This is a genomic window from Anaerophilus nitritigenes, assembly GCF_004138215.1.
GTDB lineage: Bacteria > Bacillota > Clostridia > Peptostreptococcales > Thermotaleaceae > Anaerophilus > Anaerophilus nitritogenes.
This window is the reverse complement of sequence record NZ_RYYS01000032.1, coordinates 1-57,671: the sequence shown is the minus strand read 5'-3', so window position 1 is coordinate 57,671 and position 57,671 is coordinate 1. Positions and strand designations below refer to the sequence as shown.

Here is a 57,671-nt window from a genome sequence, read left to right as displayed (position 1 = left end):
CGCCATCTTTACTATAACGAATATCTTTTAACCATTTATTCACATTTCCACTTCCTCCATTATAAGCTGCAAGCATCAATTCTAAATTTCCATCAAATTCACTTCTTAATCGATTTAAATACCAACAACCCATCATAATATTTATCTCTGGTATAAATAAAAATGTTTCATCATATTTATCAATTTTCAATTCTTTTGAGGCCCAGTTTCCAGTTATTGGAGCAATTTGCATAAGACCCTTGGCTTCTCTATGTGATTTTGCTTTTTCGTCAAATTTACTTTCTGTTCGAATAATTGCTGTAATTAAATAGGGATCTAAATCATATTTTTTTGCATATCTTAAAATAAGATCTTCATAGTAAATAGGATATATTATTTTAAATATAGCATGTATACTATAAAATCCTATTACTAGTACTAGTATAATAACTATTAATTTTAATATCTTTTTATATTTACTTATATCTATCAAAAGCAAATGGATCCCTCCATCAATATTCACTCACCCTTTTTAACTCCTTTTGTATTTTATTTGTCAAATCCTCTATACTACCACTATTATCCAAAACAACATGAGCATATTTCTTTTTTTCCTCTGTAGACATTTGAGCATCTATTCTTTTTTTTGCATCTTCAAAAGAAAATCCATCTCTATCCATAATTCTATGTATCTGTATTTTCTCATCTGCTATCACAAGCCAAATTTCATTTACCAAATAACCTATATTCATTTCAATTAATAAAGCTGCATCTATAATTATAACAGGATCTGTAGACAATTTTCTATACATATTTATTTTATTAGTAATTTCATCTATTATTCTTTTATGGGTAATCTCATTTAATTTTTTTAGTTTGTCTTCATTAGAAAATACAATATTCCCTAATTTTTTTCTATCTAAAGTACCATCTTGTTGAACAATCTCTTCTCCAAAATATTCTACAATTTCAAAAAAAGCTTCTTGTTTCGGCTTAACAATTGCTCTTGCTACCAAATCTGCATCAATTACTGGAATCCCTAAATTTTTTATAATTGAAGAAGCTGTACTTTTTCCTGTAGCAATTCCTCCTGTAAGACCAATGACTTTCATATTTTACTTCCTTTCATCACTTTGTATCATACCAGCTATCCCCTATATTCATATCTACATTCAATGAAACTTGTAAACTTATAGCATTTTCCATTTCTTCTTTTACAAGTTTTTTTACTTCTTGTATTTCATCTTTATGAGTTTCTACTATGAGTTCATCATGAACTTGTAGGATTAATTTGGATTTTAATTTTTGACTCTTTAATTTTTCATATACTCGAATCATAGCAATTTTTATAATATCTGCCGCACTTCCTTGGATAGGTGTATTCATCGCAGTTCTTTCTCCAAAAGAACGTATATTAAAATTTTTGGATTTTAATTCAGGAATATATCTTCTCCTATTTAAAATCGTTGTTACATATCCTTTTTCTTTTCCTTCTTTTATAATCTGATCCATATAATTTTTTACACCTTGATATTTATTAAAATATTCATCTATATATCTTTGAGCCTCTTTTTTAGTAATATGTAAGTTTTCAGACAAACCATAGTCACTAATTCCATAGACAATTCCAAAATTTACTGCCTTTGCTCTACTTCTTTGTAGAGAACTTACTTCTTCTATAGGAATATGAAATACTTTGGAGGCTGTAGAGGCATGAATATCTTGTTCTTCATGAAAAGCCTCTATTAAATTTTCATCTTCTGAAATGTGAGCTAGTATTCTTAATTCAATTTGAGAATAATCTGCATCTAATAAAACATAATCTTCATTAGTAGGAACAAATACTTTTCTTATTTTTCTCCCTGCTTCTAGCTTGATAGGGATATTTTGAAGATTTGGTTCTGTACTACTAATTCTTCCTGTAGATGTTACTGTTTGATGAAAACTAGAATGAATTTTATGTGTATTAGGATTAATAACTCCTATAAGTCCATCTATATATGTAGTTTTTAATTTCACAAGTTGCCTATATTCTATAATTTTAGAAATAATAGGATGCTTATCGTAAAGTTTTTCTAATACTTCAATATTTGTAGAATAACCTGTTTTTGTTTTTTTCATAGGTGGCAATTTTAGTTTATCAAATAAAATTTCTCCTAATTGCTTTGTAGAGTTAATATTAAATATACCTTCTGAATACTCATAAATTTCTTGTGTCAAAGTATTGATTTTTTTATCTAATTCTTTTCCTATCTCCTCAAGTCTTATTTGATCTACATAAAATCCCTCAAACTCCATAGCTGCTAATACTTTCATAAGAGGAATTTCAATATCATAATATAAGTGATCAAGATTATCCTCTTTTATCTTTTTTATCATATTTTCTTTCGTTTTTCTTACAGTATTACAAATTCCATAACCATATTGAATTAATTTTTCTTCATCTACTTGATCATAATCCATTCTCTTTTTTCCTTTTCCTAAAAGCTCCTCTTCTCCTATAATATTTTCACTCAAATATTCATAGGCAATATCTTCTATGGCATAAGATTTTCTTGTAGGATCTATTAAATATAATGCAATAGATAAATCAAAATCTATTCCTTCAAAATTCATATCATATCCAAATAAAGATAATATATCTTTTTTCATTTCAAATCCATATTTTTTAATATCTATATCTTCAAAAATATCTTTTAATTCTATAAAAAATTCATTATTATTTTTTATATCAACAAAATAATTCAAATCATCTATTTGAATATAAATTCCTAAAATTACATCTTTTACAATATTTTTTTCACTAGCAAATATTTTGACATACATTTCTTTTTTTTCTTTAATTTTATCTTTTAATTGATCTAATGTTTCTTTGTTGTCAATTTTAATAATTTCTATATGCTCATTTTGTTGTGGTATAGGCTCTTGATCTTTTAACTTATCTAAAAACTTTTTAAACTCTAATTTGTAAAAAATCTCTGTTAATTTTTTTGTATCAGGCTTTGTTCTTCTAAACTCATCTACAGACATTTCTACTGGAACATTTAGCATAATCGTAGCTAATCTTTTACTTAAAACAGCTTGTTGTGCATATTCCTCTAATTTTTCTCTCATTTTGGGACTTGATACTTGCTCTATATTTTCTAATAAATTTTCTATACTACCAAACTCCTTAATAAGCTTTATTGCAGTCTTTTCTCCAATACCTGGAACTCCAGGAATATTATCTGATTTATCTCCCATAAGCCCTTTTACATCTATAAACTGTATAGGAGTAACCTCATACTGATCTATAAATGTTTTTTGATCATATTCATCTAGGTTGCTTACTCCTTTTTTAGTAATAAAGACTTTTGTTTTTTCAGAAATCAATTGTAGTGCATCTTTATCTCCAGTAATCACAATTGGATGAATATTTTGTGTCTCACTATAATTTACAATGGTCCCAATTAAATCATCTGCTTCAAAGCCATCTATCTCTACTCTATGAATATGAAAAGCATCTAAAATTTCCTTTAAAACAGGAAATTGTTCTGCTAACTCAGGAGGCATTTTTTTTCTTCCTGCTTTGTATTCATCAAAAGCTTTATGTCTAAAAGTAGGTGATTTTCTATCAAAAGCTACTGTAATGTACTCTGGATCATAATCTTCAAATATTTTATATAACATACTGACAAATCCATATACAGCATTTGTATGCACTCCTTCTTTTGTAGTGAGTTCAGGAATAGCATAAAAAGTTCTATTAATTAGACTATTTCCATCTATTACAATGATTTTTTCTTTCAATAAAATCCTCTCCTTGCAAATCTCTTTAAGTTTAACTATATATTTCCCCAAAAAATATATTGTAGTCTTTAACTATATTCTCAATTGATTTGTAAATTCCTCCTTAAAAATCCTATCTAGCGATCTTCATCCCTCATAAAATCATCTTCATGTATTCATTTTATTATACATTGTCTATATATAAAAACAAGCCTTCTTAAAAAGGCTTGTTAAGACTGAATACAAATTGTATTTTAGCAAAGTCATCAAAGTAAGCAACAATTATTAAAAATTTAGTAACATTTTTTATGACTTTGTTTACTCATCATATAAAGATACACAAATCGTGCAAAATTGTATTTCTTCATTTAAATTTTTCACTTCTTCTTTTAATTCATCTATATTCTCATTTACTTTTTTTATTTCTTCTTGAATTTTCTTTATTTGTTCTGAATCATTATGATTGTTCATTTCTTCTTTTAATTTTATTTTTTGATTTTGCAAATTCTTAATTTCTTGTAAAATATTTTCATAATTTCTTGTAATATCTTCATTCTCTATAAAATATTTTTTGACTTCTCCTAATTCTCTTGCCTTTTTTTCAAACTCTGATAGTTTTTCTTTAGGAATATAGACAACCATCTCCTCCGTAGGAGAAAAGTTCATTTTTGTTTTTATATCCTCCATATTATAATCTTTAGAAGTTTCTAAGTTTCCACCAATATTTTGTACTATTTGAATTAATTCATGGCTTGATATATTAATAGTCATAAACCCCTTATATCTTATATGTTGATTGGCCTGTTGCATTCTATAATTTTTCACTGGAAGTGTTTCTTCAGATGCTGCATAAAAATCGATTTTTGAAAGCTGCTCTTGCGTAGGATTTGTAGATTCCTCCTCCAATATATCTTTACTAGTAACAGAATCTTTTGGATTATCATTGTTCTTTTGTAATAAATATTTTTTCACATCTGTATTTAGATCTTTTGTATCTTTTTTATTTTCTTCTGATTTTTTTTCTGGAATTTCTTCATTCTCTACATTCTTTTCTGTATCTAATTGTTTTTGTTTAGAATAATCTATATTCATAGAAGCTATTTCTTCTTTTGGGATATCTTTTGTAAAGTTGAATAAAGACATAGATGTAATACCTATTACCAACATAGCAGCAATAGAAGTAAATGCTTTCCAATTCATATTCTTTATACTTTTTTTGTATTTACTTTTCTGAACATCTACTAATTTTTCATGTAAACTTTCTTCAAACTCCTCTGGCAAATCTATCATAGGCAATTCCTTACATAAAGAAATAGCCTCTAACATCATTTCATATTCTGCTTTGCATTTTTCACATTCTATTAAATGTTTTTTTACTTCTTCCTTTGTAACTTCATCTACTTGCTCATCTATATATAAAGAAATCCACTCTTGTATTTTGGTACAATTCATATGACCCCTCCTTCCTATATTTTGACGTAGTCTTTATCAAAAAGTTCCCCTGACTTTATAATCTTCTTTAAAGCTTGTCTTGCTCTATTGATCCTTGATTTAACCGTCCCTTTAGAACAATTCAATATTTTTGCAATTTCTTCATATGAAAACCCTTGAATATCTCTTAGTATGATTACCGATCTATGATGCTCTGATAAAGAATCAATTGCTTGTTGCATATGTTTTTGAATTTCATTTTTTTCAACGATTTTTTCTGGAGTATTTTCTTCATCTGCTATTTCTCTTAAAACCTTCCCTTTTTCCGTTTCTATATTCTGATCATAAGAATAAATTTTAATTTTCTTTTTCTTTCTTAATACATCTAAACAAGTATTTGTAACAATTTTATAAAGCCAAGTAGAAAAAGTACTTTCCTCCTTAAACTGATCAATATTTTTATATGCTTTTAAAAAAGCATCTTGTGTAGCATCCTTTGCATCTTCTATATTTCCAAGCATTCTATAAGCAATATTAAAAGCAAGTTTTTGGTAATTTTTAATTAAGTTTTCAAAGCTTTCTATATGTCCTTGCTGACTTTTATGTATGAGGCTTTTCTCCTGCACAAAGCTCCCTCCTTTCCTCATAAAAATCCCTATATTTAAGACGAAACTTTTTATAAAAAGTTTCATGTTTTATCAGATTATTTTTTAAAAAATAAAGAACCTACTTACACAGTAGATTCTATCTTGTTTCCAATACTGGAATATTTTTTGTAAGATGATAAGGATGAAAAAAAGATTCAACTATATTTTTTTCATCATCATATATAACAGTAGCATGATGCATAAAATTATTTCTAAAATAATATCTTAAATCAATAGATTTTAATATAATATTATCTTGTTTTTCTAATTGTATCACATGATAAATAGGAGTAAATTCTTTGAAATATTTCCCTACATTTGTTTGTTGAAACATTTTTACTACTTCATCTTGAGGTTTTTTAAATTTTTTTCTTTCTGAAACCTTTCCATTGATAAAATTTACTTGACCTACTAAATGATAGGTAGTAGTACTTACAATGAAATCCCATTTGTGAAAAGCCATAAGTGCTGGCAAAATATTAATATCGACAATCTTATATCCATTGTGATAATATTTTTCTACAATTTTTTTTGCATATATCTTCATACAATATCTAAATCCTAAATATAAGAAGAAAGTAATTCCAATCAAGCTATAAAAAACAAATGACTTTTCTCTTACAAAAATTAGCAATATACATAATAAAGTAATCACAGGATCATAAAGCATCAAAATTCCTATCATAGATTTTTTCTTTGTAAAAGGCATAAATAATTTTGCTCCATAAGAGTTTAAAATATCAAATACTGTATGAGATAAACACCCTAAAAATGTCCAAAATAATACTTGTAAAAATTGAAATTGAAAGAAAAAAGATAATCCTATTGTAATAATTATTGAAAGTCCTATTAAAGATGGTAAAGAATGAGAAATACCTCTATGATGTTTTAAGTAGGTATAATCACCTTTTACTTTCGCAATAATATCAATATCCGGAGACATAGCTCCAATAGCACATCCTAATGATATAGGATGTGTAAGACTTACAGGATCTCCGCTAAATGCAGATATTGCAAGTCCAATTACTCCATGTGTAAGTGGATCCATTTTTTCACCATCCTTTTTATAGTTAATTTCTATATATGATAATATTTTTTTCAATTTTATATAACTTAATCACCAATTTAGTTTACCATAATCCTTTTATATCTTCAAGGAAGATTTTATTATTAAAAATATTTTTTAAGATTTTCTATTGCACTTTGTACATATATATGGTATTATAATTCTTGTTACAAGCCGAAGTGGTGGAATTGGCAGACGCGCTGGACTCAAAATCCAGTGATGGCAACATCGTGCGGGTTCGACCCCCGCCTTCGGCACCAATTAGAAAAAACCTAGGTTATCAAACCTAGGTTTTTTCTATTATCTTCTTCCAAATAATCCTCTTCTTCTACTTAAATATTCTTCGATATGATGAACTCTTTCATGAAGTTCTTCTAATTTTTTCATTTCTTCTGAAAGTATTTTTATTTCTTCATTTAGTTTTTTAAATTCATTTTCTTTTATGAATACATCTTCTATCTTTTGTTTTTCTTTTTTTTCTACTTTTTCTTCTATTTTTATTTTTTCTTCAGATTCCATCACAGATACCTCCTCTTTTTTTTTACAGGAATTTTTTGAACTTCTTTTAAAGGACCAAATCCCATAAATGAAAATTCAGGATATGCTTTACCAAAAGCATAACAAAGTTGATAATTATCTTTTATTTTTTTATAATTTGTATAATATTTATATTGGAAAAATAATATTCCCTTTGACTCTTTCCACAAATAAGGGTCACTCCATGTAATTCCTTCATCTATAGAAAAACTACTAACCACTTGATCATATTCAGTCCAAACGGTCCAAAGTTTTTCTTTTTCTTTTACAAATAATGGATAAGTACAATTTGCAGGATTTGATAAAATATGTTCAATCTTTTTAATAGCCTTATCTTGTTCTAGTCTATATTTTTCATACTTTATCATCAAGTTTCCATCTATATAAGCTGAATAAGTTATATGAATTAAATCTTTATGGATCATAAGTAAATTTAAATATAATTTTTCATAACTAGACCATGTTAATTGTATTGAAGGTTTCCACTCTTGTTTTTGCATATCAAATTCTTTTATAAATATTTGGTCATATCCTTTTATAGACTGATAAAAACCAATCAATAATTTATTTTCATGACTTATGAATTGAAATGGATTTAAAATTTTTGTAATTTCAATATCTTCTACTATAAAGCTTCTCCATTCTTTATCATCATAATAATGATGATAAATTCTATAATACATAGAATTTTCCCTTGCTTTGACGCAATAAAAAATATGAACTTTTCCTTTATATCGTACAATGTTTAAATTCAAAACTTTTAGACTCAAATCTCCTCCTAAAGAATTTTCATACCATACTCCTTTTTTAAAAGTCATAAGTATAATATGACCTTTTGTATTTTGATAGACCACATATAAATCATTTTCATCCATAGCTGCATCAAATTCTTTACTACTATCTTCTATTAGTACTTCTTTTTTATATTCACCTATTTTTTTATCAAAATATGTATAGATTATTTTTCCTTTTTCTTCTTGAAAACTGTATAAATTGCCCACTCCATCATGCATTAAAATATTTTTTTGATTTGAAAATGGCATATTCTCACCACCTAATTACAAATTTCATAAGTTTCAACTTTTCTTTTATTATCATATTTAACAAACAAGAAATATATGACAAAATCTATTTCATGAAATGGCACACAATTTTTTTGTCATGAATATACTAGCATTGAGAGAAGATAATCTCTAAATATAAAAGGAGGTCAAAACTATGGGATGTAATAGTAATACAAGACCTGCAAGTCTTGCTATTAGTGATAAATGCTGTACTGCAACTACTGGATGTCATTTTGATGGGTCACTTAGAAATGTAGTGGCTGAACCTGTATATGTTCAAAAGGTTTATGATGCTGCACTATTTAATTTACAAGGATTAAGAACAATCTCTTGCCAACCTCTTCAACCTAATTTAGGTAGTAATTCAAGAATCACAAGAGTATTAGATATTCGATGCAGAAAGTTCTTTAATCCTGCAAATATAAATGATGAAAGAAATTTAAAGGTAAAACCTATTACAACTGTTTCTGGAGCAGATTTTGTTGAAGATGGATGTGGAAAGCCTATACAAGTAATCGGCCCAGATGGTACAAAATCAGAAAAAATTCTTTATACAAATACAGAATCATGTGATAATGAATTTAAAGGAACTCCTATTTTTGGAACACAAAATGTAGAGATTACTGGAAATGTAGTTATTGAAATTGATATAATCTATACAGATAACTGTGATAAACAATGTCCAATTACACTTACAGCTAATGTTCCTATTGCTAGAGATGGCTCTCCTCTTATACTCACAAACTTCTTTGAATTATGTATGCCATCTGTATTTGATACAGCATTTTTACCAAGATTTACTGAATTTTGTAATATTGATTGCGAAACTAGACTTGCAACCAATAGCATCTTAAGAGATTTTAGTATAGATCCGAATACTGGAGCAGTTTGTGTAAACTTAATTATCGCTTTATGTGTAACTTGCGAAAAGAAAATTATTGTTCCTGTACAACTTTGTGTATTATCTACAGGATTCCCTGTACTTGAAGCAGACACATCTCCAATATGTACAACATTCCCTCAATTATTCCCAAATCAAATCGATGATAAAAGAAAGCCATGCAGACAAGATGCAGCAGAACAAGTAGAAGAAACTCAAGTGCAAGCTTCTGAAGACAACTATTGTGAAGATTAATGCATAAAATCCAAGGTATTCTACCTTGGATTTACATAACTATTATTTAGATAATCTTTTTTTATTCATGCTTATGTAATTTTTATCAAATTTTTCTAGTTTCAAACAACTATTTATAGCAATAGCAACTATAATTCCTATTAAAGTATCTATAATCCTATTAATTGCATACACTTGAGATGGAACACCTTTTAAATTGGTCATTATAGCTAAAAATACTATACATGCAATCCCTACAGAATCATTTTGTTTACATATATTACATAAATAAATTACCAAGACAATCCCTAATCCACAAATTAAAGGAGTGGAGTCTGTGATCATGGAAAAACAAAGTCCTATCCCTCCTCCTAAGATCGTTCCAATCATCCTATTTTCCCCTATTATAAAAGAATTATGAATAGATGATTTTGTACAGATTACTGCTGCAATACATGCATAAAATGGATAGGGTCTACCTAATATTTGAAATATACTAATGCAAACATACACTGAAATTGCTGTTTTTATATTGCGAAGACCTATTTTTACCATGAAATTTTTCAGCCTTTCTATTGATCGTCCTATAGATACTGTTATTTTATCACAACTACTTTACATATTCAAAACCAAATTGTAAATTCATGTCAAACAAACTCATATTTTGATCATATAAAAAGAGAGTTATTGAATTTTAAAATGGTTTTACAGTCATTATGATCTGCTAACCTTAAAATCCTTTAACTCTCTTTGTTTTTTTGACAAATTTCCAGTAATTTATTGGAATCTGCCTCCCTTCTTTATCAATCAAATACTGTTTTTTATTAACAGTTAAAATACTTGGATTTGTTTTAAAGAGAAATATTCTCCCCTTCAAACCCAATTACTTATTATTTTAGAAATTTGTATTTAATTGATATTATTTTTATACCCTAGATAAAAATAAAAAAACATTTTTATTTTTTAGTTTTTTATCTTTACTCATCGCTAGATTTTTTTGTTTATCTTATATAATTAAGCAATTTATTTTCTTTAAATAATGAAAACCCAATAAATCCCTCGTTGATTAAATACTCTTGAGCTTTGAAATCATCTAATGATACTGAAAAACTTTGGATAGGTTGTATAGTCTTTATTGGTTCTAATTCTCTATGCAGAATAAATCTATATAAACCATCATTTATATCTTTTCCCGTTTGATATTTTTCTTTTAACGCTTTAATCTTAAGACCATTTTTCATATTATTAAAAAGACTAAATAAATTAAACGGAGAAACTGTACACATTAAATGCTTATACCCTAGATTTTTTGTTAAGCGTATCACCTCTTGTAATGTCATACTTTGTAAGTTGTTTCCTCTATAGTCAGGATGAACTACTGTAGTTTCTAAATGAACTACTTTTTCAAACTCACTTTCTGGTAAATGAATATCATTTCCTAAGTTTCTATTTGATAATCCAGGAAAAGCAATGTACCTATAGCCAATCAACTGATTATTGCTATTAAAAATCCCAATAACTTTAGCACCTAATTCCATATCCGTTCTCATTTCATCATATGAATCCGTATATAAAATTTGCTTGTTACTAAGATTCTCATACACAAAATTTTGAAGTAAAACAACTTCTTTTAATTCTTCTATATGAATCAATCTCATAATATAAGAATCCTTTACCATATTCTCCCCATTACGTTTATTCAATATTCCTCTTTTCAATTCCATACCTATACCTCCTTCTTGCATTTTAACTAATATCATCTAACTACTTAATTCGATCTAACGAGTTGTTTCTTTTATTATACCCCATACAACTTGTATTAATCAATATAGTTATATCATTTTTTATAATTTTTATAAAATTTAAACAGTTCTAAATAAATCTATCCTTCAATACAAACAATCTATACATGTATTAGTATTTTGTCCTAGTACATTTAGTAATTTTCTTTGCTCTTCTTCTGTATTATAAAAGTCTCCACTAGTATAAAATTCATCATATCCCTTTATTAATTCAATCTAAAATCAATAATTATATAACATACTGTTGCAAACTCTTTGCCGTTGCCCTACTAATATTACAGGGTCTCTTTTTTTAATTATATAAAAAAACACTCACTTTTAGTGAGTGTTTTTATCATTTAAAATCGAGCAAGTCTATAAGCCGAGTTCTGTATTAAATGATCATCTATCTAGGTCTACTGTTGCCAGTAGACTCAAGCGACCTACCACGGGACGCGACGGGCAGCCGCTTTTTTGTCCCTACTTGGTCTTGCTCCGGGTGGGGTTTACATAGCAGACTAGTCGCCTAGCCTCTGGTGAGCTCTTACCTCACCTTTCCATCCTTACCAACAAAGATTGGCGGTTTCTTTCTGTTGCACTTTCCTTAGAGTCACCTCCACTGGGTATTACCCAGCACCCTTGCCCTACGGAGCTCGGACTTTCCTCGTCCATGCATAGCATGAGCCGCGATCATCTGACTTACTCGAAATATTTATTTTTAGTGACAAGTAATATATTATCATAAATTATATAGTTTGTCAAAATCCAGTTATTGTAAATCACGAGTTGAAAATAATATTCTTCCGCAGTTCTCACACAAAGTTAGTTTATCTTTTTTTAAATTTTGCAAAGTCATAATAGATACATCCATATGGCATCCCGTACAAATATTTTCATCTATCAACAATGCAATAGGATGATTTTTTTTGCTCTTTACCTCTGTATATAGTTTTAAATAATTCTCATTTATTTTTTGTAAAAGCTCTTTTTTTTCTTTTATTTCTTCTTCTATTTCCTTTTTCATTTTCTCTATTTCTATCTTATTTTTATTAATTTGTTCTTTAATTTCAATTCCTAAACTCTTTCCTTTTATACTCATCTGTTTTATTTCTTCTTCTATTTTGTATAAATTTTCCATATAAGTTAATATAACTTGATCTATTTTATTAATCATCTCTTTCATTTTTTCTTCTTCTTCATATAAAGCTTCTAATTGTTTTGTATCCTTAATACTACCTCCATACAATTTTTCTTTTATTTCTTTTTCTTCATAAGAAATTTCTTTTACTTTTTTTTCTTCTTTATATAACATATTTTCAACTTTTTCTTTTTCATTTTTTTTATTTTCATAAAACTCTTTTAAATTCTTGTATTCACTTACTTTTTTATGTAAATCATCATCTTTTCCAATGCTATCTAATTCCTTTTTATTTTTTTTGATTTTGTCTTCTGCTTCTTGTAATTTCCATAAATATTTTTTTTGACTCATACCATTCACCCTTTCTAAAATTATCTTTAATTTTATCAAACACATAATCTAGCACTTCTTCAAAAGAAAAACCATATAAGAATAGGCTATAGCCTATTCTTATATGGTTTTAAATGGATTGATCTCCTCATCACTTAATAATACTTCTAGATTGTATTGATTCATTTTTATCTTATTTTGTAACATCTCAAATAATGGTCTACAAATAATATTTTCTGTTTCAAAATGACCTGCATCAATCACCGCCATACCTAAAGCATTGGCATATTGGGCATCATGATATTTTACATCTCCTGTAATATAGCAATCACATCCCATTTTATGTGCATGATCAATAAATTCTGCTCCACTGCCTGTACAAAGTCCTACTTTTTTAATTTCTTTTTGTGGATTTCCTATAAACTTAATTGTTTTCATATTTAATTTTTCTTTTATTTTTTCACAAAACATAGACAAAGTCATATTTTCTTCTAATTGTCCCACTCTTCCTAATCCTTCATAATCAATTTCATTATCTAGTGGAATAATATCATATGCTACTTCTTCATAAGGATGTGCTTGCATCATATTTTCAATTATTTTATGTAAATCTTTTTTTGCTATAATACTTTCTAATCTATATTCACATACTTTTTCTAATTTTCTTTGACTTCCTATAAAAGGATTTGTTCCTTCTAAGGGCATAAAAGTTCCGATTCCTTCACTTCTAAAAGTACACTGACTATAATTTCCTATATGACCTGCTCCATGAATACAAATCACTTCTCTTACTTTATCCACATAGTCCTTTGGTACATATACTACTAATTTTAGATATTTTTCTTGATAAGTTTTTACAAGAGGAGTTACCCCTACTAAATCTAGCATTTGTGCTAAAACATCACTTGTTCCTCCCTTTGCCACATCTAAATTTGTATGGGCACAATAAAGAGAAATATCATGTTTAATAAGTCTATAGATCATATTTTGGATAGGATCATCTCTTTTGATTTTTGTTACTGGTTTAAAAATCAAAGGATGATGACAAATAATTATATCTATCTTCTTATGTATGGCTTCATCTATAATATTTTGAGTTACTTCAAGACATACTAATATTTTATTTACTTCCTCTTCAAACGCTCCTATTTGAAGTCCTACATTGTCCCAGCTTTCTGCTAAATAAGAAGGTGCTATTTCTTCCATAATACGAGTAATATTTTTTATTGTCTCACCCACGATAGCACCTCCTCTAATTTTCTTAATTCTTCTATACATTCATTTCTTTTTTGATTTGCCTTATCACTTGTTTGTCCCTCTAAATTTTCAAAAATATTTTTTTGTTTTTGAATATGTTTTTGGATAAAAACTTCTAATAAAGGATCTTTATTCTCAATTAGTTTTTTTCCAATTTTATAATAAATTCCATCTTCTACAATTTGTTCTCCATTTTCTACAACCATGATCTCATAGATTCTGTGATCTTCTTTTTCTAATTTTTCATCTATGATTTTAAAATGATTTTGAATAAGCCACTTTCTTAGATCTTCTTGAGCTACCATTGGTTGAAGTATAAATTTTTTTATGGATTTTGTCAAATCTAAATCATTTTTTAATATATCTCTTATGAGTAAACCTCCCATTCCCGCAATAATTACTGTATCTACCTCATAAGGCTTTATAGGGATGAGTCCGGTTCCTAATCTAGTTTCTATATATTTTTCTAAACAATGCTCTTTGATGGTTTCTTTTGCACTGTTTAAAGGCCCTTCATTTACATCTGTAGCAAAAACTTTTTTAGATATATTATTTGTAACTAAATACACAGGAATATATCCATGATCTGTTCCTATATCTGCAACAACAGATCCTTTTTTCACAAATTTTGTAATAGCCAATAATCGATTGGTAAGTTTCATATACATTCCTCTCTTAAATATTCTATAATTTTTTAAAAATTCCTTTTTTATAATCCATAGGAAATTATTCAATCACATTTTTTTCATCTTTATGTACAACACTAAATAAAAGGAGGCACAATGATGAAAAATAATCGTAATAAACCTAAAGAATCTTTGCCTCATTTTAAATGGGGAGGAACTACTCCCGAGTGGGAATATGAAGCAAAAAATCTAGTTGACTATATAGATCATGAAGATGAAGAATCTAAAGAAGAAAAAGAAAAAAAGATTGCTTATGGTACTCAAAAACAATATTGGTAGACAATAAAGATTCGCAAAATCTGCGAATCTTTATTCTAAATAATCTTTTAATTTTTTGCTTCTACTAGGATGTCTTAACTTTCTTAAAGCCTTAGCTTCTATTTGTCTAATTCTTTCTCTTGTTACATCAAATTTCTTTCCTACTTCTTCTAATGTTCTTGCACGTCCATCATCTAATCCAAATCTTAATCTTAAAACTTTTTGTTCTCTTGGGGTAAGTGTATCTAATACTTCTACTAATTGCTCTTTTAACATAGAAAACGCAGCTGCTTCTGCTGGTGCCGGTGCATCATCATCTGGAATAAAATCTCCTAAATGGCTATCTTCCTCTTCTCCTATAGGCGTTTCCAAAGAAACTGGTTCTTGTGCTATTTTTAATATATCTCTTACTTTATCTTCAGGCAAATCCATTTCCTTTGCAATCTCTTCCGGCTTTGGTTCTCTACCTAATTCTTGCAAAAGTTGTCTTGATACTCTAATGAGTTTATTAATCGTCTCTACCATATGAACAGGAATTCTAATAGTTCTTGCTTGGTCTGCAATGGCTCTTGTAATTGCCTGTCTGATCCACCATGTTGCATAAGTACTAAATTTATACCCTTTTCTCCAGTCAAATTTTTCAACAGCTTTAATAAGTCCTAAATTTCCTTCTTGTATTAAGTCTAAAAAAAGCATTCCTCTTCCTACATATCTCTTAGCAATACTTACAACTAACCGTAGATTCGCTTCACAAAGTCTTTTCTTTGCTTCTTCGTCTCCTTGTTCCATTTTTTTTGCTAATTCTATTTCTTCTACAGCAGAAAGTAGTGGTACTTTTCCAATTTCTTTTAAATACATTCTAACAGGATCATCTATATTGATCCCTTTTGGAATAGAAAGATCTAACTCCACAACTTCTTCTTCTTCCGTCTCAGGTATGTCCTCTATGTCTTCATCTTTGTCTCCTACAATATCTATACCCATTGCAGCTAAATGATCATATACTTCTTCTACTTGCTCTTTATCTAAGTCTATTTCCTCTAAGGTATCCATAATCTCAGTATAAGTGAGCATGCCTCTTTTTTTGCCTTTTTCAATTAAAGTCTTTACAGACTGAACTTTTTTTTCTTTATTTTGCTGTTTTTTGGCCATCACATTCCCTCCTTTCTAAAACTACTATTGTTTCTTTAGTTCTTTTAATAACTTCTCGTAATCTATACATAACTCCCTGATCCTCACTATCTCATTTGGTGTTTTATCTTCCATTTTTTCTATTCTTTTCAATTCATTTTCTATTTCTATTTTTCTTGTTATCAATTTATGTTTCTTTATAACATCCATATAGTCTATGAAAGCCTTGTTTACGTTTTCTATTGGAACAACTTTTTTGTAAATGTCATGAAGTATAGGAATTTCTTCTTGCTTCAACTTCTCTAAAATCATTTCTATAGAAATAAACTCATTTGTTTCATATAAATCATCCATCACTTTTGCTATTTTTATATGAATCTCATCTATAAAGTCTTCACAAGTCATAATGGCTTTTATTTTATCAAATAACCGTTTATCATCCATCATTAATTTTAATAAACTTTTCTCTGCTTCTATATAACCCATCTTTTGTATAGGCTTGATAGGTTTTATATCATATTTATTAGTATACCTATCGTTTTTACTTCTATACTTATTCTTATAAGATGCACTATCTTTTTGATAATTTCCTTTATTATTTCCATAGATTTCTGATTTTATAGCTTCTGGTGAAATATGTGCAGCTAAAGCTATCTTTTGTATATACGCATCTAATTCTATAGGACTTTTTAATGTCTTTAATATGTAAGTGATGGACTGTACAAATTTTATTTTCCCCTCTGTAGTCGTAAGATCATTTTCATTATGAGCTAATTTAATTTTATAGTCTACTAAAGGTAAAGCTTTTTTTATTTTTTCTAAAAAAGCATCTTTTCCTTTTTTCCTAACATATTCATCTGGATCAACTCCATCAGCAAGCTCTATTACCTTTATACTACATCCTACATCTTTTAAAACATCTAGTCCTCTTAATGTTGCTGCTTTTCCTGCTGTATCTCCATCATAAGCTATGATTACTTCATCTGCATATCTTTTTAACAAATACCCTTGACTCTTTGTAAGCGCTGTTCCTAGTGATGCAACAACATTATAGATCCCGCCTTCATAAAGACCTATCACATCCATATATCCTTCTACTACTACAATTTGTTTTTTCTTTCTAATTACATCTTTTGACAAATTTAATCCATATAAATGATTTCCTTTATTAAACACAGGAGTTTCAGGAGAATTTAAATATTTAGGCTCACCTTTATCAATGATTCTGCCTCCAAATCCTATCACTTTGCCTGCCACATTAATAATCGGAAATATCACTCTATTTCTAAATCTATCGTAATAACCATCTTTTGTTTTTCTTTTGATCACTAATCCTGCTTTATAAATAAGATTTTGATCATATCCTTTAGTTAAAAGATATCTATTCAGCAGCTCCCACTGATCTTTTGCATATCCTAACCCAAATTTTTTGATGGTCTGACTATTTAATCCTCTTTCATAGAAATACTTTAATCCATCATTTCTTGTTTGAAAAAGATTTTTATAATAAAATAATGCAGCTTCTCTATTGATTTCATATAATTGATTTTTAATATGAATTTCTTCTTTTTCACGATCAGATGTCGTGTACTCTTCTATAGAGATCCCTGCCCAATCTCCTAACATATGTATAGCATCTATAAAATCTATATGCTCCATCTGCATCACAAAATGAATAGCATCTCCTGATTGACCACAACCAAAACAATGATAAAATTGTTTTTCTTCAGATACTACAAAAGATGGTGTCTTTTCATGATGAAAAGGACATAATCCTTTGTATGTAGATCCACTTTTTTTAAGGGGGACATATCTAGATACTACATCTATAATATGATTTCTTTCTTTTATTTCTTCAATTAATTCTTCATCAAAATAATTACTCATTTTCATCACCTATATTATCCTTTTCTCCATATATATGAAATTTCCTTCTTTCATAAAGTTTAATCTCTAAATATTAGAACTATATAGGGATTTTTGTAGAATTTTGTTAAAATTATTAATAAAGGTTATATCATCTTCCTTACTTCGCTTAGAGGGTCCCTTAACTTTATTTCCACCTCTCATCCTTTTCATATTTATATATCTTCTTATGAGGAGATCTTCTATATTCTCTTGTGTATATATGAATCCTCTAGTTGATAAACAAAGGACTTGTTTGCCCAATAAAAGGGATGCCAATCCATAATCATCTGTAATTACCACATCATTTCTTTGTACTTTATTCATAATCATCATATCTACTGATTGATTCTCATTATCTACAATAATATACTCTACATCTTTTTGATGATTCGAAACATGGCAAATACTAATAACTATAACTACCTTTATAGGATATTTCTTAGAGTGATCAATAATGTATTCTTTCACACAACAGGCATCACCATCTACATATATTGTCATATATATATATACTCACCTCATTTTTTTCTTTATATTTCTCAATATTCGACATAACTATCTTTAATCCTTTTTTATTTACAGTGAAAATAAAATACAAAATTGTCTGTCATTTCTCTAAATTTAACAAATTATTCATCTTTTACTACTTTTGTATTAATATATATACCACAACATATTCATTATTCCTCCTATAGTAAATAAAAAGACATGGAAAAATTTCCATGTCTTTTTATTTATTTATTTTGTACTGCTGCACGTGCTGCTGCTAGTCTTGCTATAGGTACTCTATATGGAGAGCATGAAACATAGTGTAGTCCTATTTTATGACAAAATTCAATAGAATCTGGATCTCCTCCATGTTCTCCACATATTCCAAGTTTAATATCTTCTCTTTGTGATTTTCCTAGCTCTACGGCCATTTTCATAAGTTTTCCAACCCCTACTTGATCTAATCTTTGGAATGGATCTTTTTCAAATATTTCTTTTTTTCTATATTCAGGAATAAATTTACCAGCATCATCTCTTGAAAATCCATAAGTCATTTGAGTCAAATCATTTGTTCCAAAGGAGAAAAACTCAGCATGTTTTGCAATTTCATCAGCAGTTACAGCAGCTCTTGGAACTTCAATCATAGTACCTACTTTAAACTTTAATTTCTCATCCATCTCATCCATTACTTCATTTGCAGTCTTTATAATTAAATCTTTAATAATTTCTAATTCTTTTTCACTTCCTATAAGTGGAACCATAATCTCCGGTTCAATATCTATATTTTTTTCTTTTTTCACTTCTATAGCTGCCATTATAATAGCTTTTGTTTGCATTTCACATATTTCTGGATAAGTAATAGATAATCTACATCCTCTATGACCTAACATTGGATTTAGTTCTTTTAATTCTTCTACTGTTTCTTTTAATTGTTCATAAGAAATTTCTATTTGTTTTGAAAGTGCTTTTATATCTTCATCATGATGTGGTAAAAATTCATGTAGTGGTGGATCAAGAAGTCTAATCGTTACTGATCTTTCTCCCATTTCTTTAAAAATTCCTGCAAAATCGTTTTTTTGGAAAGGTAACAATTTATCTAGTGCAGCTACTCTTTCTTCTACTGTTTTAGAAAGAATCATTTTTCTTACAGCCGGAATTCTTTCTTCCTCAAAGAACATATGCTCTGTTCTACAAAGCCCAATTCCTTCTGCTCCAAATTTTACAGCTACAGCTGCATCTTTTGGTGTATCTGCATTTGTTCTTATTTTTAGTTTTCTCATTTCATCTGCCCAATTCATTAAAGTACCAAAATTTCCTGATAACTCTGGATCTTGTGTTTGAATACTTCCTTCATATACGTTTCCTGTATTTCCATCAAGAGAAATATAATCTCCTTCTTTGAAAATCTTATCTCCTACTTTAAATACTTTTTTTGTTTCATCTACTCTTAATTCTCCGCATCCTGCTACACAACATTTTCCCATTCCTCTTGCTACTACTGCTGCATGAGAAGTCATTCCTCCTCTTGCTGTTAAAATTCCTTGTGCTGCTACCATTCCTTCTATATCTTCAGGAGAAGTTTCAAGTCTTACTAAAATTACTTTTTCTCCCTCGTTAGCTGCATTTACTACATCTTGTGCATTAAAATAAATTTTTCCTGTAGCAGCTCCAGGAGATGCTGGTAATCCCTTTGTAATTTTTGTTGCTTCTTTCATAGCTTTCTCTTCAAAAGTAGGATGAAGAAGTTGATCTAATTGATTTGGTTCAATTCTTAAAATAGCTGTTTCTTTATCAATAATTTTTTCATTTACCATATCTACTGCTACATTAATTGCTGCTGTCGCTGTTCTTTTTCCATTTCTTGTTTGAAGCATGAAAAGTTTTCCTTTTTCTATTGTAAATTCAATATCTTGCATATCTTTATAATGATTTTCTAATAAATTTGCAACATCCGCAAATTGCTTGTATACTTTAGGCATAGTATTTTCAAGTTGTGCAATAGGCTGAGGGGTTCTAATTCCTGCTACAACGTCTTCGCCTTGAGCATTCATTAAAAATTCTCCAAATAATTTTTTCTCTCCCGTAGCAGGGTTTCTAGTAAATGCAACTCCTGTTCCTGAAGTATCTCCCATATTTCCAAATACCATAGATTGTACATTCACAGCCGTTCCAAGATGATTTGGAATATCGTTTAATTCTCTATATACAATAGCTCTAGGATTATTCCAAGAACTAAATACTGCTTGAATAGCCATCAATAATTGTTCTTTTGGATCTTGTGGAAAATCTTTTCTAGATTCTTTTTTCACAAGCTTTTTATATTCTTCAATAATATTTTTAAGATTTTGTGTTGTTAACTCTGTATCTAACTCTGCATGGTTGATTTGTTTTTCTTTTTCTAATATATGATCAAATTTATATTTTGGAATCTCAAGTACTACATCTCCAAACATTTGAATAAATCTTCTATAGCTATCATAAGCAAATCTTTCATTTTCTGTTGCTTTTGCCATACCTATTACTGTTTGATCATTCAGTCCTAAGTTTAAAATTGTATCCATCATACCTGGCATAGAAAAAACTGCTCCTGATCTTACAGATACTAAAAGAGGATTTTTTTCATCTCCAAATTTCTTTGCTATTTTTTCTTCTAAATTTTTTAGATTTTCAAAAATTTCTTTTATAATACTTTCATGAATTTGTTTTCCATCTTCATAATATTGGTTACAAGCTTGTGTAGTCACTGTAAATCCTGGAGGTACAGGAAGTCCTATTTTTGTCATTTCTGCTAAGTTTGCACCTTTTCCTCCTAGTAAAGTTTTCATTTCCTTATTACCTTCATAAAATGCGTATACATATTTTGTCATATTCTAAACCCCTTTCATCAATTAACAATTTTCTCTTAATATTTCTAAAATGATATTTGCACTTTCTTCAATCGCTTTAGAAGATACATCAATAATAGGACATCCTACTCTTTTCATAATACCTTCTGCATAATCAAGTTCCATCAAAATTCTTTCCATACTTGCATAATTTGCTTCATTCTTAAGCCCTAATGCTTTTAGTCTTTCTTGTCTTATTTCATTTAATTTAATAGGATTTGTAGTAAGTCCTATAATTTTTTTATTAGGAACATCAAATAATTCTTTTGGAACTGGTACTTCTGGAACTAATGGGACATTTGCAACTTTTATATTTTTGTGAGCCAAATACATACTAAGAGGAGTCTTAGATGTTCTTGAAATTCCTATTAAAACTGCATCTGCTTTTTTAAGACCTCTTGGATCTTTTCCATCGTCATATTTTACAGCAAATTCTATAGCTTCTATTTTTTTAAAATACTTTTCATCTAATTTTCTAATAAGCCCTGGTTCATTTTTAGGAGACTGTCTTAAAGTTTTTTCTAAAGCTTCTGTAATAGGAGTCATAATATCAACAGCTATAATATTTTTTTCTTTTGCCTTTTCTATTAAGATTTGTCTTAAAGAAGGAATAACCATAGTAAAAACAATAAAAGAATTTTCACGACTTGCTTCATTCATAATTTCAATAATTTGATCTTCATCTGATATATATGGAAATCTCCTAAATTCACAATTTTTGCATAAGAATTGACTTGTTGCTGCTTTTACAACTTGTTCTCCTGTTTCTCCTATAGAATCAGAAATAATATACACTACTAATCTGCGATCCATACGCATTCCTCCTTTTTTATTACTGCTTTCCAAGCTCTACAAATAATCTAGTCATATTTGTTTTAGAAACTTTTCCAACTACTTTAAAAAATTCCCTTCCATCTACTAAAGTTTTCTCTACTACTGGAAGACTATCTACTTGGTGATCTATAATTTTAATAGCAGCTTCTAGAGCTGTTTCATCAGGATAAGTCATTACAATATTAGGCATTCTAGTCATAATTAAGCCTACAGGTACTTTATTTACATCCGTTCCACCCATGATTGTTCTTAAAAAATCTTTTCTAGATACAGCACCTACAAGATAATTATTAGCTGTTACAAAAATAGTGCCTACATCTTCTAAAAACAAAGTGACAATTGCATCATAAAGATTTGTCTGTTCTTCCACTACAATAGGCATAGATTTAATGTCACTTACTTTGATACGATGAATTTCTTCTGAAATCAAATTAATAGGTTTATTTCCTGAATACAAATAGCCTACTTTAGGTCTTGCATCTAACATTCCAGTCATCGTAAGGACAGCTAAATCTGGTCTTAATGTAGCTCTTGTCACTTTTAACAAATTTGCAATCTGTTCACTAGTAATAGGCTCATTTTCTTTGACTATTTCAATAATTTTCTTTTGTCGCTCTGTAAACTCTATGATCCTCACCTCTTTATCTAGGTTTTATGTAATATGTTATACTATTTATGTTTATATGTTATATTATATATAGATTGTAACAAATATTTACGATTATTTCTACATATTTTTTTGTTTTTTAAAAATTATTTTTTAAATAAAAAACAAAGGAGACATTTCATCTCCTTTTATTTTTCCCATATTATTAAAATTCTAGTTTTGATTCTATATATTTTTCTAAATCTTCTATTTTTACTCTTTCTTGTGTCATAGTATCTCTATCTCTTACAGTAACGGAATGATCTTCTAATGTATCAAAATCATAAGTAACACAAAATGGGGTTCCAATTTCATCTTGTCTTCTGTATCTTTTTCCAATACTTCCTGATACATCATAATCTACCATAAACTTTTTAGATAATTTTGCATATAGCTCTTCTGCACCTTCACTTAATTTTTTAGTAAGTGGCAAAATACAAACTTTATATGGAGCAAGGGCTGGATGAAGCTTTAATACTGTTCTTGTAGTATTATCCTCTAGTTCTTCCTCTTCATATGCATCTACTAAAAATGCTAAGGTTACTCTGTCTGCTCCTAAAGATGGTTCTATACAATATGGAATATACTTTTCATTTGTAACAGGGTCTTGGTAGCTTAAATCTACTCCTGAATGTTCTTTGTGTTGCTTTAAGTCAAAATCTGTTCGATCTGCAATTCCCCAAAGTTCTCCCCAACCAAATGGAAATAAATATTCTATATCTGTTGTAGCATTGCTATAGTGTGATAATTCTTCCTTATCATGGTCTCTTAGACGAATATTTTCTTTATTTATATTTAATGATAATAACCATTTTTCACAAAATTCTTTCCAATAATGAAACCATTCTAAATCTTCTCCAGGTTTACAGAAAAATTCAAGCTCCATTTGTTCAAATTCACGAGTTCTAAATGTAAAATTTCCAGGAGTAATTTCATTTCTAAAAGATTTTCCTATTTGTCCTATTCCAAAAGGCATTTTTTTTCTAGAAGATCTTGCAACATTTTTGAAATTTACAAAGATCCCTTGAGCAGTCTCAGGTCTTAAATATATTTCTGATTTTGAATCTTCAGTTACCCCTTGATATGTTTTAAACATTAAATTAAATTGTCTAATGTTTGTGTAATTTAATTCTCCACATTCAGGACATTTGATATCTTTTTCTTTTATGAAATTTTCCATTTTTTCATTTGGCCAACCATCTACATTCATTTCTTCACTTTGTGTTATTAGATAATCTTCTATTAATTTATCTGCTCTAAAACGCGATTTACAGCTTTTGCAGTCTAATAATGGATCATTAAATCCTCCTATATGACCTGATGCCACCCATGTTTGAGGATTCATGAGAATTGCTGCATCAAGACCTACATTGTATGGAGATTCTTGAATAAATTTTCTCCACCAAGCTTTTTTTACATTGTTTTTTAATTCTACTCCTAAAGGTCCATAATCCCATGTATTTGAAAGACCTCCATATATTTCTGATCCTGGAAATACAAATCCTCTTCCTTTTGCCAATGATACTATTTTTTCCATTGTTTTTTGTGTGTTCATTTTTATCCTCCTGTTTCTTTCAAAATAAAAAAAACCTTCATCCCTATCAAGGGACGAAAGGTTTTGCTTCCGCGGTTCCACCCTAGTTGATACTAAAGTATCCACTTTCTTATATTCACTCTAGAGTGCCCTTCATCAAAGGTTCCTATCGGATTCTCAGCCCCACCGATTCTCTGTGATTTTACTTTTGATTACTTCTCTCTGTCATCATGATTATTTGATTTGTCTAAGATTTTACCATATTAACTTCTTTCTGTAAAGAGTTTATTCTTCTTCCTTTTTTTCTATATCAACTACTTCATCTTTTTTAATATCTACTTTATTTTTATTTACACTCATTTTAGACTTGATTTGCTCAAAAGTATCTTCTGCTGTGTTTTTCATATTATCTAGCGTTTCTTCTGCCATTTCATTCAAATCTACTACTTCTCCATCTGTTTTTACAATCTCAATCCTACATTTTGTAGCTAGTGCTGCTAAAGTTCCAACCATGGCAATTTGAGGAGCTAAAAAAGCTCCTACTGCTCCTGCTGTTACAGGAATATTCATCATTACCTCTTCATCTTTCTTAAATACAATCTTGGTTATATTTCCCATTTTCACAAGCTCTTTTAACTTTTCTACTACATCATTTCCTACTTCAGAAATGTTTCCCTTGAAGCTTTTATTTTGCTTTTCCTCAATGAGTATAATTGCATCTATTACATTTCCCCCTGCTACCTCTAAAGCCTCGCGTGCTTCTTTATAGCTTGCACCTGTTCTGTCTCTTACTTGATCAATTTGTTCTAATGTAATTTCCATATATAACACCACCCTTTTTTTTATGGTTGTATGGCTTGTAAAAAAGCCATAGATTTAAATTTATCTTTTCCTATATGTGTAGAGATATAATGCTTTATAATTTTGTTTAATTCCTTTAATGCGTCAGGTTTTATTTTAAGCCTACAAATTTTTTCTAAATCTGCCTCTATCAAATAAGTCATAACATTTATTGTTACTTTTGAAATTTTCATAGCATAAGGATCTTGAGAAGAGCATTCACTACATAAAATACCTCCCTCTCTTGAACTAAATTTTACTTTCTCTGCTGTTTTTCCACAACTCACACAATTTTTAATTTGAGGCTCATATCCTGAAAAACATATTAACTTCATTTCATAAGCTTTTACTAAAGTTTCATGATTTCCTTTTTGTAACGAAAAAATATGTATCCATTTTAGTAAAGTATAAAAAAGTCTATGATTAGTTTGACCCTCTGTTAAAATATTTTCTGTCAATTCTAATATATATGAAGCATAAGCCAATGTAAGCACATCTTCTCGAAGTTTATAAAAAGAATCCTTTAGATCTATTTGAGAAATTTGATACAAATCTTTTCCTTTGTATAATACATATTCTCCATAACAAAAAGGTTGTGTTCCTACAGCATATTTTCCTTTAGATCTTTTTACGCCCTTAGCTACTGCTTGCACTTTTCCTATCTTTTTGGCAAATAAAGTTACAATGGCATCTCCTTCACCAAATTTTGTTTGCTTTAATATTACTGCATCTGTCTTTATGAGCACTTCATCACCTCAAAAGCATACATCTTTTATATCTTTATTTTCTCTTTGTTCTTTTTGTTCCTCTAACTCCTTATAATCTAAGTAAATATCTACATCCCCTGTAACTAAAAACAGATTCCACAACATTTTTTCTAACACCCAACTCACCTCTTTTGTATATAATAAAACTCATTTTTATTGTTTTTCCTTATAGGTGTTAGTATACATTGTAAATTTTGCTAGGTTACAATTTGTATCCTAAAGTATTTAAAATATTTTCCTGATCTCTCCAGTCTTCTTTTATTTTCACCCAAAGCTCTAAAAACACTTTAGATCCTAAAAGCCTTTCAATATCTTCTCTTGCACTTTTTCCTATTCCTTTTAATTTTCTTCCACCCTTACCAATTATAATTCCTTTGTGGGATTTTTTTTCACAATAAATGGTAGCACTAATATCTACAATATCTTTATCTTGTCTATTTTTCATACTCATTACTTCTACTGCTACTCCATGAGGTACTTCTTCCTGAAGATAATGAAGTAGTTTTTCTCTTATGATTTCGCTAACAATTACTTTTTCAGGTTGATCCGTAATCATATCTTTTGGAAAATATTGTGGACCTTCTGGTAAAAATTCTACTATTTTTCCAACTAATTTTTCAACATTTTTACTCTCTAATGCAGATATAGCTACAAGTTCACGAAATATATTTTCTTTTGTATACATTTGGTATATCTTTTCAAATTTTTCTGGAGGAATTTGATCCATCTTATTCACTACAAGAAAAATAGGTGTTTTTACAGTTTTTAACATTTCTAATATGTATTGATCTCCAGGCCCCATATCCGCTGTATCATCAATGACTAATAAGATAATATCTACCTCATTGAGTGTTTGTTGTGCTGTTTTTTGCATATACTCTCCTAATTTGTTCTTAGGTTTATGCATACCTGGAGTATCTAAAAATATAATTTGAAAATGATCTTCTGTATAAATAGTTTGAATTCTATTTCTAGTAGTCTGAGGTTTATCAGACATAATGGCTATTTTTTCTCCTATCATTTGATTCATTAATGTAGATTTTCCTACGTTTGGTCTTCCTATAATTGTTACAAACCCTGATTTAAATTTCATATATTTTGCTCCTCCTATTTAAAAATCTTCTTTTGAAAATCCATTAGGTAACAACTCTTCTATGGTCATAACTTTTAAATTTTCACTTGATTTACCAACAATAATTTTTATGTTCTTTCCAAATTCAAAAATAACTTGTCTACAAATTCCGCAAGGAAATGTATAATCCTCATTATCACTAGCGATTGCTATCGCTTCAAAATCTTTATTTCCTTCTGATATAGCTTTAAAAATTGCTGTTCTTTCTGCACAATTGGTAGCTCCAAAAGATGCACATTCTATATTACAACCTGTGTATATTCTACCATTATGAGTTAAAAGAGCTGCTCCCACTCTAAATTTAGAGTAAGGAACATATGCCTTTTTTCTTGCCTCTACAGCCATTTGAAATAATAGTTTTTGATCCATAATTTTCCCCTTTCTTATTTTTTTCTTTGATCAGGCATCAAAATTCCTCCAGATACTACAAGCTTTAAAGCCACTTCAATAGAAATATCAAGTACTATAATATCACTTTTAGGAATCATCACAAACATACCCGACGTAGGATTTGGTGTGGTAGGAATAAAAATGCTTTTCATATCTTTATCTAAATTCTTTGAAATTTCTATTGGTGTATCTGCTGTAATAAATCCTATGGTATAAATGCCTTTTGATGGATATTGTACCAAAACGGCACTCTTAAACGCATCTCTTTGCTTTAAAAAAAGAGTATGAATCAATTGTTTTACAGATATGTATATAGTATTTACCAATGGAATTTTTATTAATGTTTTTTCAATAAAGTAAATAATTTTTTTACCTAAATAATTGGTAGCAAAAAAACCTGTGCTAGTAATAATAATTAGATTTAAAATAACTCCTACACCTATAAGCGGAAAACCTATTATTTTTTCTAATGGAATCCTAAATATAGAATCGATCTTATTAAATACCCATCCTATTAAGGATATAGTCACTACAATTGGTATTAATACCAAAAGTCCTGTTACAAACATTTTCCTTATGTTTTTCATGAATGCTTAAAGCCTCCATTATTCTGTAATAATCTTTTGAATTTCTAATTGTTTGATTCTTCTATTGTGTACACTTAAAACCTTAATTTTAACTTGATTGGTTTCTATTTCATCACCCTTTAATGGAATTCTTCCCAATTCATTAAATACAAATCCTCCAATAGAATCATAATCTTCTTCTGGGAGTTGAATATGCAAAATTTCATTGATTTCTTCAATAGAAGCTTTTGCATTGACAATTAATGAATATTCTCCTAATTCCTCTATATATTCTATTTCATTATCATATTCATCTATAATATCTCCTACAATTTCTTCTAAAATATTCTCTATGGTCACAAGGCCTAGAGTTCCTCCATATTCATCTAATACAATAGCAATATGAATTTTTTCCTTTTGCATTTCTTTTAAAAGATCTCTTACCTTCTTGCTCTGTGGAACATAATAGGCACTTCTAATAAATTTCAAAAGATCAAATTCATAATTTTTTTCTTCTTCCTTTGAATAAATTAATAAATCTTTTGCATACAAAATACCAATTACATCATCTATAGTATCTTTGATTACTGGAATTCTAGAGTATCCATATTGAATCACAGTCTCAAGTGATTCTCCTAAACTAGCATCTTGCTCAAGATAAACCATATCTATTCTTGGCACCATTACTTCTGTTACTTCAATATCTCCTATTTCAAAAATACTGCTGATCATCTCTTTCTCATCTCTTTGTAGAATTCCCTCTTCCTCTCCTACATCCATAAGAGTTAAAATTTCTTCTTCTGATACTAATGCATTTGTTTTTTTTGTATTTACTCCAAATAATTTCATAATAAAATTAGTAACTCCAGTTAGAATCTTTAAAATAGGATTTAAAATAATAGATAATACTTCTAATGGTCTTCCAAGTCTTAATGCTACCTTCTCAGGATACTTAGATGAATAAGTCTTTGGAGTAATTTCTCCAAACATAAGAATAAGTATTGTCATAACAAAAGTTACTAAAACTGTAGTATTTGTTCCTTTAAAAATTTTAACTGTAAGTTCTGTAGCAATAGCAGTAGCAGCAATATTGACAATATTATTTCCTATCAATATAGTTGCTAATATTTTAGGAGTTTTTTGCATTAATTTTTTCAAAAGATCTACATTTTTTTCCCCTTCATTCTGAAGTTGTTTTACTTTTATGATATTCATAGAAGTAAGAGCAGTTTCTGCACTTGAAAAAAGAGCTGATAGAACAAGCAATATCATAAGTAAGACAATCTTGATCCATTCTTCATATGTAAGCAAAATCATTCCTCCTAAATATTGTATATAAAAGGGAGCAGTTGATCTACTCCCTTCTAATAAATCATCTTAAAGATCAAACCTGTAATCATTAGTCCTAAAATGGCTCCAATCATAACTTGAAAAAAGTTATGAATACCTCCTTCTATCCTACTTTGAGCAACTAAAATGGCTAAGAATAAACACAAAGTAATAACAAGTGCATTTTCTGATAAAAAAGCAACTGCAATTACAACAGAAAAGGCTAAAGCTGCATGCCCACTAGGCATTCCTCCTCTTAAAGGAGTTCCTGTATTTGTATATGCTTTCACACTGATTACCACAAAAATTACAATAAGTAAACTAATAAAAGTAATATGAATAGGCATTTTTTTCACTTTATGAAGTACGATCTCTGTAAAATTACTAAATTCATCAAAAAATATCAGATATGCAACAATAATAGCATTAAAAGCTGCAATGAGCACTGCACCGGCTGCTACATTTTTAGCAATTTTAGCTAACTCATGATATTCCTTAGTAATCAAATCTATAGTTGCTTCAATAGAAGTATTGACCATCTCAGCAATAATTACAAGGGCAATTGTAAAAAATAAAATTAATACTTCAATCTTAGATAAATTAAAAAATAAACTTAAAAGTAATACACTCACTGCCATAGTAAAGTGAATACGCATATTGCGTTGAGTTTTTAAAGTATATACAATCCCATCAATAGCATAATTAAAGCTATCTATTAGTTTTCTTACTTTCATAATCCTTACTTTCTTAATATACCCATTTTATTTAAAACTTCTTCCTCTTTTTGCCTCATTTTTTTTGTATTTTCTTCTGTATCATGATCATAGCCAAAAAGATGAAACATACTATGGACAGTTAAAAAAAGTACCTCTCGTTCAAATGAATGTTCATATTCTTTTGCTTGCTCTTTTGCTTTTTCTAAAGAAATGACAATATCTCCTAAAGATGAAAATTTTTCAATATCCCCTGCATTTTCATATTGTGGAAAAGATAGTACATCTGTAGGTCGATCTACTCCTCTATATTCTTTATTTAGTTTATGAATTTCTTCATTATCTACAAAAGATACACTTACCTCTACTTCATTAGATACGCCTTCCTTTTCTAATGCTAAAAATACTGCATCTACTATTAATTTTTCAATATTTGAATCATATTCTATTATTTCTTGTCTATTATCAATAATTACTTCCATTATTTCGCCACCTCTATCTTTTTTGTATCCATTTCTGGATATTCTATTCTTTCATGAAAAATTCCTGACAACACAGTTTGAAAAGATGTAGCAACTTTTTCTAAATCTTTTAGTGTAATCGGACATTCTGACAATTGTTCATCTTCAACCTTATCTTTTATTATTTTTTTTATCAAGTTTTTCATTTTTTCAGGAGTAGGCTCAGGCATACTTCTTACAGCAGCTTCGACAGAATCTGCAAGCATAACAATAGCAGCTTCCTTACTTTGAGGTTTTCTACCTTTGTATCTAAAATCATCATCATTTAATTGATCATTTTTTTCTTCTGTTTTTGCTTTATGATAAAAGAATTTTACCAATGTATCTCCATGATGTTGTTCAATAATTTCAATAATTTCTTCAGGAAGTTTTGCTTTTTTTCCCATTTCTATACCATCTTTTACATGACTAGTAATAATTTTCGCACTAAGTCTTGGACCTATCTTGTCATGTGGATTTTCACAAGTAAGTTGATTTTCTTTAAACAAATAAGGTCTTTTTAACTTTCCAATATCATGATAATAAGCACTTACTCTCGCTAAAAGATCATCTCCACCTATAGCATCGGCTGCTGCTTCACTTAAATTTCCAACAATAATGCTATGATGATAAGTCCCTGGTGCTTCTAATAAAAGTTTTTTAAGCACTGGTTGATTTGGATTAGATAACTCTAAAAGCCTTAACGGAGTTAAAATATGGAAAGCTGATTCCCAAAATGGTAAACTTCCTACAGTTAGTATGGCACAAAATATACCATTTAATAAACCATAAAAACTATCTACCAGCATTTTATACCATTCATAATGATTAATTAAAGATATGCCCATCATTCCTACTACATTACTCATACTTACCAAAAGTCCTGATAAAAAAATATTAGACCTTTGATGAGTATGAGCTCCACTAAAAGCTCCTATAGTTCCTCCTATAAGCGTTGTAATAAAAAATCCCATATGGTTTCCATTATTTAAAGTAAGCAATACACTCATTCCTATATTGACTATCATAGCTAACTTTGCATCTAATAATATACTAATTAGCATCGCTGCTGTAGCTACAGGAGCTACATAATTAGATATTTGATACGTAGTTTTAGATACTAGATATACAGATAAAAATATAATCCATATTAAATACATTTTGGGCAAGGAATCAAATATTTCTCTATTGAATACATATAAATAAGCAATAAGTAAAAACTGTACCATTATAATCAAAAGAGCAGTTCCTAAATATAAGGATAAATCTTGTCCCTCTTGTTTTGTCATTCCTACATTTGTTAATATCTTCAATTGTTCTTTTGTAATACGCTCTCCTTCATTTACAATGATATTTCCTTTTTTGATAATTACTTTTTCAACACTTTCTTCTGCTTCTTTTCTTTTTTGCTCTGTTGTTTCTTCATCTAAAAATCGATTCGGCTGGATGGAATGATTCACAATCTGGCTTCCTAGAAGTCTCATAGAAGCATTAAATTCCTTTATTCCATTAAAATAACTCTCAATATTTTTCTTTTCTTTTTCTATTTCTTCTTCCTTTATGCCTGTAGACATAACCTGCATAATCATTTCATAAGTATAACTTTCTATATTTTTCAAATCTTTTTCAGCAATAGTTAGTAAAAGAAGTAACTCTTTTTCACTTAATTTTAATACATTTTTATCTTTTACAAGAATTAATTTTTCTTCTTCTGACATCTCTTCCATTTGACGAATCTGATCTATTCCTTTAAAAAATCTTTCTGCCTTTTTCTTGCTATCTATTTGAATGGTAGGATCCATCTTTTCCCTTGGTTCAACAGACTCTATTGCCTTTTGAATCAGTCTATCCGTCTCTTCTTTATCTTCTATATCTCTAGGTGCTTTTAAATCTTCTGGTGCCTTTTGCCCTACTTCTAATTCATATTTCTGAGGAGCTAATGTTGCAACTGTACTAAAAAATAAAATAAAAAAAGGAATAATTATGAGCATAATATAATTGATTCTTCTTTTTTTAAAAAACTTTATTATTATATTTTTATTTATGTCCTTTAGAATATGCTTTAAAAAATGCACATTTATTTCCTCCTAATGGATTATCTTATCCTATTTTTTTATCCTTCGTATCTTTTTGTTTTTCAAATTTATCATAAGCTTTTATAATTCTTTGAACTAATGAATGTCTTACTACATCGTTCTCATTTAAAAATATAAATCCTATTCCTTCTACCTCTGATAAAATTTGTACTGCTTCCTTTAGCCCTGATGCTTTTCCTCTAGGCAAATCAATTTGAGTAATATCTCCTGTTACAATAGCTTTAGAGCCTATACCTAGTCTTGTAAGAAACATTTTCATCTGTTCTTTTGTTGTATTTTGTGCTTCATCTAATATAATAAAAGAATCATTTAATGTTCTTCCTCTCATATAAGCTAGGGGTGCTACTTCTATCATACCCCTTTCTTTATACTTTAAAAATGTTTCTCCTCCTAATATATCATACAATGCATCATATAACGGTCTTAAATATGGATCTACTTTATCTTGTAAATCTCCTGGTAAAAATCCTAAGCTCTCACCTGCTTCTACTGCTGGTCTTGTCAAAATAATTCTACTTACTTCTTTATTTTTAAATGCAGAAACTGCCATTGCCATAGCTAAATATGTTTTTCCTGTACCTGCAGGACCTATTCCAAAAACTACATCATTCTTGTTAATACTTTTTACATATTGTTTTTGACCTATTGTTTTAGGTTTGATTTGTTTACCTTTTGCACTTACACAAACTATATCATCTAATTCTTGGATTTGTACCTCTTCGCCTTTGTTCAAAAGAGTTATAGAATAATTAATTTTTTGCTGATCTAACTTCTCGCCTTTATTAATTATTTCTATTAAATTAGATATTAATCTTTGTGTCTTATCTACTTTTTGAATTTCTCCAAAAATTATAATTTCTCCATCTCTAGATACAATATTTACATCAAAACTATCTTCTATCATTTTTATATGTTCATCAAAATTTCCAAAAATCTCTTTTGTATAATCGAAATCCCCCATATTTATTCTTTTTTCTATTACTTTTTTTTCCAATCACAAGTCCTCCTTAAATTCTATATGTGGTATAAGCTTTTGTTGTTCCCCGATTTCCTCTAACACCTCAATAGTTAATTTCCCTTTGATTTTATTGTCTTTCTTTGAGAATACTATATCTTGATTTAATATACTTGCATTTTTAGGTATATTTTTCACTAAATCTATTGTTATTTTCTCCACTAATGCATCTTTAGCAATACTTTCATCAATGGTCTCTTTTTTTTGAATCACTTCATAATATTCTTCTGTAATAAATTCGACAGGGATTTGAATATTCCTCCAGTTTAAAAGTCTTTTGTTTCTTCTCTCAATTATAACATTTTTATAAGGAATTTCTTCTAAACTTAAAGCAATTTGATTATTTCCAATTTTTGCAATTCTCCTAGTGAATTTATTTCCAGTTTTTATTTTTTTTATATCAATCAAAGAAATTTCTTCTTCTTTTTCATAATAAGTTCTTGCAAAAATTTCTCCTAATGCATGTACATATCTAGTATCTATCTCTTCTCTTTGAATCTGTCCCGTAATTAATTTTTGGCCTTTCTTTATAATATCTCCCCTTTGTACAAGAGCATCTCCATTTCTAGCAATTACTTTTTCAATGACTCCTTTTTTTGTAGCTACAATATCACAAGGAATATTTTTAGGAATAATTTTAGGTGGATCTATGCCCTCTACAATCTCTACAATTGCCTTCGTTCCTTGAATATGAATTCCTACCCAAGTTAAATGATCTAATTTTATCATCATACTATTTTCAATATCTGATAAGTCCAATTTATATTTTAATGCCCCTTCATATAACCCTAATTTATCTAAATAATTTATAATATCCTTTTCTTCAGTTTTTTCATTCCCAATGATTTCTATATTCCATACAAAAGAAGTCATCATAAAAATCATAAATATACAAAAAATAAATCCTGTAATAAACATTTTTCTTCCCTTGATTTTATTCATAAAAAAAGGATATCCTATTTTTTGATTTATTTTTATTCTACAACCTGTTCTTTTCACTATATGTCTAAGTTCCTTATAGGCATTTGTTCCTACTTTTGCTTCTAAGGTTGTATAGTCTATTCTAGTAATATCCCAAAGATATATACCTCTTGCAATGGCATAATTGATAAATTTTTCTAATGACAATCCTTCGATTCGAATCACTACATATCCCCTCAGTAAATTCCATAATTTTACTGCTAGCAAAATCTCCCCTCCTATTTTACAAATTCAATACTTTCAACCTTACCTGATATAATAATTTCTTCTGTAATAATGGTTTTGATAGAAAGATTCGTTCCCAATATAGATAATATTCCATTTTTTGTATTAATTCTTATTCTTACTTTTGAATACTCTATAATCCCTTTATGATTTTCAATATAGATCTGCAAATTTCCTAATAAAGTAATCCTAGGTAAATCTAGCATAATGTCCTTGGGAAGTTCTAAAAGTTCAGATATACTTTCCTTTATTTCACTTGTTTTTAAATTCATGATTACTCCCCCTTTATTTTCAGTTTATGCACTCATTTTTTTTACTATTCCTTTCTTTCAAACAACAAAAAAAAGTTATGAAAATTTTTCATAACTTTTTTCTTAAAGCTTTTGGCCTATCTAATATTTCTGATAAAATAACTCCTTTAATTAAATCATTTTGACTCCATATAAAATTTTCTCTTCCTATTTCATTCATTTGAATTTCATCTTTTATATCTTCTTTGAGTATTATTTCTTCTTCATATGATACTGGAACTTCCTCAATTGGTTCTTTTATTATTTCTTTTTCTTCATTTAAATCTTTCTTTTGTTCTTTTATAGCTTTCATAGGTTGAGATCTATTTACTGATAAACTTCTTTTCTTTTTCTTTTCTTTTTTTTCATCTTTTTTTAAAAAAGCAATTAGAGCAGAAGCAATAATTCCTATAATAGGAATTAAATCATCAAAATCCATACCATCACATCCTTTAAATCAAATCCTTATTTTTTAATTTTAGGATTTTGATCTTTTTCTTGTCCTACATTCGATATACTCTTTCTCATACTTGTATCTGCCATAATATTTTGCATGTTATAATAATCCATCACTCCTAGTTTTCCTTCTCTTAATGCTTGTGCCATAGCCTTTGGTATTTCTGCTTCTGCTTCTACTACCTTAGCGCGCATCTCTTGAACTGATGCAACCATCTCTTGTTCTTTTGCTACAGCCATAGCTCTTCTTTCTTCTGCTTTAGCTTGTGCAATTCTTTTATCTGCTTCTGCTTGATCTGTTTGTAGCTGTGCTCCTATATTTCGTCCTACATCTATATCTGCAACATCAATGGATAATATTTCAAAAGCAGTTCCTGCATCTAATCCTTTTGATAAAACAGTTCTTGAAATTTTATCTGGATTCTCTAATACTTCTTTGTGACTTTGAGCTGATCCTACAGTAGTTACAATTCCTTCACCTACTCTTGCAATAATTGTTTCTTCTCCTGCTCCTCCTACTAATCTTTCTATATTTGCTCTTACCGTTACCCTTGCTTTTACCATTACCTCAATACCATCTTTTGCAACTGCTGCTACTTTTGGTGTTTCTATTACTTTTGGATTTACACTTACTTGTACAGCACTCAATACTTCTCTTCCTGCTAGCTCTATAGCTGTTGCTCTTTCAAATTCTAAGGATATTTCTGCTCTTTGAGCTGCAATAAGTGCATCTACAACACTATCTACATTTCCTCCTGCAAGATAATGAGCTTCTAATTTGTCAATATTTAAATCAAGCCCTGCTTTAGTAGCTTTAATTAACGGGTTTACAATTCTAGAAGGAGATACTCTTCTAAATCTCATTCCTATTAAAGTAAATATCCCTATTCTAACTCCTGAAAAATATGCAGTAATCCAAAGTCCTACCGGAATAAAGCTAAGCAATAATCCTAAAATTAATAAAACAACAATCAAAATAACCCCAAAACCAATCACTGGTCCCATATTAAAAACCTCCTATATTATTTTTTGTACAATGATTCTTCTGCCTTCTATTTTTATAATTTTAATCATTGTATTTTTTTCTATAAATTCTCCTTGTGTTACTACATCAATTCTTTTTTGCTCTATTTGTACCATTCCAGAAGGTCTAAGGTCAGTCATTGTAATTCCTTCTTTGCCAATCAAACTCAAATCTTCCTTTATAGATACAAAACCTTTTTCTTTTTCTAATTTAGTAGATAAAATAATTTTATCTAAATATTTATTCTTTGGTCCATATTTTATAAGAATTCCAGCTACAATCATAGTTAATAAAAAAGCAATGATTAAAGAAGTCATTCCAAGGATCAAAGAATTAGACGCTAAAACAATACTTGTAATCATACATAACACTCCACCAATACCAGGAGCTCCAAACCCTGGTACAACCATTTCAACCAATAAAAGAATGATTCCTAGTATAAAAAGTAATATAACCATAATTCCTGCATTTCCTGCAAGGACACTTCCTCCAAAGAAAGTCACAAAAGCAATCAAGCTTATAGTTCCACCTATTCCAAACCCTGGAGTAAATATTTCTACAATCATTCCAATAAATCCTATACTCAAAAGAACTGGCAAAAATACAGAACTGCTTACCAATTGTGCAATACTTACTTTTAAATCTGGTTTTACATAAATTTTTTCTGTATTTTCAATTTTAAAATTACGAAGTATCTCATCATAATCACGAGATACTAAATCTGTAAATTTTAGTTTTTCCGCTTCTTTTGTAGTCAGATTCAATAACTCTCCTTTTTTTACAATATACTTCTTAGGATCATCAATATCTTTTATTTCTATTCTTCTATCTGCCATAGATTCTATTAATTTTGCATCTCTTCCTCTTTGCTCTGCTGTAGCTCTTAGTTCTCCCTTCCAATACGAAATATTTTTTTCTGTATAAGGAATGGTTTCTGCTGAACCAATAGTACTACCTTCACTCATCACTATGTTTTTACCTGAAATAGTAATCAGCACTCCAGCAGATTCAGCTTTATTATTTACAAAAGCAATCGTATGTAGAGAAGTTTTCATGATTAAATCTCTTATTTTTGTAGCTTCTTGAATCATTCCTCCTAAGGTATCTATCTCAAATATAATAGCTACTGATGAAGGATCTGCTTCAGCTTCTTGAATAGATTGATCTACAAATTGAGTAACCGCTGGATTGATTTCTCCCTTTATAGGAATGATATACACATTCTTTTTATTTTCTCCATAAACACTTCCCATACAAGTACTAACAAATAGTATCAAAAGAATAATATGTACAATCCATTTTTTCAACTCTATCACCTCCCTTATAGTGTATACTTTCATCCAAACAATTATCTATATTATAATACAATTTTTATTTATTGAAAACCATTTTTAGGCAAATAGAAAAGACCTAAGAACTCTTAGGCCTTTTTATTGCAAAAACTGCTTTATTATTTGATTAATTGTTTTTCCATCAGCTCTACCTTTTACTTTTGGCATAATGGCTGACATAATTTTGCCCATATCTTTCATGCTATTTGCTCCAACTTCATCAATTACTTGACTGACAATTTGAGAAAGCTCTTCTTTTGTCAATTGTTCTGGCAAATAACCCATTAAAATATCTATTTCAGCTTTTGCTTCATCTACTAAGTCTTGTCTATCTCCCTTAGTAAATTCATCGATAGCATCTTTTTTTTGTTTAACTTGTTTTGAAATAATATCTAAAATACTTTCGTCGTCAAGTTCTACTTTATGATCAATTTCATATTGCTTGATAGCAGATCTTAACAGTGTCACAACAGATTTTTTCATTTTGTTTTTTTCTTTCATGGCTTCTTTCAAATCAGCCATTAATCTCTCTTTGAGGAGCATATGTCACACCTCTTTTAAATTAGAATTTTTTCTTATTTCTTTTTGCAGCCTCCGCTTTCTTTTTACGCTTCACGCTAGGCTTTTCATAATGCTCTCTTTTTCTTACTTCTGATAAAACACCAGACTTTGCACATGAACGCTTGAATCTACGAAGAGCACTTTCAAGAGTTTCGCTTTCCCCTATTTTAATTTCTGTTGACATATAATTTTCCCTCCCTCCGCTAGCAAACTTGTGCTGTGTCCTTTTTAAAAAACCAAATGTATCCATCATTTAGAATCCCAAAATGACACTATGTTATTATACATGAAATCTTTCATTTATGCAACTCTTTTTACCCTGGGGGCCATTGAAGTTGTCTTCCTCCTAGAAGGTGAAAATGTATATGGTCTACTGTTTGTCCCCCTAACTTTCCACAATTATTGACAATCCTATATCCATTTTTTAGCCCTAATTCACTTGCAATTTTTTTTGCACAAAGAAAAATATATCCTACAAGATTTTTGTCTTGCTCTATTATATGATCTAAGGACTTAATATGTTTTTTAGGAATAATTACTATATGAACAGGTGCTTGTGGTTCTATATCGTAAAATGCCATTACAGAATCGTCCTCATATACTATTTTCGAAGGAACTTGTTTAGAAGAAATTTTGCAAAATATGCAATCATCCATTTTCTTCACCTCCTTACTATTTTAAAACTTCCATCATTTATTATTCAACATTTGTTTTGTAATTCCTTCTTTTATTATTATATCATTTCTATTAATCTGCCTACTACTAATTCCTCTGATATTGTTTCTATAAATACAGATACTAGCTTTTCTTCCAGAGGAGTTTTAGATGGACATAAAACTCTTATATAATTATCTGTAAGGCCTTCATAATATCCTGGACTTTCAACACTTAAAGTTTCAAATAATACTTCTCTTTGAGTTCCTACAAATTTTTTATGATATTTTATTGAACATTTTCTTGCAAGCTCAATCAATTTTTCACTTCTTTGATTTTTTGTTTTTGAATCTACTTGATCAGAAAATTGAGCAGCTTTGGTACCTTTTCTTTTAGAATATTTAAATACATGAATTTGACTAAAATTTATATCTCTTACAAAATTTAATGTTTTTTCAAATTCTTCATCAGTTTCTCCGGGAAAACCTACCATAATATCTGTGGTAATAGATACATCAGGCATAGATCTTCTTAATCGATCTACAATGATTTTATATTCTTCTGTTGTATATTTTCTATTCATTCTCTTTAATGTTTCATTACAACCACTTTGTAATGAAAGATGAAAATGTGGACAAACCTTTGGCAAATTAGATAATTCTTTTACAAATTCTTCTGACATAATAGTCGGCTCAATAGAACTTAATCGAATTCTTTTGATGCCTTCTACCTCATGGACTGCTTTTATCACTTCTAAAAGATTACGATCTTCTAAATCTTTTCCATAAGATGCTACATGAATTCCTGTTAATATAATTTCTTTAAATCCGTGCTCTGAAAGACGTTTTACTTCTTTTATAATATCTTCTATTTTTCTGCTTCTTATAGGACCTCTTGCATAGGGAATAATACAATAGCTACAATATTGATTGCATCCTTCTTGAATTTTAAGATATGCTCTTGTTTTTCCTTTAATTTCTCCGATGGTCATTTCCTCAAATTCTTTGATCTGCATAATATCTCCAACTGCATTGATAGCTTCTTCTTCTTTTACTTTTTCTATATAATCCACAATTTTTTTTCTATCATTTGTCCCTAAAATAACATTGACTCCTTCAATAGCTTCAACTTCTTTAGGTGCAGTTTGTGCATAACAACCTACTACAGCAATTAAAGATTTAGGATTTTTTCTTTTTGCTCTTCTAATAAATTGTCTTGATTTTCTATCTCCTAAATTTGTAACGGTACAAGTATTAATTACATATACATCGGCTGTATCTTCATGATCTACAACATGATATCCACTTTTTTCAAACAACTCCATCATAGCTTCTGTTTCATACTGATTGACTTTGCACCCTAGTGTATAAAATGCTACTTTATTCATCTATCTGCCTCCTAAATCTCCTAACTCATACATACATATACCAAGTGTTACGAAACCTGCTGTTTCTGTTCTTAAAATTCTTTTTCCTAAAGAAATAGAAATTGCACTTTCTTCTTTAAGCTTATAGATTTCTTCTTCCTCAAATCCTCCTTCAGGTCCAATAAAAATAGCAATTTTTTTCACATCTTTATATTTTTTAAATACCTCTTTTAATCCTACTTGTTTTTCTTTCTCATAAGGAACAATACACAAATCATATTCATATAACTGTTTTAACAACTCCTCAAAGAAGATAGGATTTTCAATTTTAGGAATAACTCCTCTTTTGCACTGTTTGGCAGCCTCATTTGAAATTTTTTGCCATCTTTCAACTTTTTTTTCTTCACTTTTTTGATCCTTCAACTGAACAATCGTTCTATTTGTAATAACAGGAACAACACTAAAAATCCCTAGTTCTGTACACTTTTGAATAATAAGCTCCATCTTACTACCCTTTGGAATACCTTGAAAAAGAGTAACTTCTATATTAGATTCTGTAAGAGATGTTTTTTTTTCAATAATTTTTAGCTCAATCTTCTTTTTAGATAAAGAAATAATCTTTCCTATATAATCATGATTTTTTCCATCACAAACTTCTATCTGATCTCCTTCATTTAACCTTAATACTTTTAAAATATGCTTTACATCTTCTGAATCATCAAGAATAATTTTTTCATTTTCTAAAATATTATTTTCATCAGCAAAAAATCTATGCATCTTTTCTGGCTCCTTTAGACATAATTACTGCCCATTCTCCCATTTTTCTAACTTCTTGTATTTCAAATTCATTTTTTTTAAGTGCCTCTACTACTTCATCTACTTTATCTAAAATAATTCCAGAAGATATAAATATCCCATCTTCTTTCATAAATTTTTTAATAAATGAAGATAAATGTATAATCACATCTGCAATAATATTAGCTACTACTATATCTGCTTTTTCATCAATTACATCTGTAAGATTTCCATGTCTAATTTCAACGATATTTTCTACTTTATTATCTAAAACATTTCTCTTTGATGCGTCTACAGCAACTTGATCTAGATCTACTCCAATCACTTTTTTTGCTCCTAATTTTGCTGCTGCAATAGATAAAATCCCACTTCCACAGCCTATATCAAAAACAGTATATGTATCCTTTACGTATTTTTCAATATTTTCTATACACATCATAGTAGTTTCATGGGTTCCTGTTCCAAATGCCATTCCAGGATCTAATTCTATAATTAATTCTCCTGGATTTTTATCATAATCTTCCCAAGATGGTTTAATAACAATATTTTTTCCTATTTTTTTAGGCTTATAGTATTTTTTCCATGCATTTGCCCAATCTTCTTCATAAACTTCAGCTGTAGTTACTTCCCCTAATCCTTTATCTAAATTGTATTGAGGAATTTTTTCAACATTTTGCTTAATCATTTCTATTTTATCTAATAAATCTTCACTTTCAGATAAATAGCCTTTTACAATAGCTCCTTCATAATCTGTAGGAAGAATAGATTCATCTACATAATCCCAATCTTCTGATTCCTTTTGATGGTAAATAGGATCACTAGGATCTTCTATTACAACTCCTCCTACTCCTGCATCATATAAAATATTTGCTACTGCTTCTACTGCTTCTGTAGTAGTTTTTATCTTTACTTCTATCCATTTCATTGTTTTACCCCTCCGTAGCTTTGTCTTTATACATTATTATACCCTTGCCTGTCATCTTTACCAAATAATATTTTTTTAAATATTATTATAATAAATGAAACACCCAGTAATTACCGGGTGTTTTATATGCCAAAAACCTCTTTTACCTTATCAAAAAAGGTTTTTCTTTGTTCATGTACATCTTCTCCCATTACATCTGCAAATTTCTTAAGAAGTTCTTTTTGTTTATCATTTAACCTTTTGGGGACTTCAACAATTACTTTGATATAAAGATCTCCTCTTCCATATCCTCTTACATTGGGAATTCCTTTACCCTTCATTCTAAATATTGTTCCACTTTGTGTTCCTTCAGGTATTTTATATTTTTCTTGTCCCTCTAGCGTAGGTATCTGTAATTCATCTCCAAGGGCAGCCTGCACAAAAGTAATAGGAATCTCACAAATTATGTCATTTCCATCTCTTTTAAATATTTCATGAGGCTTTATTCTTAAAACAATATATAAATCTCCCTGAGGTCCTCCTTTTTCTCCAGGCTCTCCTTCTCCTCTTAAAGGAATTACAGATCCTGTATCTACTCCTGCTGGTATATTGATTTGTATCTTTTTATTTTTTAATTCTTTTCCTGCTCCATGACATTGTAAGCAAGGATTCTCGATAATACTTCCTGCTCCATGACATACATCACATGGTTTTACATTTACAAATTGACCAAGAGGAGTTCTTGTTGCATATCTTATTTCTCCACTACCATTACATTTAGAACAAGTTTTTTTACTTGTTCCTTCTTTAGCTCCTGTTCCATGACAAGTATCACACTTTTCATGTCTTTGAATTGTGATTTCCTTCTTTACTCCAAAAGCTGCTTCTTTAAATGTAATGCCTAGTTCATATTTTAAATCAGCACCCTTTTGTGGTCCTGATCTTCTTCCTGAAAAACCACCACCAAACATATCGAATATGTCTTCAAAAATATCTCCAAAACCTCCTGATCCAAAGCCTCCAAATCCACCTTGAGCATTTGGATCTACTCCTGCATGACCAAATTGATCATATTTTGCTCTTTTGTTTTGATCTCCTAATACTTCATAAGCTTCATTGGCTTCTTTAAATTTTTCTTCTGCTTGTTTATCTCCAGGATTTCTATCCGGATGATACTTCATTGCCATTTTACGATATGCTCTTTTTATACTATCTTGATCTGAACCTTTGTCTACTCCTAAAACTTCATAATAATCTCTTTTAGACATTATTCTCACCGCCTTTCTTATGAGGTTTTGTGAGAAACACAAACTACAACAATTATATGCAATATATAAAAATTTCGCAACCTTTTTTCACATTTACAAGGCACCCAAGTGGGTGCCTAATATTTTTTTATTTATCATCATCTACTACTTCATAGTCTGCATCCACTACATTATCATCTTTTGGTTCATTACCTGTTGCTTGACCTTCTTGGTTTTGTGCGCCTGCTTGTTCATACATTTTTTGTGATAATACATGGAAAGCACTTGTTAATTCTTCTGTTGCTTTTGTGATCTCCTCTGCGTTATCTCCTTCTAATGCTTTTTTAAGAGCTGCTAATTTATCTTCAATATTTTTCTTCTCCTCAGCACTTACTTTATCTCCTACTTCTTTTAGAGCTTTTTCTGTTTCATAAACCATTGTATCTGCTTTATTTCTTGATTCAATAGCTTCTTTTTTCTTTTTATCTTCTTCTGCAAATTTTTCTGCTTCTTTTACTTTCTTTTCGATTTCATCATCGCTTAAATTAGTAGAAGCAGTAATTGTAATCTTTTGTTCTTTTCCTGTTCCTTTATCTTTTGCACTTACATTTACAATACCATTTGCATCAATATCAAATGTTACTTCAATTTGAGGAATTCCTCTTGGAGCTGGCATAATACCACTAAGTTGGAATCTACCTAATGTAATATTATCTGCTGCCATTTCTCTTTCTCCTTGAAGAACATGGATATCAACAGCTGTTTGGTTATCTGCTGCAGTAGAGAAAACTTGGCTTTTTCTTGTAGGAATTGTAGTATTTCTTTCAATTAACTTTGTAGATACTCCTCCTAAAGTTTCAATTCCTAAAGATAGCGGTGTTACATCTAGTAATAATACATCTTTTACTTCTCCTGTCAATACTCCTGCTTGAATAGCAGCTCCTATAGCTACACATTCATCTGGATTGATTCCTTTATGAGGATCTTTTCCTGTAAGATTTTTTACAGCTTCTTGTACGGCAGGAATTCTCGTAGAACCTCCTACTAAAATTACTTTATCTACTTGAGAAGCAGTTAACCCTGAATCTCTTAAAGCTTTTTCTACAGGTTCCATACTTCTTTTTACTAACTGTTCTGTAAGCTGATTAAATTTTGCTCTTGTTAAATCCATATTTAAATGAAGTGGTCCTTCAGCAGTTGCAGTAATAAATGGAAGATTTATATTTGCTGTTTGGGTACTAGATAATTCTTTTTTGGCTTTTTCTGCTGCTTCTTTTAATCTTTGTAGAGACATCTTATCTTTTCTTAAATCTACCCCATGTTCTTTTTGGAAAGATTCTGCTAAGAAATTCATCACTGCATCATCAAAATCATCTCCACCAAGGTGATTGTCTCCATGAGTTGCTAATACTTCGAACACTCCATCTCCTAATTCTAGAATTGAAACGTCAAAAGTACCTCCTCCTAAGTCAAATACCATAATTTTTTGATGTTCATTTTCTTTATCAAGTCCATAAGCTAATGATGCAGCAGTAGGTTCATTGATGATTCTTTTTACTTCAAGTCCTGCTATTTTTCCAGCATCTTTGGTAGCCTGTCTTTGGCTATCTGAAAAATATGCAGGAACAGTAATAACAGCTTCTGTTACTGCTTCTCCTAAGTAACTTTCAGCATCTGCTTTTAACTTCATTAAAATCATAGCTGAAATATCTTGTGGTGTATAATCTTTTCCATCTATAGATACTTTATAATCAGTTCCCATATGTCTTTTTATAGAACTAATTGTCTTATCAGGATTTGTAATAGCTTGTCTTTTTGCTGTTTCTCCTACAAGACGTTCTCCTGCCTTTGTAAAAGCCACAACAGACGGAGTAGTTCTATTTCCTTCTGCATTTGAAATTACTACAGGTTCTCCACCTTCTAATACTGAAACACATGAGTTAGTTGTCCCTAAGTCAATACCAATAATTTTTCCCATTGTACAATTTCCTCCTTCATATCCTATATAAAATTTTTTTAATTTGCTACTTTTACCATACTTGGTCTAATTACTTTTTCATTTAATGTATATCCCTTTTGGAACACATCTATAATTATATTGCTTTCATATCCATCACATTCCTCTTGCATTACAGCATGATGAAAATTAGGATCAAATTCTTTTCCTATTGTTTCTATTTCTTTTACTCCATTTTTCTCAAACACTTCTAAAAGTTGCTTTAAAATCATTTCTATTCCTTGCGTAAAAGATTCATCTTTTCCTTCATCTTTATAAGTTTTTATAGCTCTTTGTAAATTATCTACTACTGGAAGCATATCTAAAATCAATTTTTCATTTGCAAAAGTGTATATATCACTTTTTTCCTTTTCTACTCTTTTTTTATAATTTTGAAAATCTGCAGTCATTCTTAAAAACTGACTATTGATTTCTTCTTTTTCTTCTTGTAGCTTTTTGATTTTTGCATCTTCACAAGTACATTCTTGATTTTGCTCTTTCAATTCTTCTTGTGTAGCTTCTAAATTATCTCTTACAGTCTCCTGTTGAAGATCCTCTGAATGATTTTTTTTCATCTCTACTCACCTACCTATATTATATTTCCTTATGATTTGTGCATCTAATTTAAATTCCACATATGTATAGTGCAAAATAAATATTTTGCACTATATAACATCGTTATTCATCATTTAATAACTGCGTTAAATTTTTTGTTACATAGTCTACAACAGAAACAATATGATCATAATTCATTCTTGTAGGTCCAATGACTCCTATTTTTCCTACAATCACATCATTTACTTTGTAAGTAGCAGTCACTAAACTACAATTTCTCATTTCTTCATGTCTATTCTCTGTTCCTATAGTAATATCTAGTTCATCTTTACTATTGAGTAATAAATCCATAATATGTTCTTTATGATTTAACATTTGTAAAAAATCTCTTGCTTTTTCTATATTATGATACTCTGGCAACTGAAAAATATTCATCAATCCATCCAAGTACACTTCAACACTAATCATATCTTCTAAAGTTGCAAGAAGCACTGGTATAATAAGATCTACTAAAGATGTATACTTTTTCATATCACACTTTAAGTCATAAATAACATCTTTATTAACTTTTCCAATAGTTAACCCCTTAAGCTTGATATTTAGTATCTTAGTAATTAACTCTAAATGTTCTTTACTAAAAACTTCATTATTTCTTACAATGGCATTTCTTACAATGCCAGATTCAGATACTACTATCAATAGTAAGCTTTTTTCATCAATAGGAACAAGTTGTACAGACTTTAATTTGCTTTGTTCAAATTGAGGAGACAATACAACAGAGGTAAGCTTTGTCATATGAGATAAAACTTTAGAAGTTGCTGTAATAATCTCCCTTATTTCTCCAAAACTCTGTAGAAAGCTTTTTTGAATTGCATCTTGCTGATTCTTAGCCAATCGATCCATCATCATTAAACTATCTACATAAAGTCTATAACCTTTGTCAGAAGGGATTCTACCAGCAGAAGTATGGGGTTGACTTAAAAAACCCATTTCCTCTAAATCTGACATTTCATTTCTTATCGTAGCAGCACTAATCCCTAAGTCATATTTTTTCATAAGTGTTCTTGAACCCACAGGTTCAGCTGTCAAAATAAAATCCTTGATTATGGCCTGTAGGATTTTTAACTTTCTTTCTCCTAGCCCCATAATACCACTCCTATTTGTTAGCACTCTCTCTTGATGAGTGCTAATCTATTATGATTTTAAGGTATCACTAATAAATGAATTTGTCAATAGCTTTTTTGTTTTTTTAATCTGGCAAAAAATCAACAAAAATTTGATTGGATACATCTATTCCTCTTTTAGTAAGTCCAATATTTCTTCCATCATTCCACAAAAGTCCTTCTTGTATAAATTTATCGATAGACTTTTTATAAATCTTTAAAGGACTTATTTTAAATCTTTTTTCAAACTCTTTTGTATCAATCCCTCTTATTAGTCGAAGTCCTAAAAACATAGTTTCTGCCATCTCATCTTCTTTAAATATTTTTTCTTTTGTAATACAAGGGCTTTTTTTATTTTGAATCTTTAAAATATAATCATCTATATTGATTTCATTTGAAAATCTGTCGTTATTAAAATAGGAATGAGCGCCTACTCCAAATCCTATATACTCTTTATTTTCCCAATAAATTTGATTATGAATACTGCCTTTATTTTCTTTAGCAAAATTTGATATTTCATAATGTTCATACCCACATGAAGTAAGATAATCCATAGCAAAATGATACATTTCTCTATCTTCTTCATCGCTAGGAATATTTAATAAACCTTTTTCGTACAACTCATTAAACACTGTATTTTCTTCTATTTTTAAACTATAAGAAGAAATATGTTCAGGTTGTAGTTTTATCACTTGAGATAAAGTTTCCTTCCATTCTAAAAAAGTTTGATCTGGAAGAGAAAACATCAAATCTATATTTATATTTTTAAACCCTAGTTTTCTTGCTAATAAATAATTTTTTACAAATTCATCCTTTGTATGAATTCTTCCTAATCTTTTCAGATGATGATCCTGCCAAGCTTGAAGCCCTATACTCAATCTGTTGATTCCACTTTTTAAATAAAATCTTATTTTTTCTTCATTTAATGTTCCTGGATTTGATTCTATACTCCATTCTATCTTTTCATCCATATGAAATTTCTCATGTAATAGATTCATAATTTTATCCATTTCATCTATAGGAATAATAGAAGGTGTTCCTCCTCCTATAAAAATAGATTTTATTTTATACTCTTTCAAATCTTTTTCAAATGATTTTATTTCTTTCTTTACTGCATTCATATAAGCTGAAATATTGTAAGTATCTGGATAAGAACAAAAATCACAGTAGAAGCATTTTTTTACACAAAATGGAATGTGAATATACAACCCTATATTTTTCATTTTTTTCCTTCTTTCCTATTATGTGAAAAATAGCCACCTAAAGGTGACTATTTTTTGTTTTCATCATATTTTAATACAGCCATGAAAGCTTCTTGTGGTACTTCTACAGAGCCTAATTGTCTCATTCTCTTTTTACCTTCTTTTTGCTTTTCAAGAAGCTTTTTCTTTCTAGAAATGTCTCCACCATAACATTTTGCTAGTACATCTTTTCTCAAGGCACTAATTGTCTCTCTTGCAATAACTTTTGTTCCAACGGCTGCTTGTATAGGAATAGCAAACATATGCTTTGGAATTACTTCTCTTAATTTTTCACATACAGCTCTTCCTCTACTTACTGCTTTGCTTTCATGTACAATCATAGAAAAAGCATCTATAATATCTTTGTTTAATAAAATCTCCATTTTTACAAGAGTAGATCTTTGATATCCTTTTAGCTCATAATCTAACGATCCATATCCTCTTGTTTTAGATTTTAAAGCATCAAAAAAATCATAAATGACTTCATTTAAAGGAAGCTCATAATGAAGTAGTACTCTTCTTTCATCAATATACTCCATATGGTTCATAGTTCCTCTTCGATCTTGACACAATTCCATTACATTTCCTACATATTCATTAGGAAGCATAATTTTTGCATCTACAATAGGCTCTTCCATAAAGTTAATTTCTTGAGTAGGAGGAAGATTTGTAGGATTTTGTATCATCAAAACCTCTCCATTTGTTTTTGTTACTCTATAGATTACACTAGGAGATGTAGTAATAATATCTAAATCAAATTCTCTTTCCAATCTCTCTTGAATAATTTCCATATGAAGAAGTCCTAAAAATCCACATCTAAATCCAAAACCTAATGCATTAGAAGTTTCTGCCTCAAACTCTAATGAAGCATCATTAACTTGTAGCTTTTCTAAAGCATCTCTTACATTTTCATATTTTTCTCCTTCTGCTGGATAAATTCCGCAGTATACCATAGGAATTACTTTTTTATAACCTGATAATGGTTCTTTTGCAGGTGATAGTGCACTTGTAATCGTATCTCCCACTTGGGTATCAGATACATTTTTAATACTTGCCGTAACATATCCTACATCACCTGCTGAAAGCTTGTCTATTGGCATAGGTCCAGGAGTAAATACTCCTACCTCAGTTACTTCAAACTTTTTGCCTGTAGCCATCATTAAAACCTTATCTCCTGCTTTTATGCTACCTTCTTTTACTCTTACATCAGCTACTACTCCTTTGTAGCTATCATAATAAGAATCAAAAATAAGCGCTTTTAAAGATCCATCTTCATCCCCACTAGGAGCTGGTAACTTTTGTACAATCGCCTCTAGTACATCTTCAATATTAAGTCCTTCTTTTGCAGATATTAAAGGGCAATTTGTTGCCTCAATCCCTATAATTTCTTCTATTTCATCTTTTATTTCATCTGGCCTAGCCCCTGGAAGATCAATTTTATTAATTACAGGTATGATTTCTAAGTTTTGCTCTAAAGCAAGATACACATTTGCAAGAGTTTGAGCTTCAACTCCTTGTGCTGCGTCTACTACTAATATGGCTCCCTCACATGCTGCAAGACTTCTTGATACCTCATAAGTAAAGTCTACATGTCCTGGTGTATCAATAAGGTTTAATATATATTCTTCACCCTTTTGATCTTTATAAACTAAACGGGTAGTTTGAAGTTTTATAGTAATTCCCCGTTCTCTTTCTAAATCCATATTATCTAGTATTTGCTCTTTCATTTCTCTTTGAGTAAGCAAACCTGTCTTTTCTATTAATCTATCAGCAAGGGTAGATTTTCCATGGTCAATATGGGCAATAATACAAAAGTTTCTAATCTTTTTCTGACGATTACTGCTCATTTCTACTCCTCCTCTATTACGCTTTGATAATCTTTACTATTATATCATAATTTATCTATATATCATAGATAAATTATAAAGCAAAAGTATACAATAAAAGAGCTGAGCAAAAAGCTCAGCAATTTTATTTTTATCTTAATAAAATTTCTTTTTGTTTTTTCACACTCTCTACAAAAGTTAAGAACGCTTCTTTAATATAATCGTACACTTCATATGCTTCTTCCTTATTTAGGTAATAATTTTTCCCACAAAAAGTAAAAGTATAGATATTTTCATTTAGCCTGGATACTCCCAATGCTTTAGGTTCATGAATCATCATCATAGAACGATAAGAATCATCTACAAGTAAAATACCGCTTATTAATAGAATTATCATCACAGGTAAAATAAGCCATCTTTTTCCTGCTTGTTTTTTTTTTGTTTTTTCAGTTTCATTCTTCTTTACTCTACTCATATTGATCACCAATATTATTTTCGTCAATAGAAAGATTTTTTATTCTATAGAAATATACGAATTTTTTATTCTAATTTTTTATATCTTCTAGTACTTCATTCAAAATTTCTCCTAAATATTTTGCTGTTCTTTCTGCTTCATCTATAGTATTAGCAGTATTTCCCATTTCTAACAATACATAATAATCTGAATTGTATTGATTAAATTTATAAGGCTTTGGAATAATTTTTTTTGCTAATCCTGGATATTTTTCATCACTTTTTGCTTTTATATAATTTGCAAGAACTAAAAGTTTTTCTACATTTTCATTTTGCATTCCGACAACAATAGCAAATTTAGCTACCTTTTGTCCATTGATTATTATATAACTATTTTCTCTAGCTGTATCCGTATTAGGTGCAGCATCTCTATGAACATCAAATACAACTTTAACACTAGGATATTGATTCAAATGATTTGTAAGTGTCTCTAAAGATCTTACATAAGATTTTTGATATGATGGATAATCATGTAGTGTCTCGTCATGAAGCACCTTATATCCTTTATTTTTCAAAGATTTTGTCAACTCATCAGCTACTGCTCTTACTGTATATTTCCGATTTAAAGAATGAAAATTTCCTACAGACTCAGGCATATAAGATTCTGTGGGATGTGTATGGTAGATAAAAATAGAAGGATTGTTTTTATCTAATGTAAGCTTTGCAGGTTTTTGAATAGGAGAACTTATAATTTTTACATTTTCTTTAGGTTCCTCTACAATACTATTTGCAGTCTTTGTTTCTTCTTTAGACTGAGAGTTTTCATTTTGTGTAGGTATGACTAAATCTTCCTGTTTCATCACTTGTTGAGTTATATCTTTTGTACTGTTTTCTTTAGAATTTTCTTCTTCATAAAACCCGTGTAGATCTTCTCCCAAATCATCATCTGCTTCTTTGAGCATAGAAATTTGTGCTTGAAATAAAGTTTTAGGATCCTGATAATCAAAATTAAGTATTTTTTCTACAAAAAATTTTTTTATACTTTTATAGTTTTTATGTTCTTTTTTATAATTTACTTCTAAAGCAGGAATGCTTTTATTCAAAATAGTAATAAATAACTCATCTTTAAATCCTTTTTCTTGTGCTTGTACAATATCTTTTCCTTTTGAAATACCATTTGCTTTTACAATGATATCTTTTGCATCCCAAATAAATACTTTTAAAAAGAAAACAAGCATTAAACTAGTAATGATAATTCCTATCCATTTATAATTTTTTCTTAGGTCAATACCTTTTATTTTCACGAATACATACACCTCTCTTGTCTCTTTTGTTTGTACTATCAATTATATGAGAGGCTTTTTAAATATATTACTGCAAATATCTATTTACATCTTTTAAATCAATCCCTGGATGAAGTGCTATATTGATACCATTTGCAATAATTTGAGAAATATTTCTAATAATCATATCAATATCTTTTGTAGTTACAATCACATTGGCTCCATACGGGTCTAACACCTCTTTAATCAAATGATATTTATCCTCTTCATTCATTTCTTTGAGAATTTGATAAAATTGAGATTCTTTAGAGGATTGATTGCTTAAAGCTTCTACTACTAATCCTATAGTGTCATTTGCCATAGTCGCTGCATCTACAACTGTAGGTACCCCAATTGCAAATACGGGCACTCCTAATGTATGTTCACTTAATTCTTTTCTTTTATTTCCCACTCCAGATCCTGGATGAATTCCCGTAGTAGAAATTTGTATGGTAGAATGAACTCTTTGCATTTTTCTTGAAGCCAAAGCATCTATGGCTATGACTAAATCTGGTTTTGTTTTTTCTACTATTCCTTTAATAATCTCTACTGTTTCAATACCAGTTGTGCCCATGACTCCAGGAGAGATTGCACTGACAGGCCTAACACTTGGATCATCTGTCTTATTATAGGTTTCAAACAAATGCCTTGTGATAAATATTTTTGATACAACTTGAGGTCCTAATGCATCTGGTGTAATATCCCCATTTCCAAGTCCAACTATAAGGGTTTTAAAATTGTTTTTTTTAGGTATCAAACTTACTAACTCTTTTGCTAAAATTTTACTTACATCATCTTTTAAATCTGCATCTGGATTTTTAAGCCCTGAAGACTCTATAGTAATATAACTGCCTTGAGGTTTTCCCATTATTTTGCTTCCCTCATCATTTAAAACCTCTACATGAGTAATCGTAGCTAACTTTTCTTCTCTTTGATGAACTTCTACTCCTGGAATTTCTGTCTTTGTATTTTCTCTATACATTTCTCTTGATTCTACAGCTAAATCAGTTCTAATTTGAAACATGTTTTTATCCTCCTTAGTTGCTCGTAATATTCTTAGATATTTTCTTATTGTACGCATTTTACTGATAAACCATGTATAAAAACTTACTTTAAAGGATATAAAACAAATAGTAGTTTTTCCCTTGCTTTTTTGCAACAATCATGATAAAATAGCTTTTGTTGAATTGGGTAATAAGGGGGTGAACAGGTTGGCAAATATTAAGTCTGCTAAGAAAAGAATTAAAGTAATCGATGTTAAAACTGCTAGAAATAGAAAAATCAAATCTATCGTTAAAACAGCGATCAGAAGATTTGAAGAATCATTATCAGCTGGCAATGTAGAAGAAGCAAAAGCAAAATTCTCTTTCGCTGAAAAGAAAATTATGCAAGCTGCTGCAAAAGGTACTCTTCACAAAAATGCCGCTTCTAGAAAAGTTGCTAAATTAGCAAATAAATTAAACAAAGCTATGTAATACAACCGTCATGTATTCCCCATAGAATATGCAAAAGCGTACCTACCTAGTACGCTTTTTTACTTTTTGCTGCAAATTGTACAATCAACATTTCCATACCAATCTTTCCATCGATTCTTCCTTTTTTGATAGCTTCATCTGTAGACAAACATACTTTTAAAGACTGTTTTAAATTTTGAATATTAAAATTTTTAGCCTGGCCTAAGTATTTTTTTACTACAAATTGTTTCAATCCTAACTTCGGTCCTATAGCCATAGGAGTATATCCTTGATTTTCCATTATTTTAATTTGAAATAGATGTCTAAACTGTCTTGTAATCATGTAAAGAATTTTTGTCTCTGCTTCTCCTTCTATTAACATATCATTAAACAAATACAAAGCTTTTTCTACATTTTGTGTCCCAATGGCTTCTACTAGCGTAAATATATTGTTTTCTATAGTTTTTGGTGCTAAATTTTCAATATCCTCTTTTAAAATTGTTTTTCTATCTCCTACATAACTACACAGTTTATGAATTTCTTGATCTAAATCTTCTAATGTTTTTTGAGAATTTTTATCTAAGTAACCTATCATTTCAATTAACAACCTAATTTCTCTATCTTTTATTTCTTTATTATATTTATGAAAACTTTTTTGAGTCCATTTGTAAATATCTTTTTCTCCTAATTTACTACAGACTATTATATCTCCATAATTTTTAATAGCTTTTATAATCTTTTTTCTTTGATCTACATCTTGCTTCGATACAAAAAATAGATAAGTTGTATTTGGAATGTTTTTTAAGTATTCTAGAAGTTTTTTCTCCTCTTCTTCACTAATATTGTTTCTTTTTCCCGTAAAACATTCTAAATCTTTTATAACAATCATTCTTGATTTCCCAATAAAAGGAAGAGTTTCACAAGCATTAATAATTGTGTTTACACCTGCTTCTTGTCCATCTATCACTTGAAAATTCAGTTGTTCAAAAGCTTCATCAATAATTTCTTTTTTCAATGTATTTATTGTATGATCAATCAAATAATGTTCTGTTCCATACAATAAATATAAATTTTTCAATTGATTATTTTTCAAATCCTTTATTACATCTTTATATTCCATAAAAATCCCCCTATTATTCCATCGTATTTACTTTTATCTTATTTTTATCAATAATAACAATTACTGCACCATTTTTATCATTTCTAAATACTTTTACTTTATTTTTATAAAATTCATCTAATACCCTTTGATTAGGATGTCCAAAATTATTATTTCCTACTTGAATCACTCCCACCTTAGGCTTTATATGTTGTATAAAAACATCTGTACTAGAAGTTGCACTTCCATGATGAGCTACCTTTAGTATATCTACATAAAGCTTAGGATACTCTTTTATAATTGTTTCTTCTGTTTCTTTTTCTATATCTCCTGTAAATAAAACGCCTACCCTTTCATACTTCATGAATATAACTAATGAATCATCATTTGCTTCAGACAATGTAGTCGTATCATCTTTTGGATGAAGAATTTTAAAAGATAGATTTTGTTCAATGTTTATTGTATCATTTCTTAAGATTTCATACACTCTTGTTTTATGAATCATACACTTTTCTCTAAGTATTTTTTCTTCTATAGAATCTTTGCACCTGGCTCCTATAAACATATTTTCTACTTTCATATGGTCAAACACCCTAGTGAGTCCATCTATATGATCTTTATGAGCATGAGATACAAACATCATATGAATCTTTCCTATTCCATTTCTTCTTAAATAAGGAACCACAATATTTTCTCCTATATCTATCTCTTTTCTTAAACTTCCTCCCCCATCAATCAAAATATTCTTATGCATAGGTGTTTGAATCAATATACAATCTCCTTGTCCTACATCTACAAAATTTATTTTCATTTTTGTAGGCACTATAAAATTAATCCCTATGCTTATCATATAAATTCCTGTAATCATTCCTATGATTTTATTTTTATTTATTTTAAACTTTGTTTTACTAATACAAAGAACAATAATTCCATAATAAAATAAAAAAAATGTCCAATGTGGAGATACCACCTCTATACTACTAAAAGGTATATGATCTACAAAATCACATAAAATGATCATGATCTTTAATAAAGAGGAAAGAATTTTCCCAACAATTGAAGCTAAAAATGTATTTAAAAATCCAACTATAATCATTATAAATCCCATAGGTACAATCACACCCATTAAAATAGCAACAGGAATATTAATAATGAAAGCTCCAAAAGAGATATAAAAAAAGTGATACGCTACAATAGGCATAGTTCCTATTTGAGCAGCAATAGAAGCTACTAAATATTTTCTAACCATCTTTGGAATCCATACTAATTTTTTATCAATAATCTTATATAAAATAATAATGGAAAAAGCAGCACAAAATGAAAGTGCAAATCCAATATCTATAATATACATAGGATTTATAATCAAAAGTAAAAAAGCAATGATTGAAATTCCACTTAAAGAATCATACTTTCTATTGAGCAAAGGTGCCATAAAAAAAATATGAATCATTAAAACAGCTCTTACAACTGAAGGACTTCCTCCAGTAATAAAAGCATATATCCATAAAATTATAGAGTGAAAAATAGCTCTTATATACACAGAAAATCTTTTTAGTAATCTATCAAAAAATAAATAAAGTATTCCTATATGCATCCCTGATATTGCAAGAATATGAGCTACTCCTACTCGTTGAAAGGTTTTATATATATGTTCATCTAAACCATCTTTTTTTCCTAGAATAATTCCTAATAGCATATCCCCTTCTTCTTTAGGCATAATATTTTCTATCAAATCAATCACTTTATTTTTTATGTTTTTAGACATAATCCATATAAGAGAAACTTTTCCATCTCCAACTATTTGTATCTTATCTGTATACAATACTCCATAAATTTTTTTCATTTTTAGATACATAGAATAATCAAACATATTGGGATTTCTTCTTCCCTTTGGCTTTATAACCTTTCCTTCTATAGAAACTCTCTTTCCCACTATATTATCAAATTTTTTATTATTTCCTTTGTATTTTATAAGTACTTTATCTTTTTCCTTATATATTTTTTCTTTGTATATCACTTGAGTTGTTTTTAATAGAATGGAAGTTGACTTCTTATGATATATATCTATTACATCTCCTGTAATCTTTATATGTTCATTTTCTAAAGAATCATAAAAACTCTTTTGATCACAATCCATCTTAAAAAGAAAAATACCTATTAAAATGCAAAAAAGAAAAATAAAAAAGTATATTTTTTTCGTATATACAATAAATACTGCACCCATTAAAAACAAAAAAAATATACTTATATAAGATGGATAAAATAAATATCCATATAAAATTCCTATAATGTAAAAAATACTCATCCAAAACAGAGGCCTTCTCATATGTTTTTTCCTTTCTATGGATTTTTATCTATTTTATCCTAAAAAATATTTTTTATAATAACAAAAAGAGACATACGATAAAAAGTATGTCTCAGTCTATTTCTAGCTTAAATGATCAGGTATATATTTAGCTTTTGTATGATCGTTTCCTTCATAAATCAAATTTGCCTTTATATTTACACTATGATTGTTTTTGTCATGCTTAATTTGTACATGATCTAGCCGAGCATCATCTTGATGAACCTGTAGATATTGGCTTAAAAGATCTTTTGCATTCTCTATACTAACATTTTCATCATATGAAAATAAATATTCTTTTTCTGGAATTTCTAGATATAACTCATATCCATTTTCAATCTTTATTCTTCTTTCTTGAATAGAATTTATCATATCAGCCCTCCTTTTTCTATATTATCTTTCCCTTTTGATAGAACAATTTGCAAAAAATAAGGTGGTATTATATAGAAAAAAATAAAGCTTCTCACGAAGCTTCAGACTGTTGACAAACTATATTTTAGCAAAGTCATAAAAATAAGGAACAATTATTGAGAATTTGTGAAAATATAGAATA

57 protein-coding genes, 1 tRNA gene, 1 other RNA gene and 1 other annotated feature (1 of these 60 running past the window's edge) are annotated in these 57,671 nt (G+C 29.1%); of the genes, 4 read left to right on the top strand and 55 right to left on the bottom strand.

Features of this window, described 5'->3' with window-relative positions; translation table 11 throughout:
* The 6 genes from EK368_RS04475 to EK368_RS04450 all read right to left on the bottom strand — a co-directional run.
* Positions 1-478 carry the 5' portion of a lytic transglycosylase domain-containing protein gene (locus EK368_RS04475; RefSeq protein ID WP_243109360.1) on the bottom strand. The gene continues 95 nt to the left of window position 1, outside the view, so only the first 478 of its 573 coding nucleotides appear in the window; its start codon is at positions 476-478; its stop codon lies off the left edge, out of view.
* A gap of 13 nt (positions 479-491) precedes the next feature.
* Positions 492-1,091 (bottom strand): dephospho-CoA kinase, encoded by a 600-nt coding sequence (coaE, locus tag EK368_RS04470; RefSeq protein ID WP_129596828.1) that lies wholly within the window; start codon positions 1,089-1,091, stop codon positions 492-494.
* A gap of 16 nt (positions 1,092-1,107) precedes the next feature.
* Positions 1,108-3,768: a DNA polymerase I gene (gene polA, locus EK368_RS04465; protein ID WP_129596826.1), complete on the bottom strand. Its 2,661-nt coding sequence runs from the start codon at positions 3,766-3,768 to the stop codon at positions 1,108-1,110.
* 297 nt (positions 3,769-4,065) lie between these two features.
* Positions 4,066-5,199, bottom strand: coding sequence for a DUF4349 domain-containing protein (locus tag EK368_RS04460; RefSeq protein WP_129597168.1), 1,134 nt, complete (start codon positions 5,197-5,199; stop codon positions 4,066-4,068).
* Positions 5,200-5,213: 14 nt separating this feature from the next.
* Positions 5,214-5,804: an RNA polymerase sigma factor gene (locus tag EK368_RS04455; protein ID WP_243109359.1), complete on the bottom strand. Its 591-nt coding sequence runs from the start codon at positions 5,802-5,804 to the stop codon at positions 5,214-5,216.
* Positions 5,805-5,922: 118 nt separating this feature from the next.
* A complete protein-coding gene (locus tag EK368_RS04450) occupies positions 5,923-6,873 on the bottom strand; it encodes a metal-dependent hydrolase (RefSeq protein ID WP_129596822.1) in 951 nt (316 codons plus the stop codon).
* A 191-nt stretch (positions 6,874-7,064) separates the two neighbouring features.
* On the opposite strand from EK368_RS04450, the gene EK368_RS04445 reads away from it, so the two are divergent.
* Positions 7,065-7,151 (top strand) — tRNA-Leu (locus tag EK368_RS04445).
* A gap of 40 nt (positions 7,152-7,191) precedes the next feature.
* Here EK368_RS04445 and EK368_RS04440 read toward each other — a convergent pair.
* Both EK368_RS04440 and EK368_RS04435 read right to left on the bottom strand, forming a co-directional pair.
* Positions 7,192-7,410: a hypothetical protein gene (locus EK368_RS04440; protein ID WP_129596820.1), complete on the bottom strand. Its 219-nt coding sequence runs from the start codon at positions 7,408-7,410 to the stop codon at positions 7,192-7,194.
* A complete protein-coding gene (locus EK368_RS04435; RefSeq protein WP_129596818.1) occupies positions 7,410-8,471 on the bottom strand; it encodes a hypothetical protein in 1,062 nt (353 codons plus the stop codon). Before EK368_RS04435 ends, EK368_RS04440 begins: the two co-directional genes overlap by 1 nt.
* A 175-nt stretch (positions 8,472-8,646) precedes the next feature.
* Between EK368_RS04435 and EK368_RS04430 the strand changes: the two genes are divergently transcribed.
* Positions 8,647-9,627 (top strand): hypothetical protein, encoded by a 981-nt coding sequence (locus EK368_RS04430; RefSeq protein ID WP_202976425.1) that lies wholly within the window; start codon positions 8,647-8,649, stop codon positions 9,625-9,627.
* A 42-nt stretch (positions 9,628-9,669) separates the two neighbouring features.
* Here EK368_RS04430 and EK368_RS04425 read toward each other — a convergent pair whose 3' ends face one another.
* The 6 genes from EK368_RS04425 to EK368_RS04400 form a co-directional block, all read right to left on the bottom strand.
* The gene (locus tag EK368_RS04425) at positions 9,670-10,161 is read right to left on the bottom strand and encodes an FUSC family protein (protein ID WP_129596816.1); all 492 of its coding nucleotides are present in this window, start codon (positions 10,159-10,161) and stop codon (positions 9,670-9,672) included.
* Positions 10,162-10,607: 446 nt separating this feature from the next.
* On the bottom strand, positions 10,608-11,330 hold the full coding sequence (locus EK368_RS04420) for a GNAT family N-acetyltransferase (RefSeq protein ID WP_165000321.1): 723 nt from the start codon (positions 11,328-11,330) through the stop codon (positions 10,608-10,610).
* 419 nt (positions 11,331-11,749) lie between these two features.
* An RNA gene (rnpB, locus tag EK368_RS04415) (RNase P RNA component class A) lies at positions 11,750-12,093 on the bottom strand.
* Positions 12,094-12,156: 63 nt separating this feature from the next.
* A complete protein-coding gene (locus EK368_RS04410; RefSeq protein ID WP_129596812.1) occupies positions 12,157-12,876 on the bottom strand; it encodes a zinc ribbon domain-containing protein in 720 nt (239 codons plus the stop codon).
* 99 nt (positions 12,877-12,975) lie between these two features.
* Complete coding sequence (locus EK368_RS04405; protein WP_165000320.1) at positions 12,976-14,094, bottom strand: Nif3-like dinuclear metal center hexameric protein; 1,119 nt, start codon at positions 14,092-14,094, stop codon at positions 12,976-12,978.
* A complete protein-coding gene (locus tag EK368_RS04400) occupies positions 14,079-14,774 on the bottom strand; it encodes a tRNA (adenine(22)-N(1))-methyltransferase (protein WP_129596809.1) in 696 nt (231 codons plus the stop codon). Before EK368_RS04400 ends, EK368_RS04405 begins: the two co-directional genes overlap by 16 nt.
* Positions 14,775-14,897: 123 nt before the next feature.
* On the opposite strand from EK368_RS04400, the gene EK368_RS04395 reads away from it, so the two are divergent.
* Complete coding sequence (locus EK368_RS04395) at positions 14,898-15,077, top strand: hypothetical protein (RefSeq protein ID WP_129596807.1); 180 nt, start codon at positions 14,898-14,900, stop codon at positions 15,075-15,077.
* Positions 15,078-15,107: 30 nt separating this feature from the next.
* Here EK368_RS04395 and rpoD read toward each other — a convergent pair whose 3' ends face one another.
* The 38 genes from rpoD to gpr form a co-directional block, all read right to left on the bottom strand.
* Positions 15,108-16,208 (bottom strand): RNA polymerase sigma factor RpoD, encoded by a 1,101-nt coding sequence (gene rpoD / locus EK368_RS04390; RefSeq protein WP_129596805.1) that lies wholly within the window; start codon positions 16,206-16,208, stop codon positions 15,108-15,110.
* A gap of 24 nt (positions 16,209-16,232) precedes the next feature.
* A complete protein-coding gene (gene dnaG / locus EK368_RS04385) occupies positions 16,233-18,074 on the bottom strand; it encodes a DNA primase (protein WP_165000319.1) in 1,842 nt (613 codons plus the stop codon).
* Positions 18,075-18,140: 66 nt separating this feature from the next.
* Positions 18,141-18,596 carry a YaiI/YqxD family protein gene (locus tag EK368_RS04380; protein ID WP_129596801.1) on the bottom strand — a complete coding sequence of 152 codons (456 nt, stop codon included), beginning with the start codon at positions 18,594-18,596 and terminating at the stop codon, positions 18,141-18,143.
* A 233-nt stretch (positions 18,597-18,829) separates the two neighbouring features.
* Complete coding sequence (ppdK, locus tag EK368_RS04375; protein ID WP_129596799.1) at positions 18,830-21,451, bottom strand: pyruvate, phosphate dikinase; 2,622 nt, start codon at positions 21,449-21,451, stop codon at positions 18,830-18,832.
* Positions 21,452-21,472: 21 nt separating this feature from the next.
* On the bottom strand, positions 21,473-22,282 hold the full coding sequence (locus tag EK368_RS04370; protein WP_129596796.1) for a pyruvate, water dikinase regulatory protein: 810 nt from the start codon (positions 22,280-22,282) through the stop codon (positions 21,473-21,475).
* A gap of 19 nt (positions 22,283-22,301) precedes the next feature.
* On the bottom strand, positions 22,302-22,940 hold the full coding sequence (ccpN, locus tag EK368_RS04365; protein ID WP_129596794.1) for a transcriptional regulator CcpN: 639 nt from the start codon (positions 22,938-22,940) through the stop codon (positions 22,302-22,304).
* 175 nt (positions 22,941-23,115) lie between these two features.
* On the bottom strand, positions 23,116-24,504 hold the full coding sequence (locus tag EK368_RS04360) for a glycine--tRNA ligase (protein ID WP_129596792.1): 1,389 nt from the start codon (positions 24,502-24,504) through the stop codon (positions 23,116-23,118).
* Between the two features lie 46 nt (positions 24,505-24,550).
* Positions 24,551-24,721: a binding site (T-box leader), on the bottom strand.
* A gap of 47 nt (positions 24,722-24,768) precedes the next feature.
* On the bottom strand, positions 24,769-25,305 hold the full coding sequence (locus tag EK368_RS04355; RefSeq protein ID WP_129596790.1) for a DUF4342 domain-containing protein: 537 nt from the start codon (positions 25,303-25,305) through the stop codon (positions 24,769-24,771).
* A gap of 20 nt (positions 25,306-25,325) precedes the next feature.
* Positions 25,326-26,069, bottom strand: a complete 744-nt coding sequence (recO, locus tag EK368_RS04350) for a DNA repair protein RecO (protein ID WP_129596788.1) — start codon at positions 26,067-26,069, stop codon at positions 25,326-25,328.
* A 9-nt stretch (positions 26,070-26,078) separates the two neighbouring features.
* The gene (locus EK368_RS04345) at positions 26,079-26,207 is read right to left on the bottom strand and encodes a YqzL family protein (RefSeq protein WP_129596786.1); all 129 of its coding nucleotides are present in this window, start codon (positions 26,205-26,207) and stop codon (positions 26,079-26,081) included.
* An 85-nt stretch (positions 26,208-26,292) separates the two neighbouring features.
* Complete coding sequence (era, locus tag EK368_RS04340; RefSeq protein WP_129596784.1) at positions 26,293-27,183, bottom strand: GTPase Era; 891 nt, start codon at positions 27,181-27,183, stop codon at positions 26,293-26,295.
* An 18-nt stretch (positions 27,184-27,201) separates the two neighbouring features.
* Positions 27,202-27,591, bottom strand: a complete 390-nt coding sequence (locus EK368_RS04335; protein ID WP_129596782.1) for a cytidine deaminase — start codon at positions 27,589-27,591, stop codon at positions 27,202-27,204.
* Between the two features lie 14 nt (positions 27,592-27,605).
* The gene (locus tag EK368_RS04330; protein ID WP_129596780.1) at positions 27,606-28,199 is read right to left on the bottom strand and encodes a DUF502 domain-containing protein; all 594 of its coding nucleotides are present in this window, start codon (positions 28,197-28,199) and stop codon (positions 27,606-27,608) included.
* Positions 28,200-28,217: 18 nt separating this feature from the next.
* Complete coding sequence (locus EK368_RS04325; RefSeq protein ID WP_129596778.1) at positions 28,218-29,489, bottom strand: hemolysin family protein; 1,272 nt, start codon at positions 29,487-29,489, stop codon at positions 28,218-28,220.
* 53 nt (positions 29,490-29,542) lie between these two features.
* Positions 29,543-30,241 (bottom strand): diacylglycerol kinase, encoded by a 699-nt coding sequence (locus EK368_RS04320; RefSeq protein WP_129596777.1) that lies wholly within the window; start codon positions 30,239-30,241, stop codon positions 29,543-29,545.
* Positions 30,242-30,246: 5 nt separating this feature from the next.
* Positions 30,247-30,702 (bottom strand): rRNA maturation RNase YbeY, encoded by a 456-nt coding sequence (gene ybeY / locus EK368_RS04315; RefSeq protein ID WP_129596775.1) that lies wholly within the window; start codon positions 30,700-30,702, stop codon positions 30,247-30,249.
* Entirely contained in the window at positions 30,702-32,795 is a 2,094-nt protein-coding gene (locus tag EK368_RS04310; protein ID WP_243109358.1) for an HD family phosphohydrolase, read from the bottom strand. The genes ybeY and EK368_RS04310 overlap by 1 nt, the downstream gene beginning before the upstream one ends.
* A gap of 25 nt (positions 32,796-32,820) precedes the next feature.
* The gene (locus EK368_RS04305; protein ID WP_129597164.1) at positions 32,821-33,777 is read right to left on the bottom strand and encodes a PhoH family protein; all 957 of its coding nucleotides are present in this window, start codon (positions 33,775-33,777) and stop codon (positions 32,821-32,823) included.
* A gap of 33 nt (positions 33,778-33,810) precedes the next feature.
* Positions 33,811-35,019, bottom strand: coding sequence for a sporulation protein YqfD (gene yqfD / locus EK368_RS04300; protein ID WP_129596773.1), 1,209 nt, complete (start codon positions 35,017-35,019; stop codon positions 33,811-33,813).
* An 11-nt stretch (positions 35,020-35,030) separates the two neighbouring features.
* The gene (yqfC, locus tag EK368_RS04295; protein ID WP_129596771.1) at positions 35,031-35,309 is read right to left on the bottom strand and encodes a sporulation protein YqfC; all 279 of its coding nucleotides are present in this window, start codon (positions 35,307-35,309) and stop codon (positions 35,031-35,033) included.
* A gap of 88 nt (positions 35,310-35,397) precedes the next feature.
* Complete coding sequence (locus EK368_RS04290) at positions 35,398-35,766, bottom strand: hypothetical protein (protein ID WP_129596769.1); 369 nt, start codon at positions 35,764-35,766, stop codon at positions 35,398-35,400.
* A 26-nt stretch (positions 35,767-35,792) separates the two neighbouring features.
* Positions 35,793-36,788, bottom strand: coding sequence for a flotillin-like protein FloA (gene floA / locus EK368_RS04285; protein WP_129596767.1), 996 nt, complete (start codon positions 36,786-36,788; stop codon positions 35,793-35,795).
* Positions 36,789-36,800: 12 nt separating this feature from the next.
* Entirely contained in the window at positions 36,801-38,114 is a 1,314-nt protein-coding gene (locus tag EK368_RS04280; protein WP_243109357.1) for an NfeD family protein, read from the bottom strand.
* 123 nt (positions 38,115-38,237) lie between these two features.
* On the bottom strand, positions 38,238-38,681 hold the full coding sequence (locus EK368_RS04275; protein ID WP_129596763.1) for a GatB/YqeY domain-containing protein: 444 nt from the start codon (positions 38,679-38,681) through the stop codon (positions 38,238-38,240).
* A 19-nt stretch (positions 38,682-38,700) separates the two neighbouring features.
* Complete coding sequence (gene rpsU / locus EK368_RS04270) at positions 38,701-38,883, bottom strand: 30S ribosomal protein S21 (protein WP_053957570.1); 183 nt, start codon at positions 38,881-38,883, stop codon at positions 38,701-38,703.
* Positions 38,884-39,013: 130 nt separating this feature from the next.
* Positions 39,014-39,355: a histidine triad nucleotide-binding protein gene (locus EK368_RS04265; protein ID WP_129596761.1), complete on the bottom strand. Its 342-nt coding sequence runs from the start codon at positions 39,353-39,355 to the stop codon at positions 39,014-39,016.
* A 77-nt stretch (positions 39,356-39,432) separates the two neighbouring features.
* Complete coding sequence (mtaB, locus tag EK368_RS04260) at positions 39,433-40,740, bottom strand: tRNA (N(6)-L-threonylcarbamoyladenosine(37)-C(2))-methylthiotransferase MtaB (protein WP_129596759.1); 1,308 nt, start codon at positions 40,738-40,740, stop codon at positions 39,433-39,435.
* Positions 40,741-41,496 carry a 16S rRNA (uracil(1498)-N(3))-methyltransferase gene (locus EK368_RS04255; RefSeq protein WP_129596757.1) on the bottom strand — a complete coding sequence of 252 codons (756 nt, stop codon included), beginning with the start codon at positions 41,494-41,496 and terminating at the stop codon, positions 40,741-40,743. It lies immediately after the preceding gene.
* The gene (gene prmA, locus EK368_RS04250) at positions 41,489-42,439 is read right to left on the bottom strand and encodes a 50S ribosomal protein L11 methyltransferase (RefSeq protein ID WP_129596755.1); all 951 of its coding nucleotides are present in this window, start codon (positions 42,437-42,439) and stop codon (positions 41,489-41,491) included. Before prmA ends, EK368_RS04255 begins: the two co-directional genes overlap by 8 nt.
* A gap of 122 nt (positions 42,440-42,561) precedes the next feature.
* Positions 42,562-43,686, bottom strand: a complete 1,125-nt coding sequence (dnaJ, locus tag EK368_RS04245) for a molecular chaperone DnaJ (RefSeq protein WP_129596753.1) — start codon at positions 43,684-43,686, stop codon at positions 42,562-42,564.
* A gap of 127 nt (positions 43,687-43,813) precedes the next feature.
* Positions 43,814-45,643, bottom strand: coding sequence for a molecular chaperone DnaK (dnaK, locus tag EK368_RS04240; protein WP_129596751.1), 1,830 nt, complete (start codon positions 45,641-45,643; stop codon positions 43,814-43,816).
* A 38-nt stretch (positions 45,644-45,681) separates the two neighbouring features.
* The gene (grpE, locus tag EK368_RS04235) at positions 45,682-46,236 is read right to left on the bottom strand and encodes a nucleotide exchange factor GrpE (RefSeq protein WP_129596749.1); all 555 of its coding nucleotides are present in this window, start codon (positions 46,234-46,236) and stop codon (positions 45,682-45,684) included.
* A 103-nt stretch (positions 46,237-46,339) separates the two neighbouring features.
* Entirely contained in the window at positions 46,340-47,362 is a 1,023-nt protein-coding gene (gene hrcA, locus EK368_RS04230) for a heat-inducible transcriptional repressor HrcA (RefSeq protein ID WP_129596747.1), read from the bottom strand.
* Positions 47,363-47,465: 103 nt separating this feature from the next.
* Complete coding sequence (hemW, locus tag EK368_RS04225) at positions 47,466-48,602, bottom strand: radical SAM family heme chaperone HemW (protein ID WP_129596745.1); 1,137 nt, start codon at positions 48,600-48,602, stop codon at positions 47,466-47,468.
* Positions 48,603-48,649: 47 nt separating this feature from the next.
* On the bottom strand, positions 48,650-50,467 hold the full coding sequence (gene lepA, locus EK368_RS04220) for a translation elongation factor 4 (protein WP_129596743.1): 1,818 nt from the start codon (positions 50,465-50,467) through the stop codon (positions 48,650-48,652).
* A 130-nt stretch (positions 50,468-50,597) separates the two neighbouring features.
* Positions 50,598-50,921: a hypothetical protein gene (locus EK368_RS04215; RefSeq protein ID WP_129596741.1), complete on the bottom strand. Its 324-nt coding sequence runs from the start codon at positions 50,919-50,921 to the stop codon at positions 50,598-50,600.
* A gap of 70 nt (positions 50,922-50,991) precedes the next feature.
* Complete coding sequence (gene spoIIP, locus EK368_RS04210; RefSeq protein WP_129596739.1) at positions 50,992-52,203, bottom strand: stage II sporulation protein P; 1,212 nt, start codon at positions 52,201-52,203, stop codon at positions 50,992-50,994.
* A gap of 67 nt (positions 52,204-52,270) precedes the next feature.
* Positions 52,271-53,245, bottom strand: a complete 975-nt coding sequence (gene gpr / locus EK368_RS04205) for a GPR endopeptidase (protein WP_129596737.1) — start codon at positions 53,243-53,245, stop codon at positions 52,271-52,273.
* A 187-nt stretch (positions 53,246-53,432) separates the two neighbouring features.
* Here gpr and rpsT point away from each other — a divergent pair, with 187 nt between their 5' ends.
* On the top strand, positions 53,433-53,696 hold the full coding sequence (gene rpsT, locus EK368_RS04200; protein WP_129596735.1) for a 30S ribosomal protein S20: 264 nt from the start codon (positions 53,433-53,435) through the stop codon (positions 53,694-53,696).
* A 46-nt stretch (positions 53,697-53,742) separates the two neighbouring features.
* Here the strand turns inward: rpsT and holA are convergent, their stop codons facing one another.
* The 3 genes from holA to EK368_RS04185 all read right to left on the bottom strand — a co-directional run bounded on the left by holA (position 53,743) and on the right by EK368_RS04185 (position 57,490).
* Positions 53,743-54,795 (bottom strand): DNA polymerase III subunit delta, encoded by a 1,053-nt coding sequence (gene holA, locus EK368_RS04195; protein WP_129596733.1) that lies wholly within the window; start codon positions 54,793-54,795, stop codon positions 53,743-53,745.
* Between the two features lie 13 nt (positions 54,796-54,808).
* The gene (locus tag EK368_RS04190) at positions 54,809-57,079 is read right to left on the bottom strand and encodes a DNA internalization-related competence protein ComEC/Rec2 (protein WP_165000318.1); all 2,271 of its coding nucleotides are present in this window, start codon (positions 57,077-57,079) and stop codon (positions 54,809-54,811) included.
* Positions 57,080-57,202: 123 nt separating this feature from the next.
* Positions 57,203-57,490 carry a hypothetical protein gene (locus EK368_RS04185; RefSeq protein WP_129596728.1) on the bottom strand — a complete coding sequence of 96 codons (288 nt, stop codon included), beginning with the start codon at positions 57,488-57,490 and terminating at the stop codon, positions 57,203-57,205.
* Positions 57,491-57,671: the final 181 nt, after the last annotated feature.

Excerpts from the sequence above, each read along its gene's own strand:
- EK368_RS04255 (WP_129596757.1), bottom strand. The coding sequence starts at position 41,496 with ATGCATAGATTTTTTGCTGATGAAAATAATATTTTAGAAAATGAAAAA.
- ppdK (WP_129596799.1), bottom strand. The coding sequence starts at position 21,451 with ATGACAAAATATGTATACGCATTTTATGAAGGTAATAAGGAAATGAAA.
- EK368_RS04320 (WP_129596777.1), bottom strand. The coding sequence starts at position 30,241 with ATGAAAGTAAGAAAACTAATAGATAGCTTTAATTATGCTATTGATGGG.
- EK368_RS04420 (WP_165000321.1), bottom strand. The coding sequence starts at position 11,330 with ATGGAATTGAAAAGAGGAATATTGAATAAACGTAATGGGGAGAATATG.
- rpsU (WP_053957570.1), bottom strand. The coding sequence starts at position 38,883 with ATGTCAACAGAAATTAAAATAGGGGAAAGCGAAACTCTTGAAAGTGCT.
- coaE (WP_129596828.1), bottom strand. The coding sequence starts at position 1,091 with ATGAAAGTCATTGGTCTTACAGGAGGAATTGCTACAGGAAAAAGTACA.
- EK368_RS04305 (WP_129597164.1), bottom strand. The coding sequence starts at position 33,777 with ATGGGGGATTTCGATTATACAAAAGAGATTTTTGGAAATTTTGATGAA.
- EK368_RS04440 (WP_129596820.1), bottom strand. The coding sequence starts at position 7,410 with ATGGAATCTGAAGAAAAAATAAAAATAGAAGAAAAAGTAGAAAAAAAA.
- EK368_RS04460 (WP_129597168.1), bottom strand. The coding sequence starts at position 5,199 with ATGAATTGTACCAAAATACAAGAGTGGATTTCTTTATATATAGATGAG.
- EK368_RS04370 (WP_129596796.1), bottom strand. The coding sequence starts at position 22,282 with ATGGATCGCAGATTAGTAGTGTATATTATTTCTGATTCTATAGGAGAA.
- EK368_RS04215 (WP_129596741.1), bottom strand. The coding sequence starts at position 50,921 with ATGAGTAGAGTAAAGAAGAATGAAACTGAAAAAACAAAAAAAAAACAA.
- hemW (WP_129596745.1), bottom strand. The coding sequence starts at position 48,602 with ATGAAAAATATAGGGTTGTATATTCACATTCCATTTTGTGTAAAAAAA.
- EK368_RS04190 (WP_165000318.1), bottom strand. The coding sequence starts at position 57,079 with ATGAGTATTTTTTACATTATAGGAATTTTATATGGATATTTATTTTAT.
- rpoD (WP_129596805.1), bottom strand. The coding sequence starts at position 16,208 with ATGGCCAAAAAACAGCAAAATAAAGAAAAAAAAGTTCAGTCTGTAAAG.
- prmA (WP_129596755.1), bottom strand. The coding sequence starts at position 42,439 with ATGAAATGGATAGAAGTAAAGATAAAAACTACTACAGAAGCAGTAGAA.
- EK368_RS04400 (WP_129596809.1), bottom strand. The coding sequence starts at position 14,774 with ATGAAACTTACCAATCGATTATTGGCTATTACAAAATTTGTGAAAAAA.
- dnaK (WP_129596751.1), bottom strand. The coding sequence starts at position 45,643 with ATGGGAAAAATTATTGGTATTGACTTAGGGACAACTAACTCATGTGTT.
- lepA (WP_129596743.1), bottom strand. The coding sequence starts at position 50,467 with ATGAGCAGTAATCGTCAGAAAAAGATTAGAAACTTTTGTATTATTGCC.
- ybeY (WP_129596775.1), bottom strand. The coding sequence starts at position 30,702 with ATGGAAGTAATTATTGATAATAGACAAGAAATAATAGAATATGATTCA.
- EK368_RS04290 (WP_129596769.1), bottom strand. The coding sequence starts at position 35,766 with ATGGATTTTGATGATTTAATTCCTATTATAGGAATTATTGCTTCTGCT.
- mtaB (WP_129596759.1), bottom strand. The coding sequence starts at position 40,740 with ATGAATAAAGTAGCATTTTATACACTAGGGTGCAAAGTCAATCAGTAT.
- EK368_RS04360 (WP_129596792.1), bottom strand. The coding sequence starts at position 24,504 with ATGAACACACAAAAAACAATGGAAAAAATAGTATCATTGGCAAAAGGA.
- EK368_RS04425 (WP_129596816.1), bottom strand. The coding sequence starts at position 10,161 with ATGGTAAAAATAGGTCTTCGCAATATAAAAACAGCAATTTCAGTGTAT.
- grpE (WP_129596749.1), bottom strand. The coding sequence starts at position 46,236 with ATGAAAAAAAATCATTCAGAGGATCTTCAACAGGAGACTGTAAGAGAT.
- era (WP_129596784.1), bottom strand. The coding sequence starts at position 27,183 with ATGAAATTTAAATCAGGGTTTGTAACAATTATAGGAAGACCAAACGTA.
- EK368_RS04450 (WP_129596822.1), bottom strand. The coding sequence starts at position 6,873 with ATGGATCCACTTACACATGGAGTAATTGGACTTGCAATATCTGCATTT.
- EK368_RS04330 (WP_129596780.1), bottom strand. The coding sequence starts at position 28,199 with ATGAAAAACATAAGGAAAATGTTTGTAACAGGACTTTTGGTATTAATA.
- EK368_RS04275 (WP_129596763.1), bottom strand. The coding sequence starts at position 38,681 with ATGCTCCTCAAAGAGAGATTAATGGCTGATTTGAAAGAAGCCATGAAA.
- dnaG (WP_165000319.1), bottom strand. The coding sequence starts at position 18,074 with ATGAGTAATTATTTTGATGAAGAATTAATTGAAGAAATAAAAGAAAGA.
- EK368_RS04265 (WP_129596761.1), bottom strand. The coding sequence starts at position 39,355 with ATGGATGATTGCATATTTTGCAAAATTTCTTCTAAACAAGTTCCTTCG.
- yqfC (WP_129596771.1), bottom strand. The coding sequence starts at position 35,309 with ATGAATTTAAAAACAAGTGAAATAAAGGAAAGTATATCTGAACTTTTA.
- EK368_RS04410 (WP_129596812.1), bottom strand. The coding sequence starts at position 12,876 with ATGAGTCAAAAAAAATATTTATGGAAATTACAAGAAGCAGAAGACAAA.
- EK368_RS04435 (WP_129596818.1), bottom strand. The coding sequence starts at position 8,471 with ATGCCATTTTCAAATCAAAAAAATATTTTAATGCATGATGGAGTGGGC.
- hrcA (WP_129596747.1), bottom strand. The coding sequence starts at position 47,362 with ATGGGGCTAGGAGAAAGAAAGTTAAAAATCCTACAGGCCATAATCAAG.
- floA (WP_129596767.1), bottom strand. The coding sequence starts at position 36,788 with ATGGGACCAGTGATTGGTTTTGGGGTTATTTTGATTGTTGTTTTATTA.
- EK368_RS04430 (WP_202976425.1), top strand. The coding sequence starts at position 8,647 with ATGGGATGTAATAGTAATACAAGACCTGCAAGTCTTGCTATTAGTGAT.
- EK368_RS04395 (WP_129596807.1), top strand. The coding sequence starts at position 14,898 with ATGAAAAATAATCGTAATAAACCTAAAGAATCTTTGCCTCATTTTAAA.
- holA (WP_129596733.1), bottom strand. The coding sequence starts at position 54,795 with ATGGAATATAAAGATGTAATAAAGGATTTGAAAAATAATCAATTGAAA.
- EK368_RS04355 (WP_129596790.1), bottom strand. The coding sequence starts at position 25,305 with ATGGAAATTACATTAGAACAAATTGATCAAGTAAGAGACAGAACAGGT.
- EK368_RS04335 (WP_129596782.1), bottom strand. The coding sequence starts at position 27,591 with ATGGATCAAAAACTATTATTTCAAATGGCTGTAGAGGCAAGAAAAAAG.
- EK368_RS04380 (WP_129596801.1), bottom strand. The coding sequence starts at position 18,596 with ATGACAATATATGTAGATGGTGATGCCTGTTGTGTGAAAGAATACATT.
- EK368_RS04185 (WP_129596728.1), bottom strand. The coding sequence starts at position 57,490 with ATGATAAATTCTATTCAAGAAAGAAGAATAAAGATTGAAAATGGATAT.
- dnaJ (WP_129596753.1), bottom strand. The coding sequence starts at position 43,686 with ATGTCTAAAAGAGATTATTATGAAGTTTTAGGAGTAGACAAAGGTTCA.
- gpr (WP_129596737.1), bottom strand. The coding sequence starts at position 53,245 with ATGTTTCAAATTAGAACTGATTTAGCTGTAGAATCAAGAGAAATGTAT.